The organism is Thiorhodovibrio frisius, assembly GCF_033954835.1.
Lineage (GTDB): Bacteria > Pseudomonadota > Gammaproteobacteria > Chromatiales > Chromatiaceae > Thiorhodovibrio > Thiorhodovibrio frisius.
In genome coordinates this window covers 2686081-2743751 of sequence record NZ_CP121471.1, presented here as the reverse complement: position 1 = coordinate 2743751, position 57671 = coordinate 2686081, and the positions used below count along the sequence as shown (strand labels likewise).

At 61.2% G+C, this 57671-nt stretch carries 44 protein-coding genes (2 of these 44 only partly in view); 20 read left to right on the top strand and 24 right to left on the bottom strand.

Annotated features, from left to right (window positions below):
• From Thiofri_RS12695 to Thiofri_RS12675, 5 genes are all read right to left on the bottom strand, one after another.
• Positions 1-1013 carry the 5' portion of a SpoIIE family protein phosphatase gene (locus Thiofri_RS12695; RefSeq protein ID WP_009149658.1) on the bottom strand. 985 nt of this gene lie to the left of the window's left edge, so the window shows 1013 of its 1998 coding nt (coding positions 1-1013); its start codon is at positions 1011-1013; its stop codon lies beyond the left edge, outside the window.
• The gene (locus Thiofri_RS12690; RefSeq protein WP_009149657.1) at positions 1010-2203 is read right to left on the bottom strand and encodes an ABC transporter substrate-binding protein; all 1194 of its coding nucleotides are present in this window, start codon (positions 2201-2203) and stop codon (positions 1010-1012) included. Before Thiofri_RS12690 ends, Thiofri_RS12695 begins: the two co-directional genes overlap by 4 nt.
• A 56-nt stretch (positions 2204-2259) precedes the next feature.
• Positions 2260-2643, bottom strand: coding sequence for an STAS domain-containing protein (locus Thiofri_RS12685; RefSeq protein WP_223296779.1), 384 nt, complete (start codon positions 2641-2643; stop codon positions 2260-2262).
• A gap of 100 nt (positions 2644-2743) precedes the next feature.
• Complete coding sequence (locus Thiofri_RS12680; RefSeq protein WP_009149655.1) at positions 2744-5884, bottom strand: toll/interleukin-1 receptor domain-containing protein; 3141 nt, start codon at positions 5882-5884, stop codon at positions 2744-2746.
• Positions 5885-5959: 75 nt separating this feature from the next.
• A complete protein-coding gene (locus tag Thiofri_RS12675) occupies positions 5960-6508 on the bottom strand; it encodes a zinc ribbon-containing protein (protein WP_009149654.1) in 549 nt (182 codons plus the stop codon).
• 117 nt (positions 6509-6625) lie between these two features.
• On the opposite strand from Thiofri_RS12675, the gene leuS reads away from it, so the two are divergent.
• From leuS to nadD, 5 genes are all read left to right on the top strand, one after another.
• Positions 6626-9211, top strand: a complete 2586-nt coding sequence (leuS, locus tag Thiofri_RS12670) for a leucine--tRNA ligase (RefSeq protein WP_009149653.1) — start codon at positions 6626-6628, stop codon at positions 9209-9211.
• A 78-nt stretch (positions 9212-9289) separates the two neighbouring features.
• Entirely contained in the window at positions 9290-9778 is a 489-nt protein-coding gene (locus tag Thiofri_RS12665) for an LPS-assembly lipoprotein LptE (protein WP_223296749.1), read from the top strand.
• Positions 9775-10791, top strand: a complete 1017-nt coding sequence (gene holA / locus Thiofri_RS12660) for a DNA polymerase III subunit delta (protein WP_009149651.1) — start codon at positions 9775-9777, stop codon at positions 10789-10791. Before Thiofri_RS12665 ends, holA begins: the two co-directional genes overlap by 4 nt.
• Before the next feature lie 60 nt (positions 10792-10851).
• Entirely contained in the window at positions 10852-12126 is a 1275-nt protein-coding gene (locus Thiofri_RS12655) for a glutamate-5-semialdehyde dehydrogenase (RefSeq protein WP_009149650.1), read from the top strand.
• 12 nt (positions 12127-12138) lie between these two features.
• On the top strand, positions 12139-12831 hold the full coding sequence (nadD, locus tag Thiofri_RS12650) for a nicotinate-nucleotide adenylyltransferase (RefSeq protein ID WP_009149649.1): 693 nt from the start codon (positions 12139-12141) through the stop codon (positions 12829-12831).
• A 57-nt stretch (positions 12832-12888) separates the two neighbouring features.
• Here the strand turns inward: nadD and ssb are convergent, their stop codons facing one another.
• Positions 12889-13506, bottom strand: a complete 618-nt coding sequence (gene ssb / locus Thiofri_RS12645) for a single-stranded DNA-binding protein (protein WP_009149648.1) — start codon at positions 13504-13506, stop codon at positions 12889-12891.
• 87 nt (positions 13507-13593) lie between these two features.
• Complete coding sequence (gene pbpC, locus Thiofri_RS12640) at positions 13594-15675, bottom strand: penicillin-binding protein 1C (RefSeq protein WP_009149647.1); 2082 nt, start codon at positions 15673-15675, stop codon at positions 13594-13596.
• 131 nt (positions 15676-15806) lie between these two features.
• Between pbpC and Thiofri_RS12635 the strand changes: the two genes are divergently transcribed.
• Together Thiofri_RS12635 and Thiofri_RS12630 are read left to right on the top strand one after the other, a co-directional pair.
• Positions 15807-17594: an SLC13 family permease gene (locus Thiofri_RS12635; RefSeq protein ID WP_009149646.1), complete on the top strand. Its 1788-nt coding sequence runs from the start codon at positions 15807-15809 to the stop codon at positions 17592-17594.
• Between the two features lie 283 nt (positions 17595-17877).
• On the top strand, positions 17878-18522 hold the full coding sequence (locus tag Thiofri_RS12630) for a hypothetical protein (RefSeq protein ID WP_009149645.1): 645 nt from the start codon (positions 17878-17880) through the stop codon (positions 18520-18522).
• Positions 18523-18605: 83 nt separating this feature from the next.
• Here the strand turns inward: Thiofri_RS12630 and tadA are convergent, their stop codons facing one another.
• The 3 genes from tadA to guaB are packed head-to-tail and all read right to left on the bottom strand — an operon-like array spanning position 18606 to position 22207.
• On the bottom strand, positions 18606-19082 hold the full coding sequence (gene tadA / locus Thiofri_RS12625) for a tRNA adenosine(34) deaminase TadA (protein ID WP_009149644.1): 477 nt from the start codon (positions 19080-19082) through the stop codon (positions 18606-18608).
• A 36-nt stretch (positions 19083-19118) separates the two neighbouring features.
• Entirely contained in the window at positions 19119-20738 is a 1620-nt protein-coding gene (gene guaA / locus Thiofri_RS12620; RefSeq protein ID WP_009149643.1) for a glutamine-hydrolyzing GMP synthase, read from the bottom strand.
• A gap of 2 nt (positions 20739-20740) precedes the next feature.
• The gene (guaB, locus tag Thiofri_RS12615; RefSeq protein WP_009149642.1) at positions 20741-22207 is read right to left on the bottom strand and encodes an IMP dehydrogenase; all 1467 of its coding nucleotides are present in this window, start codon (positions 22205-22207) and stop codon (positions 20741-20743) included.
• A gap of 248 nt (positions 22208-22455) precedes the next feature.
• Between guaB and Thiofri_RS12610 the strand changes: the two genes are divergently transcribed.
• From Thiofri_RS12610 to Thiofri_RS12600, 3 genes are all read left to right on the top strand, one after another.
• Complete coding sequence (locus Thiofri_RS12610; RefSeq protein WP_009149640.1) at positions 22456-23382, top strand: hypothetical protein; 927 nt, start codon at positions 22456-22458, stop codon at positions 23380-23382.
• A gap of 163 nt (positions 23383-23545) precedes the next feature.
• Entirely contained in the window at positions 23546-24130 is a 585-nt protein-coding gene (locus Thiofri_RS12605) for a hypothetical protein (RefSeq protein WP_009149638.1), read from the top strand.
• 354 nt (positions 24131-24484) lie between these two features.
• Complete coding sequence (locus Thiofri_RS12600) at positions 24485-25687, top strand: DUF5610 domain-containing protein (protein ID WP_143741907.1); 1203 nt, start codon at positions 24485-24487, stop codon at positions 25685-25687.
• Positions 25688-25923: 236 nt separating this feature from the next.
• Here the strand turns inward: Thiofri_RS12600 and Thiofri_RS12595 are convergent, their stop codons facing one another.
• The 4 genes from Thiofri_RS12595 to dksA form a co-directional block, all read right to left on the bottom strand.
• Complete coding sequence (locus tag Thiofri_RS12595) at positions 25924-28419, bottom strand: glycogen/starch/alpha-glucan phosphorylase (protein ID WP_009149633.1); 2496 nt, start codon at positions 28417-28419, stop codon at positions 25924-25926.
• A 53-nt stretch (positions 28420-28472) separates the two neighbouring features.
• The gene (locus Thiofri_RS12590; RefSeq protein WP_407702943.1) at positions 28473-30812 is read right to left on the bottom strand and encodes a phosphoketolase family protein; all 2340 of its coding nucleotides are present in this window, start codon (positions 30810-30812) and stop codon (positions 28473-28475) included.
• Positions 30813-31123: 311 nt separating this feature from the next.
• On the bottom strand, positions 31124-32086 hold the full coding sequence (gene gluQRS / locus Thiofri_RS12585) for a tRNA glutamyl-Q(34) synthetase GluQRS (RefSeq protein ID WP_009149631.1): 963 nt from the start codon (positions 32084-32086) through the stop codon (positions 31124-31126).
• 39 nt (positions 32087-32125) lie between these two features.
• The gene (gene dksA, locus Thiofri_RS12580) at positions 32126-32560 is read right to left on the bottom strand and encodes an RNA polymerase-binding protein DksA (protein ID WP_009149630.1); all 435 of its coding nucleotides are present in this window, start codon (positions 32558-32560) and stop codon (positions 32126-32128) included.
• A 266-nt stretch (positions 32561-32826) separates the two neighbouring features.
• On the opposite strand from dksA, the gene Thiofri_RS12575 reads away from it, so the two are divergent.
• Positions 32827-33654 (top strand): HAD-IA family hydrolase, encoded by an 828-nt coding sequence (locus Thiofri_RS12575; RefSeq protein ID WP_009149629.1) that lies wholly within the window; start codon positions 32827-32829, stop codon positions 33652-33654.
• Between the two features lie 135 nt (positions 33655-33789).
• Here Thiofri_RS12575 and Thiofri_RS12570 read toward each other — a convergent pair whose 3' ends face one another.
• The 3 genes from Thiofri_RS12570 to Thiofri_RS12560 form a co-directional block, all read right to left on the bottom strand.
• Positions 33790-34203 (bottom strand): SCP2 sterol-binding domain-containing protein, encoded by a 414-nt coding sequence (locus tag Thiofri_RS12570; protein ID WP_009149628.1) that lies wholly within the window; start codon positions 34201-34203, stop codon positions 33790-33792.
• A gap of 156 nt (positions 34204-34359) precedes the next feature.
• Positions 34360-35901: a Ppx/GppA phosphatase family protein gene (locus Thiofri_RS12565; RefSeq protein ID WP_040857091.1), complete on the bottom strand. Its 1542-nt coding sequence runs from the start codon at positions 35899-35901 to the stop codon at positions 34360-34362.
• Positions 35902-36075: 174 nt separating this feature from the next.
• Entirely contained in the window at positions 36076-37548 is a 1473-nt protein-coding gene (locus Thiofri_RS12560) for an AAA family ATPase (RefSeq protein ID WP_009149626.1), read from the bottom strand.
• A gap of 355 nt (positions 37549-37903) precedes the next feature.
• Between Thiofri_RS12560 and Thiofri_RS12555 the strand changes: the two genes are divergently transcribed.
• On the top strand, positions 37904-39520 hold the full coding sequence (locus Thiofri_RS12555; protein ID WP_051023888.1) for a methyl-accepting chemotaxis protein: 1617 nt from the start codon (positions 37904-37906) through the stop codon (positions 39518-39520).
• 201 nt (positions 39521-39721) lie between these two features.
• On the opposite strand, the gene Thiofri_RS12550 is transcribed toward Thiofri_RS12555, so the two are convergent.
• The 4 genes from Thiofri_RS12550 to Thiofri_RS12535 form a co-directional block, all read right to left on the bottom strand.
• Positions 39722-41851 (bottom strand): TonB-dependent receptor, encoded by a 2130-nt coding sequence (locus Thiofri_RS12550; protein WP_009149624.1) that lies wholly within the window; start codon positions 41849-41851, stop codon positions 39722-39724.
• Between the two features lie 236 nt (positions 41852-42087).
• Complete coding sequence (locus Thiofri_RS12545; protein ID WP_009149623.1) at positions 42088-43017, bottom strand: exopolyphosphatase; 930 nt, start codon at positions 43015-43017, stop codon at positions 42088-42090.
• A gap of 117 nt (positions 43018-43134) precedes the next feature.
• Complete coding sequence (locus Thiofri_RS12540; RefSeq protein ID WP_009149622.1) at positions 43135-45858, bottom strand: cation-translocating P-type ATPase; 2724 nt, start codon at positions 45856-45858, stop codon at positions 43135-43137.
• A 62-nt stretch (positions 45859-45920) separates the two neighbouring features.
• Complete coding sequence (locus Thiofri_RS12535) at positions 45921-46253, bottom strand: Rpn family recombination-promoting nuclease/putative transposase (RefSeq protein WP_143741906.1); 333 nt, start codon at positions 46251-46253, stop codon at positions 45921-45923.
• A gap of 516 nt (positions 46254-46769) precedes the next feature.
• Between Thiofri_RS12535 and Thiofri_RS12530 the strand changes: the two genes are divergently transcribed.
• The gene (locus tag Thiofri_RS12530) at positions 46770-47420 is read left to right on the top strand and encodes a hypothetical protein (protein WP_143741905.1); all 651 of its coding nucleotides are present in this window, start codon (positions 46770-46772) and stop codon (positions 47418-47420) included.
• 16 nt (positions 47421-47436) lie between these two features.
• On the opposite strand, the gene Thiofri_RS12525 is transcribed toward Thiofri_RS12530, so the two are convergent.
• The 3 genes from Thiofri_RS12525 to nadB form a co-directional block, all read right to left on the bottom strand.
• Entirely contained in the window at positions 47437-48210 is a 774-nt protein-coding gene (locus tag Thiofri_RS12525) for a DUF3050 domain-containing protein (RefSeq protein ID WP_009149616.1), read from the bottom strand.
• A 42-nt stretch (positions 48211-48252) separates the two neighbouring features.
• Positions 48253-48909 (bottom strand): carbonate dehydratase, encoded by a 657-nt coding sequence (gene can, locus Thiofri_RS12520; RefSeq protein WP_009149614.1) that lies wholly within the window; start codon positions 48907-48909, stop codon positions 48253-48255.
• A 66-nt stretch (positions 48910-48975) separates the two neighbouring features.
• Complete coding sequence (nadB, locus tag Thiofri_RS12515; protein ID WP_009149613.1) at positions 48976-50607, bottom strand: L-aspartate oxidase; 1632 nt, start codon at positions 50605-50607, stop codon at positions 48976-48978.
• 333 nt (positions 50608-50940) lie between these two features.
• On the opposite strand from nadB, the gene rpoE reads away from it, so the two are divergent.
• The 7 genes from rpoE to lepA form a co-directional block, all read left to right on the top strand.
• Entirely contained in the window at positions 50941-51513 is a 573-nt protein-coding gene (rpoE, locus tag Thiofri_RS12510) for an RNA polymerase sigma factor RpoE (protein ID WP_009149611.1), read from the top strand.
• 41 nt (positions 51514-51554) lie between these two features.
• The gene (locus Thiofri_RS12505) at positions 51555-52349 is read left to right on the top strand and encodes a sigma-E factor negative regulatory protein (protein WP_009149610.1); all 795 of its coding nucleotides are present in this window, start codon (positions 51555-51557) and stop codon (positions 52347-52349) included.
• 187 nt (positions 52350-52536) lie between these two features.
• Complete coding sequence (locus Thiofri_RS12500) at positions 52537-53598, top strand: MucB/RseB C-terminal domain-containing protein (RefSeq protein WP_223296748.1); 1062 nt, start codon at positions 52537-52539, stop codon at positions 53596-53598.
• Positions 53595-54140, top strand: a complete 546-nt coding sequence (locus Thiofri_RS12495) for a SoxR reducing system RseC family protein (protein ID WP_009149606.1) — start codon at positions 53595-53597, stop codon at positions 54138-54140. The genes Thiofri_RS12500 and Thiofri_RS12495 overlap by 4 nt, the downstream gene beginning before the upstream one ends.
• Positions 54141-54150: 10 nt before the next feature.
• Positions 54151-55374, top strand: coding sequence for a hypothetical protein (locus tag Thiofri_RS12490; RefSeq protein ID WP_009149604.1), 1224 nt, complete (start codon positions 54151-54153; stop codon positions 55372-55374).
• 131 nt (positions 55375-55505) lie between these two features.
• Positions 55506-56951: a DegQ family serine endoprotease gene (locus Thiofri_RS12485; RefSeq protein WP_009149602.1), complete on the top strand. Its 1446-nt coding sequence runs from the start codon at positions 55506-55508 to the stop codon at positions 56949-56951.
• Positions 56952-57025: 74 nt separating this feature from the next.
• Positions 57026-57671, top strand: partial view of a translation elongation factor 4 gene (gene lepA / locus Thiofri_RS12480; protein ID WP_009149599.1) — the start only. The gene runs 1160 nt beyond the window's last position; only the first 646 of its 1806 coding nucleotides appear in the window; it begins with the start codon at positions 57026-57028; its stop codon lies off the right edge, out of view.

Genomic DNA, 57671 nt, shown 5'->3' with positions numbered 1-57671 from the left:
CCGGCGAGCGCCTGGAACTGGGTGAGCCGGGCAATCTCCCGGTTAAGCGCTGTCTGCGAAATCAACACCCCGGACGTCCACCCGGTGGTGGCTAGCCGATCCCAGGCCAGCCAGCTCTGTTCCTTTGTGGCCGCGGCGACCCAGGGCCGTATGCCGGGCTGGCCGGAGAGCATCGCCTGGCCTGCCTTGCGCAGTTCGGGATCTTCGCGGGCTTCGGCCACGCTGAAAATGGACTCGTTCATGGTGAAGGCGGTGATCGGATGGCTGATATGCACGCCATTGCTGCTGAGCAGAAAGCCATAACCATGCTCGCCCAGCGGTAGCTCGGCCAGCAGTCGGTCGAGCCAGGCCAGTTCGATATCGCAGGTCACGACGCCGGCGAAGACGGGGCCCTCGGGCGAGGGCATGTGCACCGGAGCGGAGTAGGTCACCATGCGCACGCCGGTGTCCTGAAAGACATAGGGTTCGGTCCAGACTGGGCGGTCGAGAAAACGCGGCAGGGCGAACCAGTCCTCGCCCAGGTAGTTGGTGTCCTGTTGGCCGAGATTCTGATAGGCCAGGGTAGCGCCATCGCGATAGCTGTAAGGTGCCAGTGCATTCCAGTTGGCGGGTTTGTATTCTGGCAACCAGGCAAAGGCGGTGCCGTACAGCGCTGGCTGCTGGCGCAGGGCTTCTTCCTGCAGGGCACGCACTTGCTCCAGGGTCAGGTCGAGCGCGGTGGCATTCAGGCTGATTGCCATGCCATCGACCAGACTTTGCAAGCTGCCCAGGGTTTTGTCGATGCTGTCTGCGGCGCCATCGGCAAGAAAACGCGCGCGGATTTGCGCGTCTTCGGCCAGACGGTTGCGAAAGCTCAGGTAGTTCCACAGCAGCAGGCCGCACAAGATCAGGCTCGCGATGCCGACGGTCCATAGGAGCAGGCGGTTGCGCAGATGTGCGCGTGGCGGAATCTGGCAGAGGTCGAGCTCGGCCTGTTTCATCTGCTCACTGGATGGCTCGCTGATGGGGCTCACTGCGGGGGACTCACTGGATGGGGCTCGTTGGATGGCGCACTGGGTAGCCCTGGGGATGGCTCTGGGGATGGATCAGGGGGTGGGCCTTCATCCTGCAAACGACAGCCAGGACAGAAGACGCCAAAGGGCGGGGCTTTGGTGAGCAGACCAGCCGCAATCAGGGCTTGCGCTGTGGCGGCATAGGCACCGGGCGCGAGCTGGCCAGTCGCAGCAAGGGTGCTGTCGTTTTCAACAAAGATAGACCCGAGAATATGATCAAGCATCCAGCCTTGATGGGGGCGGTTTGACGGGACTCCGGCGCGTTCAGCTTCGGCCATCACTAGGTCGATGGCCTGCTGCGGATGGGTGCGCGCGTATTCCCAGCCCTTAAGCGTCGCCTGCCACAAGCGCTGCGGCAAGTCGCTGTGCTCTTCAAGCCAGTCGGAGCGGGCGTAAAGCCCATCCTCGGGGAAATCGAATCCAAAATCACGCAGCAGGAAGGCCGTCAGGCGGTCCTCATCGATACCCGCCTGCCAGATGCGATGGTATTCGTTGTATTCCATGGCAGCGCAGGCGGAGACGCCACCGTGCAGGAAGAGATTCACGGTGCCGTATTGTGGGATCAGTTCGGGTGTGATCTGGCGGCCTGTCAGCAGGGCTTGAATAGCAGCCGTGAAAGGCCCAGGCCAGAGGCTGATGCGCTGGCCGTTGAGATCCTCAAGATGCTCGATGCCGTGATCCTTCCACGCCAACAGCATCAGGTTGGACCGCTGCACCAGTTGGCCGATCAGCACCGGACGGGCGAGTCCCGGCATGTTATCGCTGCTGTCATCGCCACTGTCATTTCTAGTGGCATCGCCACTTTGTTCGCCAGGGGCATCGCCAGCGTCATCATCAGGGCTGTCGGCGTTGGCGGCAGCCACCATGGCATCGGCGAGAAAGGCAGTGGCAAGCTCGGCATCGCCCTGTAGCAGCCAATCAAGCGATGAGCGGTTGGCGTTGGTATGCACAAAGCGCACATCCGCCCCGGCCGCCGCGTAAAAACCCTGCTCTCGGGCCAGATAAAAACCAGCGAACTGGCTCTGCGGGCTCCATTGCAAGGCGATGCGCACTGACGTCAGTGGATTGTCGCCGTCCTGCGGTGCTGGTATCGGTGCGGGCACCGCTGCGGGCAGGGGCGACTCGGCGAGCCCCAGTGACGAGGCGAGCATTGCCGCGCAAAGGACCAAAGGTCGCAGATTCAGCATCACGGGTTTAACGGCTCGGCTCAGGCAGGCGGCACGAGTTTCTCGAGCGCCTGTTCGCGCGAGTCAAAGATACCGATGATGGAACTGAAGCCACTCATCTTGAAGACCTCCTGAACCTCATTTTGAAGATTGCAGATGCCAAATGGCCGCTTGGCTTTCTTGCACTCTTTCGTGGCCAGCAACAGTACCCGCAGTCCGGCACTCGAGATGTAATCGAGCGCGGCACAATCAAGGATAACCACGGGCGCGGCAGCAAGCTGGCTGATCAACTGCTCTTGCAGCCTTGGGGCGGTGCTTCCATCGAGCCGCCCCTTGATGACAAAGACAAGTGCATCAGACTGTTTTTCAACTAAAATATCCATCGAATTGGTGTTCCGGTCGAGGTGTTGGCCGTTACTCGGCATCACAGGGATTCATGCTCCAGGATGGCCGGGACCATGAGCATGAATTTGAACCCCATGGGTTCATTCTTCGGGGGGGCGGTATTTTGGCACTGATGGTTTCCTAGCGCACCAGGGTTTTTACTCGCCGGAAGGCTGCTTCGCTCAGACCTGTTTTTTCAATCGGCCAGGGAAACTCGCCTTGGATGATCGCCTGCAAGCGCTGGTCCGCTAACTCCGATGGGCTGCGCGCCACTGGTGTGCCGTTTTGATCAAGTCGGTATGGCAGCCCTAGGTCCAGTCTGGCATGGATATCCGCGAGCAGGGGTGGCAGCGGGCCGCGTTGGAGGTCTGCGGCAGCAAGGGTGTTCAGGTAGCTTGAGCTCCAGCTTAATGTGGCGCCATCGCGCAGGAAATGCAGCGCGTCAATCGCCATGCCGTTGGTGCGCTCGCGATGCAGCAGGTTGCCATCGGCGGCGCTCCAGAGTTGCAGCATTGGCCCTGAGGTGGCGGCAACGAGTTGCCCGTCAGCGCTCGCGGCCAGGGTGGCGACCAGTTGCTCGAAGCCGCGCAGTGGCTCAAGCGCTTGCCAGTCGTCGAGACGCCAGCGTCGCACCAGACCGTCCTGGCAGGCGGCGAGCAGAACGGCGGGGCTGCCATCAACAGCAGGGACAAAGGCGAGGGCGAAAACACCCTGACCCTGGGTGTCGATTGTCTGCGGTGTCAGGTCTGCGGTATTCAGCACGGCGGGGTCGGCCGTGGTTGTGAGCGCGAGGAAGCGCCCATCCTGGCTGAAGCTGATCGCCTGCATGTTGGCGGCCGCACCGGCGGGGTGTTCCCAGTACTCAAGCCGGTTGCCGGATGACCGCTCATGCAGACTCAGGCGGCCGGGACCGCCTACGGCCAGAAGTCTGGCATCAGGCGAAAAGGCCAGGGCCTGCACCGGACCCTGGACGGCAAAGCCTTGGACCTCTGGCCTGTCTGTTGGATCATCCTGGTTATTTGTTGGCTCGGCATCGGGCCGCTGGTGATTGGGCTGATCAACCATTGGTTTGATCACAAGGCGCTCGCCGGCAGCCCAGGCGATTTCCCGGCCATCTTGGCTGATGGCCAGTGCCGAGGTCATGGGGTCGACGCTGAAACGCGCGATCTCGTGTTGTTTTGCCTCTTGCTGGGATATCTCGAAAACCCGCACCTGTCCGCCGGGCTGAAGCAGTGCGAGGCGGCCGGCGACCGGCGTGGCGGCGCTCAGGCTGAAGGGGTCGGGGGTTTGTCGGCGCATGCCAATGACGCTGTCGGTGTCGAGCAGGCGGGCGTATCCGGCGCTGTCGCCAAGCACCAGCAGGGCGCCGCCGCTGGCAAATTGCATGGCGGTGACAGGGGTGAGCTGGGGAAGCACCGCCAGGGGCTGAAACTCAAAGCGCGGGTTATCGAAGAGTTCTGGGTTGAATGCCTCGACATCCCACAGTCGGATCTGGCTGTCGGCGTCTGAGCTGGAAGCGAGCAGGCGTCCATCCTGGGAGAATGCTAGGTGGTTGATTTGCTGCTCATGGCCTTTTAGCCGGGCAAGCGGCTGTGAGGGTGCGGAAACTGGGGCGGCTGGATCGTGATTGAGGTTCCAGACCAGAATCTCCACTGTGCCTGGCCCGCCGAGGAACTGCCCCTCACCGGCGGCCAGCAGGTTTGCATCGGCGGAAAAGGCGAGGGCGCTGACGGTGCTTTCAAGACCAGTGAAGACGGCGACAGGGGCGATTGGTTTGGTGTTGGTCCCGGGAGTCTGCTCGGCGTCGTTTCCGACCGCGTCTCCTGTCTCGCCAGCGCTATCGTCCTTCGTCTCATCCTCTGCGACGACCGTGCTCCAGACCTGCACGGCGCCTTCAGTTCCCCCCGCTGCGAGTTTTGTGCCGTCATCGCTAAAGCGCATCGCGCCGCTCGGTTTCCAGTCGAGCGGCTCTGGTGTTAGCTCGGCCAAAACTCGGCCGTCCGGGATTGATAACAAGCGGATCATGCCTTGCGTCGGGTTGAGTGCAGTCGCCAAAGTGCCGTCTGGCGATAGGCGATACATGACGCCCGGCGCACTCAGCTCTGGCAATAGTTGATTCTCGCCGGTGGCGGGATCGAGCAGCCGCACCCCGTCCAACCCTGCGGCGATGATCCGGCCACGGGCATCTGAGGCTAACGCTGAAACCCAAGGCACTGGCTCAAAGTTGGCGATGGGCTCGAGATCCTGCAGACGGAGCACTTGCAGCGGGCCGTTCATGGCAGCGCTGACGAGCAGTTGTGTTCCCTGATGCTCCACAACTCGCATTGCTTGAACTGAGGAGTCGTGCAGCGGCCAACGCGCCAACTCGGGGACCAAGCCGGGCAGGGCAAAGCCGGCAGCGACGCGCGCGCCCAGGGTGTCGAAGCTGTCGAGCGAAGCGGCCAGGCGCAGCAGCGCCGGGCCGTTTTGGTTGCGCTCCAGCGCCTGTTCGGCTTGATGCAGATAGATGCCGGCTAGATTGCGCAGGGCGCGATCACGCTGCTCGAGCGTTTTTTGATGCTCGCTTTGCAGGTCGCGTAGCCGGCGCTGCTCTTGTACAGCCCAGATGCCAAGTGCGCCAGCGGCGAGGCTGAAGACTAGAGTGGCGCCAACCAGCGTGCGGACCAGGCGGCGCTTGTGCTCGCGGTCGTTCAAAATCGCGTAGTCGACACCGAGCAGACCCGCGAGCAGTTTGAACAGGGCATTGCGCTTGCCATCGGCAAAGGGCCGGGCATCGCCGGCAACAGGCTCAGCGGGTTGTCCCGACAGGGTGCCGTCAGCATTCAGTTCATAGCGCAGCGCCTCGGGAAAACATTCCTGCTCCTCTTGGCCTGGCTTGGAGCTAGCATTTGGCTCGCCATCAACAATGAGCGCGAGCACCCGGTCGGCCTTGCCCAGAGCCTTGAAGGCGAGAATTTCCTGATTCACCCACTGCGAGGCGGCCGAGCGCGGCGAGCAGATCACTACGAGATACTGGGAATTCTCCAACGCTTGGCTGATGACCGAGCCGAGATTGGCCGAGGTGGGCAGCTCCTCGCGATCGCGAAAGATTGGGTAGAGCCGTTTTGGCACCTGGCCGGTGCGGTTCGGCCTGCCGATCAGCTTTTTCGGCACCCGATAGGTTTCGAGCCGCCGGTGCAGCCAGTCCGCCCAGACCTTGTCGCGGTGGGAGTAGCTGATAAAGGCCCAGTACTCGCGATATTTGGGCGCAGTGACCGCATTGTCGGCGTTGGAATCAGCCATGAAAGAGGGTTTTCCTGCGTTTGGGCCTAAATTGGAACCGGCGTTGGAGTGAAAGCTGGCGCGTCAGGCGAGTGCTTAAGACGGCTCGCGGCGAAATTCTGAACCGCCACATTCCGCGCAGTCCAAAATCCGGGTCGCACGCGGAAAATGCGCTCGGGCGCCGCAGTTGGCGCACACCAGGGTTCCTGGGCCGGTAATCTCGCCGCTCTTGTAACGCCGCTCGCCACGGGCCTGCTCGGCGCGTTCGGCCCAGGCTTGCAGTTGCAGGCTGGTTTGATCCGCCACGCTGGTGAAGGCGTCGAGCAGGCGATCTTCGATCAGTTCAAGATCAAAACGCCACCAGGTTTTCATCTCCTCACCGGTGTCGACCAGATAGTTGGCGGCATCTTCAATGTCGCGCTCGATGTATTCGGCGACGCGGTTGGCTTCCTCGCGCGTCAGTTCGCCGAGTTCGACCATGTGGTCGCGGGCTTTTCCCAGCCAATCGCGCAGCTTGGGCGTTGAATCCTCGGCGGCATCAAGGCGCTCGCGGGTGCGCTCGAGCATGCGTTCATAGGCATCGACCAGGCGATCGACGGTTTCGGGCTTGTGCTGGTCGGGGCGGTCGGAGGGGTGATCGGACATGGGGGGCTCCTTAAGAAAGCGCGCGCTCGCGCGGCTGGTGAAGGTTTTGCGTTATCCTTTGCGGTCTTTTCAATCTTAGGCGAGTTTTGCTCGCGTTGCTCCATCATCGGCCAGTTTATGCACAGCGATTATGATCCCCAGGCCATTGAGGCCGAGGCCCAGGCGTTTTGGGATGCCAACCAGTCTTTTCGCGCGATTGAGGACCCGGCGCGCGAGAAGTTCTACTGCCTGTCCATGTTTCCGTACCCAAGCGGGCGCTTGCACATGGGGCATGTGCGAAATTACACCATCGGAGACGTGATTTCGCGCTACCAACGCATGCTTGGCAAAAATGTGCTCCAGCCCATGGGTTGGGATGCCTTCGGTCTGCCGGCGGAAAACGCAGCCATTAAGCATGGCATTCCGCCCTCGCAATGGACGCGCACCAATGTCGAGTATATGAAAGCCCAGCTCAAGCAGCTCGGCTTTGGCTACGACTGGACGCGCGAACTGGCGACCTGTGATCCGGATTATTATCGCTGGGAGCAGTGGCTTTTTACGCGCTTGGTTGACAAGGGGCTGGCCTATCGCGCGACCGCCATGGTCAACTGGGACCCGGTCGATCAAACCGTGCTGGCGAATGAGCAAGTCATCGACGGGCGCGGCTGGCGCTCGGGTGCCCCGGTCGAGAAGCGCGAGATTGAGCAATGGTCAGTGCGCATTACCGACTATGCCCAGGAGTTGCTTGATGCCCTCGACGGGCTGGACGGCTGGCCCGAGCAGGTGCGCACCATGCAGCGCAACTGGATCGGGCGCTCTGAAGGCGTGGCGATGACCTTCGGTATTCAGAATTCGGATGAGGCGCCCGAGGAAACTTTGGGCATCTACACTACCCGCGCCGATACCTTGATGGGTGTGACCTACGTTGCAGTCGCGGCCGAGCATCCGCTGGCGCGGCGCATGGCCGAGCAGGATGCCGGGCTGGCGGCCTTTATCGAGGAATGCCGCCAGGGCGGTATTTCCGAGGCCGAGATCGAGACCATGGAGAAGAAGGGCCACCCGCTTGGGCTCAATGCGCTGCACCCGGTGAGTGGCGAGCCAGTGCCGATTTATGCGGCCAACTTCGTCCTCATGGGCTATGGCACCGGCGCGGTTATGGCGGTGCCCGGGCATGATCAACGCGACTGGGAGTTTGCCGAGCGCTATGGCATCCCGAAAAAGCAGGTCATCATCCCGGTCGATGGCGCGCCCTGCGGTATCGACAAGGCCGCTTATATCGAGAAAGGCATTCTGAGCGATTCCGGCCCCTTCGATGGGCTGGCCTCGGACGATGCCATTGAAGCAATCGCTGACTGGCTTGCTGAGCGCGGCCGGGGCGAGAAGCGAATTAACTTCCGTCTGCGCGATTGGGGCGTCTCGCGTCAGCGCTACTGGGGCTGTCCATTGCCGGTGCTGCGCGGGGCCGATGGCAGCGTGCGCGTTGAGACCAATTTGCCAGTGCGGTTGCCCGAGGATGTGGTAGTCGATGGCTCGGGCTCGCCACTGAAAAAGATGCCTGCGTTTTTTGAGTTGCCAAACGGCGAGACCCGCGAGACCGATACCTTCGATACCTTCGTCGAATCAAGCTGGTATTACGCGCGCTACTGCTCGGCCGATTGCGACAGCGCCATGCTTGATGAGCGGGCCAATTACTGGCTACCGGTCGATCAATACGTCGGCGGCATTGAGCATGCGGTGCTGCATCTGCTCTATGCGCGCTTCTTCCATAAACTGATGCGCGACGAGGGCCTGGTTGACTGCGACGAGCCTTTCGCGCAGTTGCTGACCCAGGGCATGGTGGTGGCTGAGACCTGGTATCGCGAGGATGCCGACGGGCGCAAGCAGTGGTTCAATTCCACCGAGGTCAAGGTTAACCGCGATGACAAAGGCCAGGTGGTGGGCGCAGTGCTGGAGGCCGACGGCGAGCCGGTGTTTTTCGGCGGCATCGAGAAGATGTCTAAGTCCAAGAATAATGGCGTTGATCCCGAGCAGCTGATTGATCGCTACGGGGCGGATACCGTGCGCCTCTACACCATGTTCACCGCACCGCCGGATCAGTCGCTGGAGTGGAACGACGAGGGTGTCGAGGGTGCCGCGCGTTTTCTCAAGCGACTATGGCATCTCGCGGCGACCCAGGCCGAGTTAGTGCGCGCGCAATCACCCGATACGGCTGCGCTGGCTGATCTCGACAAGCCGCTCGCCGACGCCCGTCGCGAGTTGCATCTGGCGCTCAAGAAGGCACTGTTCGACTACGAACGCCAGCAGTTCAACACCGTGGTTTCGGGCTGCATGACCATTGTGAATGTGCTGCACAAACTATCGGTGGACACACCCGAGGCCCAGGCGCTCTTGCGTGAGGGACTCACTCTGGTGCTGCGTCTGCTCGCACCCATCGCGCCCCACGTCAGCCATCATCTGTGGCGCGAGCTGGGCTTCGGCGAAGATATCTTGCAGGCCGGCTGGCCGGCGGTGGACGAGGCGGCGCTGGAGCAGGACAGCATCGAATATGTCGTGCAGGTCAACGGCAAGGTACGCGGCAAGATCCAGGTGCCGGCGGCAGCTACGCGCGATGAGATCGAGGCCACGGCCCTGGGGAATGAGAACGTCGCCCGGCACCTTGAGGACAAGACCCTGCGCAAGGTCATTCTGGTGCCGGCAAAGCTGGTCAATCTGGTGGTGGGTTAACGCGATCTGGAGGAGTGGCGGATGATGCGGATCAAAAGGATGCGGACCAGCGGAATACCGACGAGCGGGGGCGGTGGATTGACCCTGAGTCTGATCATCACGCTGCTGCTGATCAGCGGCTGCGGTTTTCAGTTGCGCGGTGCCCTGGATATCCCCAGTGAGTACAGTCCGGTGTTTATTCAGTCCGGCGGTCCGGTCGGAACGGCGATGGAAGAGCGGCTCCAGGGCGGTGGCCTGAGTATGACGCAGGTGGCCGCGCAGGCGGGCTTGATCGTGCGCGTGCTTGGGCAGCAGCGCAGCTCGCGCGTCGTTGCAGTGGATAGCAGCGGCAAAGCGCTGGCCTATGAGCAGGTCTATACCGTCACCTTCGATGCCCTGGGCGCACAGGGCCAGGTACTGCTGCCGCCGCAATCGATGAGCGCGGCGCGCACCTTTGACGACAACCCGGATGTGGCGGTGCTCGGCAAGCAGCTTGAGTCGGAGATCATTTATCAGGACCTGGTCTCCGATGTTGCCGAACGCGTTCTGTTGCGGGTTCGCGCCGCTTTAACCCCGAAAGCCCCATGAAGTTCCGCCCGGACCAACTTGAAGGCAACCTGCGCAAGGGCTTGGCGCCTGTCTATCTAGTCTGTGGCGAAGAGCCATTGCAGTTCAAGGAGGTAGTGGATGCCATCCGCGCCCGCGCGCGTGAAAAGGGCTTCAGCGAACGTCAGGTGCTGGAGCAAACCAAAGACTTCGACTGGTCTTCGCTAGCCGCCGAGGCTGGCAATCTGTCCCTGTTCGCCGATCAGCGCCTGATCGAGTTGCGCGTTGGCGACAAGCTTGGCCGCGAGGGCGCCGACGCCATCCGTGCCTATTGCGACAAGCCCAGCCAGGACGTGCTGCTGCTGATTCAGGCCCCGGCGTTGGGATGGAAGGATCTGAAAACCAAGTGGGCGCAAAAGCTTGAGCAGGTCGGCGTCATCATCGAAGTGCGACGGCTGCAGGGGCCGGCGCTGGTAAAATGGCTGGATCAGCGTCTGCGCGCCAAAGGCTTTCTGCCCACGCCCGAGGTGGCCGCCTTGCTTGCCGAGCGGGTCGAAGGCAATCTGCTTGCCGCCGATCAAGAAGTCAGCAAGCTCGCGTTGCTGCTCGAACCCGGCCCCATCGACCCCGAGGTGATGCGCGCTGCCGTGGCCGATAGCGCGCGCTATGATTTGTTCGATCTGACCGGCGCCGCTCTGGCCGGAGATCGCGCGCGCACCCAGCGCATCATTCATGGGTTGGCGGGCGAAGGCACAGCCGAACCCTTGGTGCTCTGGGTGCTGGCGCGTGAACTGCGCATGCTGGCCGCAGTGGCTTTTGCGCGCCGCGCGCGCGCCGACCTGAACGCGGTCTTTCAAACCCATCAGGTATGGGAGTCCCGCCGCGCTGGGGTGATGCAGGCCGTGGAACGCTATTCGATTTCTGGCCTGTGGCAGCTATTGCTCGAATGCGCAGCCGTGGATCTCGCCATCAAAGGCCGTGGCGACGGCGACCCCTGGACCATGCTCGCGCGCATCGCCGACGGGCTGGCGCGCGGGACGAAAGGTAATAAGTGAATCTACAGCCCTAAGATCGAAGAACCCCCTATCCATCAACTGCTAACTAGTCTGAAGCCAATGCAGGAAACAACGATCACTGATATCCAGGACTATATGGAGAAAACCGGTGCCGCTGCGCGTACCGCAGCAAGAGCGCTGGCCCGCGCGAGCACGGCGCAGAAGAATCAGGCACTGCTGGCCATGGCCGGGGCGCTGGATCAGGCGCGCGCCGGGCTTGCACAGGCCAATCGTGCCGATCTCGATGCCGGTGCCGCCAAAGGCCTCGACTCAGCGCTGCTTGATCGCCTGGAGCTAACCCCCGCGCGCATCGACGCCATGATCGAAGGGTTGCAGCAAATCGCCGCGCTGCCCGATCCGGTCGGTGCCATTACCGATCTCAACTACCGCCCCTCCGGTATTCAGGTCGGGCGCATGCGGGTGCCCCTTGGTGTCGTTGGCATCATTTACGAGTCGCGGCCCAATGTGACTGCCGATGCCGCGGCCCTGTGCCTGAAATCCGGCAACGCTAGCCTGTTACGCGGCGGCTCAGAAGCCTTTCATTCCAACCAGGCCATCGCCGCCTGTATTCGCTCGGGGCTGGAGCAGGCCGGGCTGCCGCTCGATGCGGTGCAGGTGATCGCCACCACTGATCGCGCCGCCGTGGGTGCCATGCTGAGTCGGCCGGAATACGTCGATGTCATCATTCCTCGCGGTGGCAAGGGGCTGATCGAGCGCATCAGTCGCGAGGCGCGTATGCCGGTCATCAAGCATCTCGATGGCATCTGTCATGTGTATATCGACGATCAAGCCGATCTCGACAAGGCGTTTGCCATCGCGCTCAATGCCAAGACCCAGCGCTACGGCACCTGCAACACCATGGAGACCCTGCTGGTGGCCGCGCCTGTGGCGGCAGATATTCTGCCGCGCCTGGCCAGCGCGCTGACCGAGAAGGGTGTTGAACTGCGCGGCTGTGCTGAGACCTGCCGGCTGATCTCCGCTGCTGTGCCCGCAACCGATGCCGATTGGGACACCGAGTATCTGGCCGCCATTCTGTCTATTCGGGTCGTTTCTGGCTTGGATGCGGCCATCGACCACATCGAGTGCCACAGTTCGCGCCACACCGACAGCATTGTGACCGAAGACTACAGTCGCGCCCGGCGCTTTTTGCGCGAGGTCGATTCCAGTTCGGTGATGGTCAATGCCTCCACCCGCTTTGCCGACGGCTTCGAGTACGGTCTAGGTGCCGAAATCGGCATTAGCACCGACAAGTTTCATGCCCGCGGCCCGGTTGGACTGGAAGGTCTGACCAGCCAGAAATTTGTCGTGCTCGGGGATGGTGAGATTCGCGCTTAAGCTGTCTGGCCCATGATCGGCATCTTCGGCGGCACCTTCGATCCGGTCCATTTTGGCCATTTGCGCCCGGCGCTTGAGGTGCATCAGACGTTGGGGCTTGAGGAGTTGCGACTTATCCCGCTCAATCAGGCTGTGCATCGTGCCCAGCCGGTGGCCTCGGGTGAAGCGCGCCTGCGCATGCTTGAGGCCGCAGTCGCCGATCAGCCGGGGTTCTTTGTTGATCGCCGCGAGCTTGATCGCGCGGGCCCCTCGCGCACGCTCGATACGCTCTTATCCCTGCGCGCGGAGTTCGGGCAGCAGCGTCCATTGTGCCTGCTGATCGGCGGCGATGCCTTCGAGACCTTTGCCGACTGGCACCAACCTGAGCGGATTCTGAAACTGGCGCATCTGGTCGTGATGCGCCGCCCGGAAGCCAGCGAGCCCAGTGATCCGCGCCTGCACGCCATGCTCGCTCGGCAGCGCACGGCTGAGGTTGAACGACTGCGCCAAACACCGGCTGGCGCTATCTGGTATCAGCACGTCACCCAGCTTGCCATCTCCGCCACCGCCATCCGCGCTGCCCTGGCATTGGGGGAGAGTCCACGTTATCTGCTGCCAGAGCCGGTTTTTGCGATGATTCGCGCGACGGGGATGTATGCATCGGAAAGATCTGGCGGGGATTTCGATGCGGCCCGGGCTGACCAGACAGACGACAGACTAAGGTGATTTCGGAAAAATGATGTCCCAAAGCAGCCAGCTGAGATATTTGTTTACGGAAACGACCTAAAAAGGAATGTCGTCGTCGAAAGGTTCATCCAAACCTGGTCCGGATTGATCGGGGGGCGGTGCCGGAGACTGGGCTGGTTGCTGGTTGGGGTATTGGCTCGGATATTGGCCGGAGTTTTGGGGCGCCGGAGCTTGCTGTTGAGGAGATTGCTGGTCAGGATATGGGGCTTGCGCATAGGTGGTCGCAGCGGCTGTCCCAATGCCGGGGGCCGGGTCGCTCGTCCAGCTGCCGCCGGAGTTGTCGGCGCCATAATCGCCGCCACTGGGACGGCTGTCGAGCATCTGCATGCTGCCGGTCATGTCGACAATAACCTCGGTCGTATAGCGGTCCTGGCCATCTTGGCCCTGCCATTTTCGTGTTCGCAGCTTGCCTTCGATGAAAACCTTGGAGCCTTTGCGCAGATACTGCTTGGCGATTTCGGCGAGTTTTCCGCGAATCACGATGCGGTGCCATTCGGTGCGTTCCTGGGGTTCGCCGGTGTTGCGGTCTTTCCATGACTCGCTGGTGGCGATGGACAAGTTGGTTACTGCATCGCCATTGGGAAAGTAGCGAATCTCGGGATCATTGCCGAGGTTGCCAATAAGAATCACTTTGTTGACGCCACGGGAAGCCATTTGCGTTCTCCATCTCCGTTAAGTAAATCTGTGCTCATCTTGCCGAATGGGCTGGCGTATTGTCCAGTGGCTGGCTGACCCTGGCACTCAATCGATGAAGATCTGCGTTGTTGCCTGGCTGCCGGCCGCGTCGATCAGCAGAACCCGGGCGAATCCGCGACCGTCCGGGTACCAGCGACTGGAGCGCGCAAAGGCGTCGCTTCTGATCGGCTGACCATTGATGATCCAGCGAAAGGGTGGCTGACCGCCTCGGGCCTTAAGAATTAGTGCCGGCGGCGAGCTGGACGAATTGGCGGCATTGAGATCGATACGGGCGCCATCTGGTGGGTAGGCGATCTGTACTTGGGGCGAGGCGAATCCGTGCGCACTGCGGCTGCCGACTTTCTGCAGCGGTGACGGGAGCTGGTCGCTGCTAAGTTGCAAGATTCCAGGTGGCGCGGCGGGAAAGGCAGTGGGTCGGCCCAGACGCGCAAAGGCATCGACGAGGATTGGCACGGCGACGCTCGCGCCGGTCAGTTCGGTGACTGGCGCGCCATCGGGGCGGCCGGCCCAGACGCCGACAACATGGCGCCCGTCGAAGCCGAGCGCCCAGGCATCGCGATAGCCGAATGAAGTTCCGGTTTTGACCGCGATGGCCGCTGCTCCCCCGTTCGTAGCATTGGCGCCGGACAGAATGGAAGTCAGGTACCATGCGGCGCGCGGGTCCAGTACGGGCGTTGGTGGACTCGGGCGCCGTGTTGGCGAAGTCGTGGAGAGTGCGCGTTGTTCGCTCAGGGCAACGGGCTGTCCGCCGCGGGCAATGGCGGTATAGAGGGCCATCAGATCGCGCAGGCGCAGACCGACACCGCCAAGCGCGATGGCCAGACCGGCGGGGCGGTTGCCAGGGAGTTGCGGCGCGGCACCCGCGCGCCTGAGTCGCGCCAGCAGCCGCACCGGGCCGATGTGCTCGAGCATAATGACCGCAGGGACGTTGAGCGAGCGTTGCAGCGCCTCGCGCACCGTTACTGTGCCGGTAAAATCGCCATCGAAATTGGCCGGGGCGTAGTCACCGAAGCCCATCGGGCGATCCTCGATCAGGCTTTCGGGGTGGGCGATGCCAAGCTCGAACCCAAGGCCATAAATGAGCGGTTTCAGGGTCGAGCCGGGGGAGCGCACGGCGTCAGTCATGTCGATGAAGCCATCGCGCGCGACATCGGTGTAGCCGGCCGAGCCAACCGATGCCAGCACTTCACCGGAACTGTGCTCGACTACCATGATGGCTAGGGAAACAGACGGGGCGAGGGCAGTAGCATGTTCCCTGGCCAGGGTTTCAAGCGCCTGTTGTAGCGGGGCCGACAGGGTGAGTTGCAGCACGGGTGCATCGGGCAGGCGCCGCCACCAGTATTCGGCGCGATGGGCCGCGAGTTGCGGGAGTGGGCGGCGCTGGCGCGGGACAGCTTCCTGCATGGCCTGTTCGGCCAGTTCTGGGCTGATGATTCCGCGCGCGGCAGCGCGGGCGAGCACCCGGTTGCGCGCGTCCCTGGCCGTCTCAGGGAAGCGATCCGGGCGCCGTCGCTCCGGGGATTGGGGCAGGGCAACTAGCAATGCGGCCTCGGCTGCGCTCAGGCGGCGCGGTTCCTTGCCAAAATACGCCAGACTGGCGGAACGCACCCCTTCAAGATTGCCGCCATAGCCGGCGTGTTGCAGATAGGCTTGTAATATCTCCGTCTTGCTAGCCGAGCGTTCAAGCGCAAGTGCCCCTAGGACCTGCTGCCATTTTCCGCTCAGCGAGCGGGTGTGGCTCTGCTCGAGCAGACGCACAAGCTGCATGCTGAGCGTGGAGCCACCGGAGACGATGCGCCCTTCGCCCAGCATTTGGGTCAGGGCGCGAACCATGGCCGCCCAGTCGACACCATGGTGGGTAAAGAAGCGGCGGTCTTCCCACACCAGCAAGAGGTCGATCAGCTGGGGATCGATGTCCTTGAGGCGCAGCGGCAGGCGCCAGCGTCCATCACTGACCGGAGCGGCGCGCAAAAGCTGGCCGTCGCGATCAAGAATAAGCCTTGAGACCGGGGTGGTCAGTTCGGGGGGCGGTTGCAGGCGACTGGCGATGCTGAACGCCCCCAGCAAGCCGAGTATCAGAATAAGGGCCGTAGGCAGCCCGTAGTGCTGAAGGACGCGTGCGATCATTTAATTACAAAACAGATAATTAAAGACATTTATTGAGATTGATTCTAGATAATTGGCACGCGTTGGCAGAAAGTTGCACAATCATCCATCATTTACCGGCGACAATCCACCATCCACTAAGGGCAGCAGGCATGGCCGATTTTCTCACGCTGGGCTGGCAGGGCATCTTTACCCTCGGCTTGGTTCTGGTGTGTTTTACGCTTCTTGCAAGAACGCGCATTGCGCCCGACATCGTCACCTCAGGCGTGCTGACTCTGCTGCTCGTGTCGGGCATTCTGACCCCGATCGAAGCCCTGGCTGGTTTTTCTAACCCTGGGATGCTGACGGTTGCTGTGCTCTATGTCGTGGTCAGCGGACTGACCGAAACCGGCGCCGTTGGTTGGATCAGTCAGTCGTTGCTCGGGCGCCCGCGCGGAGCAACCGGCGCGCAACTGCGTCTGATGCTTCCGGTGGCGGGCTTGAGCGCTTTTCTAAACAATACACCTGTCGTTGCCATTTTCATTCCCGCAGTCACCGAGTGGGCCAAACGCAACCGTCTGCAATTATCCAAACTACTGATTCCATTAAGCTATGCCAGCATTGCCGGGGGTGCCTGTACCCTGATTGGCACCAGCACCAATCTGGTGGTCAATGGGCTCTATGTGGAGCGCACCGGCGCGGCGGGCCTTGGCTTGTTTGAACTAGCCTGGATCGGGCTGCCGGTGGTGGTGACAGTGGTGCTGTTTCTGGTGCTGGCCGGGCGCTGGCTGCTGCCGACGCGGCCAGCGACGGTGGCGGCGTTCGAGGATGTTCGCCGCTACACGGTCGAGATGCTAGTCGAGCCAAACAGTCCGCTTGCCGGCAAGCGTGTCGAGCAGGCAGGGCTGCGCCAACTACCGGGGCTGTTTTTGATTGAAATCGAGCGTCAGGATCGAATTATCCCGGCGGTTTCGTCCCAGGAGTTGCTGCACCAGAATGATCGGCTGGTGTTTGCAGGCGTGATCGACTCGGTGATGGATCTACAGCGCATTCGCGGTCTGGTGCCGGCGACCAATCAGGTGTTCAAGCTCGACGGACCTCGGCGTGATCGTTGTTTCGTGGAAGTGGTCTTGTCGAACAAATGCCCTCTGATCGGCCAGACAGTGCGCGAGGGCCGTTTTCGCGCCCGCTACAATGCGGTGATCATCGCCCTGTCGCGCAATGGCGAGCGGGTGTGCGGCAAGATCGGCGATATTGCCTTGAGCCCGGGCGATACGCTGTTACTCGAATCGCACCCGGAGTTTGTGCTGCAACAGCGCGATTCGCGCGATTTTCTGGTCGTCAGTCAGCTCGGCGATCAGCACCCGCTCAATCACCAGCGTGCCCCCCTGGCCATCACCATTGTCGTGGCCATGGTGGCAGCGGCCGGTTCTGGATTCTTGAGCATGCTCGAGGCCGCGCTGCTGGCAGCCGGAGCCATGATCATGAGCGGCTGCACGCCAGGACGGGTGGCTCGGCGCGCGCCGGATCGGCAGGTGCTGACGGTGATTGCGACATCCTTCGGTATTGGTGCCGCACTCGAAAAAACCGGGGTTGCGACCCTGCTGGCAGGCTCCTTGATTGGGCTTGCCCAGGGTGGTCCCTGGCTGTCGCTGGTCCTGGTGTTTGTCGTCACCGCTCTACTGACCGCCGTGGCTACCAACAATGTTGCGGCGGTACTGGCGTTTCCGATCGCGCTGGATACGGCCATGCAGATGGGGGTCGATCCAACCGGCTTCATGGTGGTCGTCATGATCGCCGCCTCGGCCAGTTTCGCCACGCCCATCGGATATCAGACTAATCTGATGGTGTATAGCGTCGGCGGTTATCGGTTCTCGGACTTTGTCCGCGTCGGCACGCCTCTGACGATGCTGGTGGGGCTGGTGACCATTTTGCTGGTGCCGCTGATCTGGCCGTTCTGAGTTCTTCCGGAGCCGACAGGCATGCAAAAAATCTGCCTTTAAAGCATACTCTGTGCCGGAAGGCAGCTGCCTGAGGAGCGTGCCCCTGGCTCCTCGATTCAGATTATTTCCGCATTTAACCTGCGCCAGGTCAGTTTTTTTCTTAACACCCAATTAGCAAAAGGTTAATATGAGGGGGTGAGCCATAGCGCTCCAAGTCCGTCGCTCGATCGATCCCTCGTTCAGGCATCCGCCGTACAGGCTCGGTCTACTTACCATCGATCTCTTCATGGGAGGAAATTCCATGTCCCAGTCGCCAAGCACCGACGCATCAACCGGATCTTCGTCCGCCAAGTCCAAGGGCGGTGGCTCCATGCTACTCGGCCTGATGCCGTTATTGGTTCTCTTCGGTGCCACTGTCCTGCTTTATAACCTTACCAGCGGAGGCTTCTCCGAGGCCTTCATGTACTGGGAATATTTCATGGGCTTCATCGCGCTCTACTTTCTGTTTTCCGGGTGGAGCCAAGCGTATCTTAATGGGAATTCCAGCCTGTGGTACCTGATCAGGCAGTGTGTCCATTGGGGTGCCTTGTTCGCTTTAGTCTATGTGCTCAATATCCAGGGTATCCGCGAACTGATCCCGGATCCGCAATACACCATTTTGTTGCTGTATCTGATTGCTTTCACCACCCTGCTCGCGGCTATCCAGATGAATATCAAGATGATTTTCTTCGCCGCGTTTATGGTTTTCGTCGCTTATCTGATCGCTGTTCCAGAAAACAATCCGGCCTTGATCAAGCTGGGCGAAGCCTTTCAGGTGGCTGAAGCGCCTACCAAGCCCCTCATGATGACTATCTGGGTGGCTGTGGCCGGCTTTGTTGGTACTTTGTTTTTCAAAGCATCAATGGGCGGCGCCATTTCCGCCAAGCGTGCTGCTAGCAAGCATTAGCGGATTAGCTAAATAACCGCGTCACGGCTGCTCGCGTGGCGCGGTTATTTGTTGGCTTGTGAGATGTCTTCCACTTGGCCCGCTTAGGTATCGGCTGGCCTCTTCTGGGATGCGCGTCTGGTTCTGAAAAATCCCCGCAAGAGTTCGCCGCAGGCATCGGCAAGGACGGGCCCGCGACACTGAGTGCGGTGATTGAAACGCCCGTCTGCGGGCAGCAGATCAAAGCGGCTACCACAGGCGCCTGCCTTGGGGTCCGTGGCACCAAAAATCACAGTCTCCACCCGAGCATGGATGATGGCACCGGCGCACATGACGCAGGGCTCAAGGGTGACATAAAGGCTGGAACCTGGCAGTCGGTAATTGCCACGTCGGCGTCCGGCATCGCGCAATGCCAGAATTTCGGCATGAGCGCTTGGGTCGTGCAGTGTGATGGGGCGATTCCAGCCCTCACCAACAATTTCCCCATCAATTACCAGCAGAGCGCCGACAGGCACTTCCCCCTCATCGGCGGCCCGCCCGGCCAAGGCAAGCGCCCGCTGTATCCAGCGATCATCCTCCACTGCGCAGGCCGTTATCGGTCAACTGCGGCTCCCTTCCTATTCCCATTCAATGGTGCCGGGAGGCTTGCCGGTCACATCATAGACGACCCGGGAAATGCCGGCGACCTCATTGACAATTCTGTGACTGACCTGGGCAAGAAAGTCGTATGGCAGTTCTGCCCAGCGGGCGGTCATGAAGTCGATGGTTTCGACCGCGCGCAGCGCGATCACATGCGCATACTGACGGTTGTCTCCAACCACTCCGACTGAGCGCACTGGCAGAAAGACCGCAAAGGCCTGGGAGACCTGATCGTAGAGCCCGGCGCGGCGCAGTTCTTCAATAAAAATAGCGTCTGCCAGCCGCAGCCGATCAGCATAATCCTTGTGGACTTCGCCCAGGATGCGCACGCCGAGACCGGGGCCTGGAAAGGGATGGCGATAGACCATGTCTGCCGGCAGGCCAAGCTCTAGCCCAAGCTTGCGCACCTCGTCTTTGAACAACTCCCGCAGGGGTTCGAGCAGTTTCAGCTGCATGCGCTCAGGCAGACCGCCGACGTTGTGATGGGATTTGATGACTTTAGCCTTGCCTGTGCGGGCGCCGGCGGATTCAATCACATCGGGGTAGATGGTTCCCTGGGCCAGCCAGCGCACCTCCGGGTGGCGCGCGGCTTCCTGCTCGAACACCTCAATGAAGGTATTGCCAATGCGCTTGCGCTTCTGTTCAGGATCGTCAACGCCGGCCAAGCGCGCAAGAAAGCGCTCCTCGGCATCCACTTTGACCACGCGCACGCCCATGTGCCGCGCGAAGGTGGCCATGACCTGGTCGGCCTCGCCCGCGCGCAGCAGGCCGTTATCGACAAAGACGCAGATGAGCTGCTCGCCGATGGCCTGATGCAGCAGGGCGGCGACCACGGCAGAATCCACCCCGCCGGACAGGCCGAGCAGGACATGATCCTCGCCGACCTGAGCGCGCACCCGTTCGATGGTTTCCTCAGCAATTTTTGCCGGCGTCCAGCGTTTGCCGCAGCCGCAGATCTCATGCACAAAGCGCGCGAGCATGCGCTGACCCTGGCGGGTGTGGGTGACTTCGGGATGGAATTGCAGGCCGTAGAATCCGCGTGTCTCATCGGCGATGCCGGCCAGCGGGGCGTTGTCGGTCTCGGCAATGACCTGAAAGCCATCGGGCAGGGTTTCGACTCGGTCGCCATGGCTCATCCAGACATCAAGCAGGCCGAAGCCCTCGGGTGAGTCATGATCCTCGATGGCATGTAGCAGCCGCGAATGGCCGCGCGCGCGCACTTGGGCATAGCCGTATTCGCGCCGTTCGGCCGCCGCCACCCGACCGCCAAGGGCAGCGGCCATGGTCTGCATGCCATAGCAGATGCCAAGCACTGGCACGCCAAGCGCAAACACCAGAGGATCGGCTTGGGGAGATTGGCCTTGATGCACGGATTCCGGCCCCCCAGAGAGAATGATGCCGTGGGGAGCGAAATCGCGCAGCAGGGCGGCATCGACATCGAAAGGGTGGAGTTCGCAGTAGACGCCTGCTTCGCGCACGCGGCGCGCGATGAGCTGGCTGTACTGAGAGCCGAAATCCAGGATCAGAATGCGCTCGGCATGGATGGGCGCGAGCTTGCCGGCTTCGGTGGCGGCGATGGTGCTGGTGTTGGCGGCCATACTCAGTTATCAATCCGGTAATTGGGCGCTTCCTTGGTGATCTGCACATCATGCACGTGGGATTCGCGCATGCCAGCGGCACTGACCCGCACGAACTCAGGCCGGGTGCGCATGTCATGGATTGTGCGACAACCGGTATAGCCCATGCTTGAGGCGAGACCGCCGATGAGTTGGGCGACCACGTTGATGAGGCTGCCTTTGTAGGGTACGCGGCCCTCGATGCCTTCGGGGACCAGCTTTTCTTTCTGGACGTTTTCCTGAAAATAGCGGTCACTTGAGCCCTCTTTGCTGCCCATGGCGCCAAGCGAACCCATGCCGCGGTAGGATTTGTAGGAACGGCCCTGATAGATCTCGACCTCGCCTGGTGCCTCGTCGGTGCCGGCGAACAGGCTGCCGATCATCACGCTATGGGCGCCGGCGGCGATCACCTTGGCCACGTCTCCGGAATATCTCAGGCCGCCATCGGCAATCACGGGAATCCCGCTATCCTCAAGCGCCTGAGCAACATTGCTCACGGCCGTTATCTGCGGCACCCCCACACCGGCAACGATCCGGGTGGTGCAGATGGACCCCGGGCCTATGCCCACCTTGACCGCGTCAGCGCCGGCCTTGGCCAGCGCCAGGGCGGCGTCGGCGGTGGCAATGTTGCCGCCGATGACTTGCACATGCGGAAAATGTGACTTGGTCCATGCGACGCGATCGAGCACTCCTTGCGAGTGGCCATGGGCGGTATCCACCACCAGCACATCCACGCCGGCTTCAACCAGCGCCGTGACGCGCTCCTCGGTGCCCTGGCCGACACCCACGGCGGCGCCGACGCGCAACCGCTCCTGTTGGTCGCGCGAGGCCTTGGGGAAATCTTTGGCTTTCTGAATATCCTTCACCGTGATCAGGCCGCGCAGTTCGAAATCGTCGTTGACCACCAGAACTTTCTCGATGCGATGCTTGTGCAGCAGGCTCAGGACTTCTTCTCGCGCAGCCCCCTCGCGCACTGTGACCAGACGCTCGCGCCCGGTCATAATCGCGGACACCGGTGCCGCCATGCGCGTCTCGAAGCGCAGGTCACGACTGGTGACGATGCCGACCAGTTTGCCGCCCTCAGTCACTGGGACGCCGCTAATGTTGTGTGCACGCGTAATCTGCAATACCTCGCCGACGCTGGTATCAGGGGCCACCGTAATGGGGTCGCGGATAATGCCACTTTCGTACTTTTTTACCCCCAGCACCTCGCGCGCTTGGCGCTCGATACTCATATTCTTGTGCACAATGCCAATGCCGCCCTCGAGCGCCATGGCGATGGCCAGGCGGCCCTCGGTGACTGTGTCCATGGCGGCAGACAGTAGCGGAATTTTTAGCGCAATCTCGCGTGTGAGCTGGGTGCTGAGATCGACTTCACTGGGTACCACGGTGGAATGCGCAGGCACCAGCAGCACATCGTCGAAGGTTAGGGCCTCTTCGATCAGTCGCATCAGATATAAACTCCGGGTCGGAAACTAGCGATTAGGACGCATCATAGGAATTCGCCGCCAAGGGGTAAACTCCCGCAGCAAGAAAAAAGAGTATCCTAGCCCCCAGAGCAGAAAAGCGCATTGACATGTGCGGCAGCCAGTGCCTCTTTCCCGGGCTTTGCCCGCGGTTTCTGCCAGTTATTGGTTGCAATTTTGTATCTAAGGTCAGCACCACCGGATTACCTGTTTGACAAGGGCACCAGTTAACCATGAACAGCCATCGGTCATGTTTCCAGCGGCTGCGGCCGGGCTTTTTATTGCTGACATCGGCAATTTTCGTGGTACTGACGCTGAGCGCCTGCGGCCATGTGCCGCGATCACCCGAAGCGCCAGACCGGAGTGCCGCGCAGCCCTCTACCGAAGCGGATTTGTTGGCGGCGTCGGCCCCTGCGGATCGGCAAGCCAAAGGCGGTGCCTCGGCCTGGCGCTATGGCCAGAAGGGTGACACCCTGGCCGTCTTCCCGCCACTCTCTGCCGCCCAGGGCCTGAGCCTTGGCGGTGCACATCGACCTGCTTCGGTCTACACTTATGTTCTTTACGGCATCGGCGATGGGAAGTCTTCCCAGGCAACCCGGCCCTGGCGCCACACAGAATTTGAACTCCTGCGCCTGATTGACACCTATGTGCTAAGTGCAGGGGCGCTGGGTACAGAGGAACCAGAAAAAAAAGGCTCAGTGCCAACGCGGCATGAATTCTTTGTACCTGTCTACGACGGGCTCGGCACCCTGCCGCTTTCTGAGCGCAGCGCGCCCGACTTGGCCGATGCGGCGCGCCAGGCGCTGGCACAGCGCCTTGATGCGCGTCGCTATGCAGTACTAGCTAGCCAGTTGCGCACGGCACCGGGTCCCTTTTTGATCTCGCGCACCACCTCCGATCTGGTGCCAGACCAGGAAAATGGTGCGTTGTTGCTCGCCGATCTGAGCAAGATCGGCCCCGAACACCTCTATCGGGTGGTGGATACTTATGATCGCCCGGTGTCGGCGTCGGCAGCCGGTACCGATGCTGCCCTGTCTGAGCTGCGCCAACGCCTGGCGCGCTTGGAGTCACCGCTTGGTGGTGTGGGCGAGAATCAATGGGTTCAGCTGATCGAGGCATCCGCTGTGCGACCGGCTGATGGGGCCATGAATGGCGGTTAGTGGGCCTTTGGCGGCAACCCGAACCTGAAATCATACCTGGCGTACGTGGACTTTCGGCTTGTTTCAGACCGGGCTGCGGTCACGGACGACGCCGAGCCTCTCGGAGCGCTAGGCGGCCCGAAACAGAAAACGCATTTGCTACAGCGACAAAAGGGAGCATTCAATGTTTGGCCACCGTCTGGGCAGTTTGTTTCGGTTTTTGATTGGTACCCTGGTGCTTCAGGGCGCGACGGTTCTGGTCACCTATACTGCGCTGCAAACCGACATTGCAATGACCTGGCCGTTGTTCGTCGCGCTGGGGGCGAGTTCCGGCGTTTTGGTGACCCTGTGGTTCGAGTCTATTGCTGGCCGCGTGAGTGACAAGGCGCTGTCGCGCGCGCAGCAGCGCCATTCGCGCGAGCGCGAGAAAATTCGTGTCGAGGCCGAGCGCCAGCGCGCCAAACAGACAGTTAAGCAGACCAAAATGAAGGGCAACGCCGGCATAAAACTGCGCACCGGGATTGCGGTTGGCGGTATGGCGGGCGTTGGCGTTGCCATGATGGTGGCCCAGTTCATGACCGTCGGGCTCTTGACCGTTGCGACCGCTGGCGGTGCGGCTCTTGGCTACGGGGTGCGGGTGCGACAGGAACGCCGCCTGCGCAGCCGACTCGAAGACAATCAGAACCTGCTGCTGTCGGAGCCCCAGGACAGGCTGCTGGCGCTGGAAGAGCAGCCCAGTAAGCGCTCGCGCCGCAAGAAACTGAGCTGATCAATCGGCCTAATCGATTGTTTTGGTCGATTGCTCTGGTCGACTGGCTTGATCGGCCAGTTCGTTAGTGCGGCCTGATTGCCTGGCCAGCTTGCGTGGCCTGGTTGCCAGTTTGGCTGGCTGCCGTGTCTTGCAGCAGGCGCGAAAAGGCGCCGTTCGAGACCAAAGTATCTCAAGTCAGCGGATTCCCAGTCGTTACCTATGTCATGAACAAATGGCCGGTCTGGGCATATCAGCCGCCGGCGGCTCTTTAGTGATGGCCGATCCCAACGCAGACAAAGGTTGCGGACTGGTCACTAATGATCGGCTAAAGCCGCGGAGTCGATAGTGTTTTCCTTCGATCCATCTACCAGCATGACGAACCCTCTGATGCAAGGCCAGTTTAACCCTGGTCGGGCTCAGGATTCCGCCGTTGACGGCGCCCAGAGACGTGACGAGGCCTATCGTGCGCAGTCCGGCGGTCCCGCCGGGGCGGCCATGGCGAAGCTTCAGGAAAACCTGATGAACCGCTTGGTCGAGCAAATTCCCGGCGTTGAGGTCGCGGACCTCCAAAAACGTAATCCGGCGGACTTCTCCCCGGAGGCCATTGCCGACCGGATCAGCTCCTTTGTCGGCAGAGGGTTGGAGAATGCGCGCACCCAGGGCCGCAGCGACAAGGAAGTGCAATCGCTGTTCGATAGCGCTGTGCGCGGCATGGAGCAGGGCCTGGCGGAAGCCAAGGATATCCTCTCGGGGCTGAAAATGCTCCAGGGCGGGGTGGCTGAGCAGGTTGACGAGACCGCCCAGCGCACGCGCGATGCCTTGGCGGAGCTTGACCCTAGCCGTCGGCGTGAGCAACTCGAGGTGAGTAGCGGAGGCAGCGCCGCGCTGTCCATGGCTGAGCGGTATTCGAGTGCGTCCTCGTTTGAAATGCAGGTGCGCACTCAGGATGGCGATCAGATCACCTTGAAATTTGGTCAGAGCAGCGAATTTTCTTCCAGCGCCGCCGCCTATGCGGATAGTAACGGCAATCGTGCTGCGGCCTTCTCGATGAGTCGCAGCGAGCAGGTCGGGTACTCCTTCAGCTTTGAGGGAGGGAACCTTAGCCAGGATGAAATGACCGCGATGAGCGATTTGGTGCGCGATGTTGGTCAGATGGCCGATGATTTCTTTGGCGGCGACATACAAAAGGCTTTTGATCAAGCCGGTGGCTTGAGCTTTGACGGTTCTCAGATTGCCGCCTTCGAGCTCAATATGAGCCAGTCGCAGCAATATACCGCGGCTAAAGCCTATCGCCAGACCCAGCAGATTGAGGCTCCGGCGGAAGAGCAGCGGCCCGGAATGCGCCTCGGCCAGTTGATGAACGAGATGCGTGATCGCTTCAGTCAGTCAATGCTGGATTTCCTCGACAACCCAGAAGAAGCCGGCGCTGGCATCATGCGCGGATTGGTGGAGCAGGACACACGCATGCGGGATGCGCCCCCTGAAAGCCGCCAGCGGATGCAGGCAAATCTTAGTGATCTGCTAAGCAACTTCAGCCAGCCGCAGGTCGAGCAGCCGGCTAATCCTGCCGCTTAGGGGGTGAATACCGAAACTCTTTGACATTCCGGCTCGTTCCGGGCCGGGTGACGCCCACGGGGGACGCCGTGAATACCTCTCCCTGTAGGCTTCCCGGCGGCGTCCCTGATCCGATCAAGGCCCGCCGAGACCCCCGTGGCCGTCACCCGACCCAAAACCGAAAATCCGTTTGCGATTGGTATAGCTAGCGGCGAAGTGATTCGCCTCGATCAAACAGGCGGCGAATTGACTCGCCCCTACAAACTTACCGGCTCCGCCTCCACCTGCCAGATTCGCTCGGCATATTGCTGAATCGCGCGGTCGGAGGAGAACTTGCCAATGCGCGCCACATTCAGCATCGACTTCCGCGTCCAGCCTTGCCTGTCCTGATAGGCTTCGGACACCTGCTGCTGGCAGTCGAAATAGGCGCGAAAGTCCGCCAGCACCATGAAAGGATCGTGGTACATCAGGTTCTCCACCAGCGGCTGAAACAGTCCGGCATCTCCGTGCGAGAACAAGCCTGAGGCGATGAGATCAAGCAGGGACTTGATCTGTGCATCCGTGCTATAAATCTGATAGGGATCATAGCCCTCGGCCTGGCGCTGCGCTACCTGATCCGCCGCCATGCCGAACAAAAAGAAATTCTCCGCGCCCACTTCCTCACGGATCTCGACATTGGCACCATCCAGGGTGCCGATGGTTAGCGCGCCATTCATGGAGAATTTCATGTTGCCGGTGCCGGATGCTTCCTTGCCAGCTAAGGAAATCTGCTCGGATAGATCCGCCGCCGGATACAGCCGCTGACCGCGTTTGACGTTAAAGTCCGGCATGAAGATGACCCTCAGGGTGCCATTCACCGCCGGATCATGGTTGATCACCTCACCCACGGCATTGATCAGCTTGATGATCAGCTTGGCCATGTAGTAGCCGGGTGCCGCCTTGCCCCCAAAGATAAAGGTGCGCGGGACCATGCCGTCCGTGCCCTGGTTCTTGATCTGCTCATAGAGCGCCAGGATGTGCAGCAGATTCAGATGCTGACGCTTGTACTCATGGATGCGCTTGGCCTGGATGTCAAACAGGCTGGTGGGATCGGGCGCGACGCCGGTTTGCTGCCCGAGCCAGTTGGACAAATCCGTCTTGGCGGCGGTCTTGACGGCCTGCCAGCGTTCATGCAGAGCACTGTCATCGGCATGGGGCTCGAGCGCGTTCAGGCATTCAAGATTGCGAATCCAGCGGTTATCGCCACAGACTTCGGTGATCAGTCCCGCAAGACGCGGATTGCAGAGCACCATAAAGCGGCGCGGGGTCACGCCGTTGGTGATGTTATGGAAGCGCGCCGGGTACATCTCGTAGAAATCCCGCATCACGGTGCTTTTTAGCAACTCGCTGTGCAGTTCGGCCACACCGTTGATGGCGCAACTGCCAACGGCCGCAAGGTGGGCCATACGTACGCGCCGACCGTTGCTCTCGTCGATTAACGACAGGCGTCGCACCCGGTCATCGTCCTCGAAGAACTTCACCCGGACCTCGTCGAGAAAGACCTGATTGATCCGGTAGATGATTTCGAGATGGCGCGGCAGCAGGCGGCCGAACAACTCAATAGGCCAGGTCTCCAGTGCCTCCGGCAGCAGGGTGTGGTTGGTGAAATGACAGGCTTGACGAGTGATCTCCCAGGCCTGTGCCCAGGGCATCAGATGCACATCGACCAGCAGGCGCATCAACTCGGCCACGGCCAGCGATGGGTGGGTGTCGTTGAGCTGAATGGCAAACTTCCTGTGGAGATTATCCAGTGTTCCTGTGTTGCTCAGCTCCAATCGAATCATGTCGCGCAGGGAGCAGGAGACGAAAAAGAATTGCTGCTTGAGACGTAACTCCTTGCCAACTTCTGGGTCATCGTTGGGATAAAGCACCTTGGAGATGGTCTCGGCCTCGATCTTGGCGTGGACCGCACCATAGTAGTTGCCGGTATTGAAGGCCTGAAAGTCGAACGACTCGGGCGCCTCGGATTTCCACAGTCGCAGTAGATTGACGTTGTTTACCCCATAGCCAGGAATGGGAGTGTCATAGGCCACACCGTTGACCACCAGTTCTGGAATCCAGCGTGTGTGGGTGATGCCGGCAGGGTCTGTGTGTTGCTCCGTATGTCCGCCAAAGCCGATGGGGAAGCAGATTTTCGGGCGGTGAATTTCCCAGGGGTTGCCGTTGCGCAGCCAGGTGTCGCCCTTCTCCACCTGCCAGCCGTCGATGATCTGCTGATCGAAAATGCCAAACTCATAGCGGATTCCGTAACCAATGGCTGGAATTTGCAGCGTGGCCATGGAGTCCATGTAACAGGCCGCGAGTCGCCCGAGACCGCCATTGCCGAGGCCGGGTTCCTCCTCGGTTTCGAGAATCGCCTCAAGATCCAGGTCCAATTCCTTGCCCGCCGCGCGTGCCGCCTCAGTGATGCCGAGCTTGACCATATTAAGCCCAAGTTGGGGGCCGATCAGGAACTCGGCCGACAGATAGGCGACGGTGCGCGAGTTCCGTTCCTTGTAGGTGCGGGCTGACTTAATCCAAAGCTCGAGCATGCGATCACGCACGGTATAGGCGGCGGCCATGAACAAATCATAGGGACTGGCGACCTCGCGAAAGCGCCCCTGCACATAAAACAAGTTGTCACCGAATGCCTGAACCAGCGTGTCTTTCGATAGGCCGGTGCGGATCGGCTCATGGGGTTCGGTGGCGGACCGGGCAGATGTTGTGCGGCTCATGAATTGTCAACCTGTGTGGTGGATACGGAGGCGTTTGGCCGATTGGTGTCTGCTCAGAACGGCCAGGTCCAGTTGTCGATCTCGGGCAGATCGATGCCGAACTTGTAGGCGTGATTGCGGCACTCGATTTGCTGATCGCGCAGCCTCTCGCGAACATGGGCGCCCTTGACTTGCAATTCCGGCAGCCGGTTGATGGCATCAATGGCCAGGGTGTAGCGGTCGATCTCGTTGTTGATGGCCAGTTCCATTGGGGTGTTGATGTTGCCCTTCTCCTTGTAGCCGCGCACATGGAAGTTATGGTGATTGGTGCGGGCATAGGTCAGGCGATGGATCAGCCAGGGATAGCCATGGAAGTTGAAAATCACATGGCGATCTTTGGTGAAAAGCCCGTCGAAGTCGCGATCCGACAGCCCATGCGGATGCTCGCGCTCGGGCAGCAGGCGCAGCAGATCGACCACATTGATGAAGCGAATTTTCAGCTCAGGGAAGCTCTCGCGCAGCAGTGCGGTGGCCGCCAGCGCCTCTTTGGTGGGAATGTCGCCGCAGCCAACCATGACCAGATCGGGTTCCTCGTCCTCGTCATTGCTGGCCCAATCCCAGATCCCCAGGCCCTTGGTGCAGTGGCGCACGGCGGCGTCCATATCGAGATACTGGAGATGCTGCTGCTTGTCGGAGACGATGACGTTTACATAGTCGCGGCTTTTCAGGCAGTGATTGGCGGTGGACAGAAGGGTGTTGACATCTGGTGGCAGATAGATGCGAATCACATCCGGGTCTTTGTTGACCACCACATCGAGAAAGCCCGGATCCTGATGGGTAAAGCCATTGTGATCCTGACGCCACACCGTAGAAGTAATCAGCAGATTGAGCGAGGAAATGGGCGCGCGCCAGGGGATGTCCTGGGTGATGGACAGCCACTTGGCATGCTGATTGAACATGGAGTCGATCACATGCACAAAGGCCTCGTAGGTCGAGAAGAACCCATGGCGACCTGTCAGCAGATAGCCCTCCAGCCAGCCTTCGAGCGTGTGCTCGGAGAGCATTTCCATCACCCGACCATCGGGGGACAGCTCACCGCCGTCTTCGTCCTCGGGCAGATAGTCCTCCAGCCACAGCTTTTTGCTGACCGCATAGATGGCTTGCAGCTTGTTGGAGCTGTTTTCATCCGGGCCGAAGACGCGGAAATTGGTCATGTTCTCGGCCATGATGTCGCGCAGAAAGACCCCAAGCGGATAGGTGTTGCCGGCGCGTTGCACGCCAGGTTTGGGCACATCCAGGGCGTAACTGTTGAAATCCGGCATCCGCAGGCTGCGGCGCAACAGCCCGCCATTGGCGTGCGGATTGGCGCTCATACGCAGAGTGCTGGTCGGGGCCAGCGCCTTGAGTTCTGGCATCAGTCGACCTTCGGCATCGAACAACTCCTCGGGCTTGTAGCTGCGCAGCCAGGCTTCGAGCTGAGCGAGATGCTCAGGGTTCTCGCGCACACCTGCCAGTGGCACCTGATGGGCGCGCCAGAAGCCTTCTACCTTATGCCCATCGACTTCTTTCGGCCCGGTCCAACCCTTGGGTGAGCGCAGCACGATCATCGGCCAGATGGCGCGTTTGGCCTGATTTAGCAAGGGACCGCCATCACGCGCTTGCTGCTGAATAGAGCGGATCTTGGCGTAACAGGCATCCAGGGTGGTGGCCATGGTCTGGTGCATGGTCATGGGATCATCGCCTTCGACAAAATGCGGCTCCCAACCATAGCCGCGCATCAGGCTGGCGAGTTCCTCGTGCGGGATGCGCGAGAGCAGGGTGGGGTTGTTGATCTTGTAGCCGTTCAGATGCAGCACCGGCAGGACGGCGCCATCGCGGATGGGGTTCAGGAACTTGCTCGAATGCCAGGAGGTGGCCAGTGGACCGGTTTCGGCCTCACCGTCGCCAACCACCACGGTCACCAGCAGATCGGGGTTATCGAGAGCTGCGCCGAAGGCGTGGGAGATGGAATAGCCCAGCTCGCCGCCCTCGTGGATTGATCCCGGTGTCTCGGGCGTGCAGTGGGAGCCAATGCCGCCAGGGAAGGAGAATTGCTTGAAAAACGACCGCAGGCCTTCAGCGTCCTCGCTTTTGTTGGGATAGATTTCCGAATAAGTGCCTTCCAGATACACAGGCGCCAGCACCCCGGGCGCGCCATGGCCGGGGCCGGCGAGGAAAATGGCCGACTGCTGGTGCGCCTTGATGATGCGGTTCATGTGCACATAGACAAAGGCCAGACCGGGGCTGGCGCCCCAGTGGCCAAGCAGGCGTTGCTTGATGTGCTCCAGATTCAGGGGCTCGCGCAGCAGGGGGTTCTCCCGCAGGTAAATCATGCCGGCGGCCAGGTAGCAGCAGGCGCGCCAGTAGGCGTCCATGGCTTTGAGCTGTTCGCTGTCGGGCGGTGCGGCGTTGGCCTGAAGGCCGGGGGCCGGTGTGATGCGGTCGCTGGTGAGCTGTGGGGAAGCCGTCATGAGGTTCTCCTGTAACAAGTGGTCAAGCAAAAGCGAGGTCGCGGCGGAGCAGGGCTACATCCTGAGCGCGCTGGCGGCGGAAACCGACCAAAGCCCCTTCGAGATGTGACGCCAGTCGCCCAAGCCAGGTATTCCTGCGGCGAGCCTATAGAAGCGAATTCAGTCGCATCATCGGGGCGCACATGCTGGTCCCCTTTGATTGGCTGGACAAGGACTTAATGTACGCGCTCTTTGTGAAAAATGGGTGAAGTCTGCGTTGGTCCTTTAGGCACCCGAGCGGCTGACCAGTGCGCGATGGCGAATGTCCAGAACTCTTCCAATCGGTCGAGTTCAGAAGGCAGCGCCACTTGGCCAAGAAAGCCCCAGGCGCAGGCAAGACTTGGCAGCGGGTCGCTCGCATCCAGCGGCCGGGCTGCATCAGATTTCGACAGCTTGTGCCCCTGGCTGTCAAGTGCGACCGGCAAATGGGCATAGGTGGGGCAGGGCAGGTTGAGCGCCTGCTGCAACAGTCGTTGGCGCAGGGACGACAGCAGCAGGTCGGCCCCCCGGACGATTTGATTGACTTCCTGGGCGGCGTCATCCACCACCACCGCCAGTTGATAGGCCGGAATGCCATCGGCGCGATGCAGCACGAAATCGCCTAGCTCGACATGGACAGCCAGCGCCACTCGGCCCTGGATGCGATCCTCGATGCCAACCTCCTCGGCGCGCGTGCGCAGCCGCAGGGTGCGCGCGTTGCGACCTGGGGGCAGCCCCGCGCGGCAAGTGCCAGGATACACCGGCCCTTCTGGTCCGGATCGGGCGCTGGCGGCAATTTCCTTGCGCGAGCAGCCGCACGGGTAGGTCAGGCCGCGACGGCCAAGGTCTGCCAGCGCGTCCTGGTAAAGACTCAGGCGCTGGCGTTGATAGACGACCCTGCCATCCCACTGCATCCCGTAACGCTCCAGGGTGCGCAAGATGCCGGCTGCCGCGCCAGGCACTTCGCGATTCTGGTCGAGGTCTTCGATACGCACCAGCCAGGCACCGCCTGCAGCACGCGCGTCCAGATAACTGCCGAGCGCGGCAACCAGGGAGCCAAAGTGCAGCAGCCCGGTGGGCGAGGGGGCGAAGCGCCCGCAGTAGGGGACGCTGCTGGCAGGCTCGCCTACGATGGCATTGGGAGCCGGGTGGGCGGTCAATGCCAGCGCGATCTTTCAGCCTGCCGTGGGCGCGCGATCTTAGCCGCGCTGCTTTTCGCGGATCTCGTCGAGCGTCTTGCAGTCAATGCACAGGGTGGCCGTGGGTCTTGCTTCGAGCCGACGGATGCCGATGTCCACACCACAGGCCTCGCAATAGCCATAGTCATGCTCATCAAGTCGCTCGAGTGCTTCGTCGATTTTTTTGATCAGCTTGCGCTCGCGGTCGCGGGTGCGCAGCTCAAGGCTGAACTCGGACTCCTGAGTCGCGCGGTCGTTGGGGTCGGGGAAATTCGTCGCCTCATCCTGCATGTGATGAACGGTGCGATCAACCTCCTCCATCAGGGTGCGTTTCCATGCCAGCAGGATCTCGCGAAAATGCGTTTCCTGCTCCGAGTTCATGTACTCTTCGTCGGTACCGGCCTGATAGGGTTCGAAACCGAATGCCCTGGCCCCTTCTTTTTGTGTATCAGCCATTGCGTTTCTCCTTAAGGAAACAATGGTTATTAACTAGCCTAGCCCGCTTCAATCCGTGATTGCAGTTCACACGAGCCGCGCTTTCAGCCGTGGTCGGCCGAATCGGACCGCGACGGCGAACGCGCTTTTCTACCAGATGATGATGGTCTCGGCAAACATTGCCGCTTGCCACGCCTTAGATACCTCCATGCTATGGTGCGATGCAGGCGCGCATGACTGGGTGAAAAACCCGGCTATGCGCTTGAAAACTTTGTTGGAGGTCTGTCGTGGGTCAACTGCAAGCACTGATTTTTGACGTGGACGGCACCCTGGCCGATACCGAGCGTGATGGTCATCGGGTTGCGTTCAATGCTGCTTTTGCTGAGGCCGGGCTCGACTGGCAGTGGTCAGAAGCCCTCTATGGCGAGTTGCTGCGGGTCACCGGCGGCAAGGAGCGCATCGCGCGGTATATCGAGCACCACTGTCCTGGTTTCGTCCCACCGGCAGGGCAGGCGCTTACAGACTTTATCGCCGGGCTGCACCGGGCCAAGACGCGCCATTATGTCGCGTTGCTGGGGCAGGGCGATGTGCCACTGCGCAATGGCGTCCTGCGGCTGCTGCGCGAGGCGCGCGCCGCTGGCATGCGCCTGGCGATTGCTACCACCACAACACCTGAGAATGTCACCGCGCTCTTGGATAATACGGGTGAACTCGGCCTGCGCGACTGGTTCGAGGTCATCGCTGCCGGCGATGTGGTGCCGCGTAAAAAGCCGGCACCGGATATTTTTACCCTGGCACTGGAGCAGCTTGGGCTTGGGCCGAGTGACTGCGCGGTGATCGAGGATTCAGACAACGGGGCTGCTGCTGCATTGGCCGCCGGGCTCGACACCTTGATCGTCACCCTTAGCCATTACACCCAGGATCAGGACTTTCGCCAAGCTGCCCTGGTGGTCGATCAACTCGGGGAATCCGAGGCGCCGGGGCAAATCAAGGGCGGGGCGGCTCTGCATTTGCTGGATGCCGAGAATTTGGCTTCAGTCTGCGTCGATCTGGGGTTGATCAAGGATTTGCATCAAGCGGTTTGGGACTCTTTTGCTTCCCATCGACCGATGTGATTCAGATGCGACTCAGCTGGGATTCAACCGAGAGTCAGGCAGGATCAGCACTCGCGTTCGCGCACAACAGCCGATCCCGCGCCTTGCGGTTTGGGCAGAACGCGGGATCGGCCGGGCACAAAAGTTAAGCAACGTTTAGCCGAGTTCGTCAGCACCGACCTGCTGCATGAGGCCGAAGCTTTTGACAAAAGGCCCGGCCATGCGTGGGTCTTTAATCATCGCGCTGTAATCACCGACCTTGAACTTGAGTTTGCCAGTGGCGTAAGCCGTGCCAAGCCCCATCATGCCGATGCCTTTCTCGACCCACTTCAGCCAGTCTTTCATCTCGGCGCGCATGTCCCAGTCGGGCGCCTCGCCGTTCCAGTCACCAGCGCTGGTGCAGATGCCGTTTTCGACGACAAAAACACCGCGTGGGTTTTCTTCATCCTTGAAGCCGCAGCTAATGGTTGAGCTGAAGTTGATGTCGGCCAGCTTCTGGCTGACTTCAGGGTCGGCGTTCCAGGCATCCTTGAGTTGATTCATCCATTCAGCGGAAAAGAGTTGAGCCATGTTGATCAAACCTCCTTCAGTTTGAGCCTGTGGGTGGTGGTGAAATTGTTCTGTTGCCTTCGTTCAAGGCCGTCGATTCTAACAGGAAGTTGCTGCTGACAAAGAATCAGCCGACGAAAGTTTCGTCGCACACAAACCTGTGCCTTGTTATGAGTGTTAGTGAAACCGAAGCGTAATGCCGACCTGCTTCAGACGTTCGGATTCTTCCTCAAGCTCAAGGCGGCTTAGCGGGTGGTTGTTCAGCCAGCCGTCCGGGAAGCACAGCGACAAGGCGTTCTCATCGGCGCTTAACATCGGATTGGGCTTGGCGGTGGCCGAGCGCCCGCGATGGATCAGAACCGCTAGGCGCAGCAGGACGCAAAGCCGGCGCGCGCAATCCTGTTTGCTTTCCGGCAGGCCGGCAAACGCATCTTCAGGGACTTTGCGCCGATGTGCCAGGACCAGAATGGCTAGCACATCCTGCTCCTGACGGGTGAAACCGGACAGATCCGCATTGCGCAGCAGATAGGCGCCATGTTTCTGGTACTGACTGTGGGAGACTGCAAGCCCGATCTCGTGCAACTGCGCAGCCCAGCCGAGCATGCATTGGTATTCCGGGCGCTCGAGTCGCCAATTTGCGCCGACCTGCTCATAGAGCCGCAACGCGGACTGCTCGACCCGACGGGCCTGCTCCAGATCGACATCGAAGCGCCGGCACAGGGTCGCCACCGTGCGTTCGCGCACATCTTCATGCTGGGTGCGGCCGATCAGCTCATAGATGACCCCTTCACGCAACGCCTGATCAGATACCCGCATCTGGTCGATGGACAGGTTCTGGAAGAGTGCGCGCAGCACGGCCACTCCGCCGGCAAATACCGGACGGCGTCTGTCGCTTAAGTTCTTGAAACGCAGATCCTCGGTCTTGCCGCAGTCGATCAGCGCCTCGCGCAGGCGCGTCAAGCCTTCGGCGCTGATACCCTCGGGCGACCAGCCCTCGCCGGCCAGAACCGAGGCGATGGCCTTGATCGTGCCCGAACTGCCGGTCGCAGTTTCCCAGCCGGCATGGCGAAATAGCTGGCGGACTGGGCGGATTTCTATGGCCGCTGCCAGTTCCGCGCGGTCCATCGATTCGAGGTTGATTTTTCCGTCGGCAAAAAAACGCTGCGACATGCTCACACAGCCCATGTGCAGACTTTCGCGCTGCAGTGGTGTGAAGGCGTGTCCGACAATCAATTCGGTGCTGCCGCCGCCAATGTCGATCACCAGGCGTTTTTCATCGCCAATTGCGAGCCCGTGAGCGACGCCGAGATAAACTAGTCGGGCTTCCTCACGCCCGGCGATGACCTCGATTGGCTGCCCGAGCGCCGCTTCGGCCCGTGGCAGAAAATCTGAACTCGGCCGCAACTGGCGCAGGGTATTGGTGCCCACCACCCGCACATTGGCGGGCTTGAGCGCGCGCAGTCGCTGGCCGATGCGCTCCAGGCAAGCTACCGCGCGGTCGGCCACCTCTGGTCGCAGGTCTTTGAGCGGGGTGAGTCCTTCGCCTAGGCGCACCATCTCCTTGTAGCGGTCCATCACTTTCAGAGTGCCGCCGTCGCTGCGTGCGATCAGCAGATGAAAAGAGTTCGACCCCAGGTCCAGTGCGGCAAAGGGTTCTGCCGAGGCTTCCGTGTTAGCGGGCGATTCTAACGAGTCCGCGCGGGGCGTGTCCGAATTCATAAAGGATTGACCGGCAGGCAGAAAGAAGCGGGAGCGCGCCACTGTCATTGCCGGCTGCGCGCCATGGTTCATCGCTCAGGCAATGGCGATAGAATAACAGCCTAGGCGCTTAGCCATATAGCCTTACCGTGAAACAACGGGCTTCATCCGCCGGGGTGGCCGTGACCATGAGCGTTAAGCCGGCACCGTGCGGCTGCGCGCCCAGTGGCGCAGGCGGGCGATTTGCTCATCCATCACCACGGAGAGCGGCTGGGTGCGTTGCAGTTCTGCTGCGATGGCGCGAGTGTTCACCCCGCTGCTGTCATCTGCGCGGGCGGCGTAGAGGGCGGAGACCACGGCCTGCTCGATGCCGGCACCGGAGAAACCGTCGGACAGGGCGGCGAGTTGGTCGAGATCGAAATCGTCCGGGTTGAGATTGCGCTTGGCCAGATGGATGCGGAAGATCTCGCGGCGCACCTCGGCATCGGGCAGGTCGACGAAGAAGATCTCATCGAAACGACCCTTGCGCACCAGTTCTGGCGGCAGTTGCTTGATGTCGTTGGAGGTGGCAACCAGAAAGACCGCCGCCTTGCGCTCCGCCATCCAGGTGAGCAGGGTGCCGATGATGCGCTGCCCGGTGCCTTCGTCGCTGCTGCCGCCGGCCAGGCCTTTTTCAATTTCATCCAGCCAGAGCACGCAGGGCGCCATGACCTCAGCGGTTTTGAGGGATTCGCGCAGGTTGCGCTCGGTCTCGCCAATGTATTTGTTGTAGAGCGCGCCAAAATCCAGCCGCAGCAGTGGCACGCCAAAGCGCCCGGCCACCGCCTTGGCCGCCAGGCTTTTGCCACCGCCCTGCACGCCAAGCAGCATAATGCCGCGCGGGCGTTCGGCGTTTGGCTCGTCGGACAGGAAGGGCGTGCGACGCAGGTCGATCCAGGCTTTCAGGTTATCAAGCCCGGCCACTTCGCCAAAGCTGGCGGTGTCGTACTCAAAAGAGATGCTGCCCTCGGGGCTCAGCAACTGATACTTGGCGCGGGTGATTTCCTCCACGTCAGTTTCGGTGATGGCGCCGTCGCGATGGATGGCATTGCGAAGCAAACGCCGCGCGTCGGATTCGGTGACCCCCAACAGAGTTCGCGAGAGCCGATCGACCGCGCCGCGGTTGGCGCGGAAGGCGCGGCGCGGCCCGGCATGCTGCCAGCGCTGGGCTTCTTCGCGAATCAGTGCCAGCAGCCGGCTACGATTGGGCAGACGCAGGCCGAAGCGGGCGCTGAGATGCCGGAACTCAGGCGGGCTCTCCAGTGCGTGGCTGACTAGCACCAGCCGTCGGGCGACATCGCCAAAGCCCAGCGCGATCTCTTTGATGAGCCGCACGTGCAGCGGATTGTCGAGGAAAGGATGAAAGTCGAGCAGCAGATAGATACCAGGCTGGGTGCTGACTTTGATATGGCGCAGCATTTCCGCCGGCTCAGCCAGATCAGCCTGGGGGCGGGCGGCATATTCGGCGCGCCTCAGGCCATCGGTCATAGTCCAGCAAAAAAGCGGCACGCCGAACTGAATCGCCAGCCGGCTAAACAGCTCGATAATGCGTTGCTCCTCCAGGGACTCAACCAAGAGGACTGGAGTCTCTGAGCGCAGAATCAGGTCAAGGTCGTGCAGATCAGTCATGGTGGCGCCTGCGCCCGTAAATTTGGGCGGTTATACCTAAGCTTGCTCGTTTTGGGATTTGGTTCGCACTCGACGATACTCCGAGCCGGCAAAGTTTGGCAAAGTCTTATGCCTGAATGAAAAAATTTCGTTAGACTCTAGAGTGGCCCGACGGAAAATTGCGACAATTGCAGGGGGCACCTGTTGCTGGTCTTCGGGGAGTGGTCGCAACTGAACCCGCGAGTCCATTGCAGTGGAACCCGCACTGCCGCCGCGCAGCAAGGCGCTTGCTGTTTTGTCGGTACGGAAATTACCTTCTTTCTTGGCTCGCTCTGGCAATGCGGGTTTAGCACAGTTAAAGCCGCACTAACACATTATGAGAAAAATTCGAGACTTTCCGATCTGGGCACGGCTGATGGTTTCCCTGTGGCTGGTTCTCTTTCCCGCCTGGACTGGGATGATTCTGTGGGCAGCTCAGGAGCAGCGCAATACCGCCATAGAGGAGGCTGAGGCATTTTCCGAAACCCTGCACGAAATCACCATGGCCGGTCTCACTACGCTGATGATCACCGGCATGATCAGTCAGCGGGCGGAGTTTCTCGACCAGATCGTCGAGTTGCGCAATCTGAACGATCTGCGTGTTCTCCGGGGCAAAAATGTCGCCGGCCAATATGGTCAGGGAACCGAGAATGAGCAGCCGCGCAACCGCACCGAACGCCAAGTGCTGGAGACCGGCGAGCCCTTCAGTGAGCTGTCGGAGGACGGCAACAGCCTGCGCAAGATCATGCCGGTGATCAGCAGCGAGGACTATCTGGGCAAGAACTGTACCCTGTGTCACACGATAGCGCCTGCGGGTTCGGTGTTGGGTGCGGTGTCGCTTGAAATCAGCCTTGAAGACGTCAATCGTGATGTTAGTCGCTTCGGGATTGAGATCTATACCGTAGCCGTTCTGCTCAGTTTGCCGGTGATGCTGGTGATGTATTTTTTTGTTAAGTACTTCGTCACCAGGCCCTTGCATGACATGACCACCGGTTTGCAGGGAATTGCCGAGGGCGATGGCGATCTGAGGCATCGGCTGGACGTGCGTGGTCAGGACGAAATTGGCCGTGCCTCCGGCGCCTTCAACGCCATGATGGATAATTTCCATGATCTGATCGCCCGGGTGCTGGACGCCACCCGTCAGCTCACCGGCGCCGCCGGGGATCTGGCCAGCGTTACAGATCGGACCAATGCGGGCGTGAGCAATCAGCGCAACGAGGTTGATCAGCTCGCCACCGCCATGAACGAAATGAGCGCCACGGCGCAGGAGGTCGCCCGCGGTGCGCAAGAGGGCGCCCATGCCACCGGCGAGGCCAAAGCAGCTGCCGAGACCGGCGCCGAAGTGGTCTCGGGCGCCATGGGCAAGATCGAGCAACTTGCCGCCGAGGTGCAGCGCGCGGCCGAGGTAATCGCCGAACTCGGCAAGGACAGTCAGCAAATCGGCAGCGTGCTGGACGTGATTCGCGGTATTGCCGAGCAAACAAATCTGCTTGCGCTCAATGCTGCGATCGAGGCGGCGCGTGCCGGCGAAGCCGGACGCGGATTTGCGGTGGTCGCCGATGAGGTGCGCTCGCTCGCGACACGCACTCAGAGTTCCACCGAGGAAATTCAGGCGATGATCGAGCGCCTTCAGCAGGCCAGCGGGCGCGCGGTGAAGGTGATGGAGCAAAGCCAACAGCATGCGCAATCAAGTCTGGACAGTTCGGCTGAGGCCAATCAGTCGCTCGAGGCTATTTCCAGCTCCGTGATCACCATCAACGACGTCAACACCCAACTGGCCAGCTCCGCCGAGGAGCAGAGTGCCGTGGCCGAAGAGATGAATCGCAATGTGACCCGCATCTCCGACGCCGCCGAGGGTAATGCCCAGGCGGCGGCCGAAACCAAGGCGGCCTCCGAGCAGCTCAGCACGCTGGCTGGGGAGCTTGAAGCGTTGGTGGAGCGTTTTAAGACCTGATAGACCAATCGCAAAATAGGATTTTTGCTTTTGCGTCTGGTGACGGCCGCGGGGTCTCGGTGGCCCTTGATTCGATCAGGGATGCCGCCGGGAAGCATCCCTGGATGTAAAGGGGGGGCGCATTTACAGCCTCCTCCGTGGCCGTCACCCGGCCCAGAACGAGCCATCATCTTGCGGGGTTTTGGAATATCCCCGCGCTGGTCAGCTTCCGAATGGCACACTCAGACTCAGACGAATATCCCGCCCGGGACTGAGTGCATAGCCTTTGTAGGTGTCGAGAAAGTCGCGGTATTCAGTATCAAACAGATTGCGCACCGCCAGATCGATCCGGGCGTCATTGCGGCCAAAGCCACGGAAGGCAAAGCCCAGATCAAGGTCAAGCAGGGTGTAGGCGTCGGTCGATGCCGTGCCGAAGGCCATATCATCAAACTGCGCGAAGGGCTCGCCTGGCGCCGCGTCTTTGGCGGCGCTGTGGCGGATGCCAAGGCGCAGATAGGGCTCGCGCAAGGGGCCGCGATCGGCAAAGCGGTAGGTCGCCTCCAGACGCAAAGAATCTGCCGGCAGCAGTGGCAGGTCGTTGTTGGTGCGCTCGTTGGTGCCGCGCACCAAATCAAGCCCTCCGGCCAGTTCCAGTTGATCGGTCACCTGCCAGCTTGCCTCCAGATCCAGGCCAGTGAGCAGCGCATTGTCTTGCTGATAGGCAAAGATCGGTAGGTCGTCTTCAGAACGCCCTGTGTCCTGAAGATAGATGTAGTCGCTGATGGCGTTGCGATAGACCGTCAGGCTGCCGCTCAGACGCGGGAGTTGCCAGCGCAGGGCAAGGTCGGCATTGAGCGACTTCTCTGGCTCCAGATCCGGGTTGCCTACTTGAATGGCCGCGACGCCGCCGTGCACCCCGTCGGCGTAGAGTTCGAACAGAGTCGGCGCGCGAAAACCGCGACCGAGGTTGCCGGCCAGGGCCAGCTGATCCGTCAGCCGATACACGGCGCCCAGGGAGCCGGTAAAGACCGAGTAATGGTGCGAATCCTGCCCGGAGAAGTTCACCGGCGCTGAGGTCTTGCCGGCATCGCCCGTGACCGAATGCCAGTCGTGACGCAGCCCGGCTTGCAGGGTCAGGGCGCCGATATCTTTGCTCTCGAATGCAAAGAGCGCCAGATTGCTGACCTCGCCTCCCGGCGCCAGCACTGTGGTGCCGCGCGAGTACTGGGTTTTGCTGGCGTATTCCACCCCCAGGGTGCCGCCATCGAAGGGGCCGAGCTGCTCGTGGATGGCCTCGAGCCGCGCGGTGTAGAGATCAAACTCCAGATTCACAGTGCCGTCATAGCCGCTGGCGAGTGTGTCACCCGCACTGTTGGCGCGACGCAGGTTGTTCTGCCAGGACAGGGTCGGTTTCAGTTGCCAGCGACCGCCGGCCAATGGCAGATCGCCGGTAATCTGGAGCTGGTCGTTGCGCAGCCACAGCCCAATGCCTTCGCCGGTGGGCAGCAGGAAGTTGTTCTCGTCATTCCACTGGTTGTAACGGATGCCGAACTCGCCGATGTCGGTCAGCAGGCCAAAGCCAAACTGGGCGTTGAGCTGGTCGAAGTTCGTGTAGGGCAACTCGCCGGTGAACTTGGGGTCGCTCGGGTCGCCGGATTCTGCGGCCGTTTTGGCGTTTGGTGTGTTCATGTTGCCGGATGAACGGCGCATCAGCCCGGCATCCAGACTCAAGGTGTCGGTGCCGGCGCGTGCCTTGACCCCGGTATCCCATTGAGCATTGTTGCTGTGGTAAACAAAGAGCGTATCGGCGCCGGCCAGGGTCGCGCCCGGTGCGGCAAACTCGAACGCCGGCGCCTGCACATCCACCGCGCCACCCAGCGCCCCCGAGCCATAGAGCAGACTGGAGGCACCGCGCACCACCTCAATGCGTCCCGCGAGGAAGGGATCGATATTGGGCGGATGGCGCTCGCCATACTGCTGATAATCGACTCCAATGCCGTTGGACAGGATTTGGATCTGATTCCCGCTAAGTCCACGAATCACCGGCTTGCCGACCTGATTGCCGGCGGTGATGCTGGCCACGCCGGGCAGGGCATCCAGGGTTTCACCCAGGGTGAAGCGCTCGCGTTCGCGCAAGTCCTCGCCGCTCAGCACCGAAATATCAGCAGCCTGCAACATGGGGTCGCCTGGCGCCGGGACGCCGGCGGTCACCTCGATTGCGTCGAGTTCGATCATCAGGGCGCTTGCGTCAATCTCCGACTGCGCGTGCGCCATGGGAGTCATGGCGCCAAGCAGTAAGGGGCCGGCGATGAGTGCGATCCTAGACTCAGGCCTGAGCGCTTTCTGGTTCATACAGCATTCTCGCGTGCGTTGTAGGCGATTTGGAAACGGATATGGACCAAACCAAATGTTATATCATAACATTTTGCGCTCAAAATCAAGCCCGGCGACCAAAGCCGCCACAAACGCGAGAGTGGGGGGGGGGCTGCGAGGCGTGTAGGGGCGAATCCATTCGCCCAAACTGCTGGGAGTGTGGACTACCAAGCCAACGGGAGGCGAGCCTTGCGGTCGCCTCTTCCAGAGATCGTCTAGCCGTCGGCGTTAATGCGCGTGATCAACTCTTGTAAGACAGCATCGGCGCGTTCATTTTCTATTTGACATGTTCCCGCCGCCTGATGCCCGCCACCGCCGTAAGCAAGCATCAACTCGCCGACATTGGTCTTGGAGCCACGGTCGAAGATCGACTTGCCGGTGGCCATGACGGTGTTCTGCTGCTTAAGACCCCACATCACGTGAATCGAGATGTTGCACTGCGGGAAGAGCGCATAAATCATGAAGCGATTACCCGCCCAGATGGTCTCCTCACCGCGCAGGTTGAGCACCACCAGATTGCCGTGCACGGTCGCGCAGCGCTGAATCTGCTCTTTGAATTTTGGCTCCTGCTCAAAGTACAGATCGACGCGCTCGCGAACATCCGGCAGGGCAAGAATATCGTCGATCCCATGATTCTTGCAGTAGTCGATCAGGTCCATCATGAGCGCGTAATTGGAGATGCGGAACTCGCGGAAGCGCCCGAGCCCGGTGCGCGCATCCATCAGGAAGTTCAGCAGCACCCAGCCCTGGGGATGGAGTATCTCATCGCGATCAAACTGGGCCGCGTCGCCCTTGTCCACTGCCTCCATCATTTCGTCCCAGCCGACGGGAAAGGCATCGTGACCGCCATAATGGCGCCAGACCACCCGTGCGGCCGAGGGCGCGTCCGGATCAATAATGTGATTGTCGCGCTTGGCGTTGCGCAGGGTCTCGGAGAGATGATGGTCGAAGGCAAGATGCACACCCTCGACATAGGGCAGGTTGGTGGTGATGTCGCGACTGGTGATGTCGATCTTGCCGTCCTGCATATCCTTGGGATGAACGAACTGAATGTCGTCAATCAAATCCAGATGCTTGAGCAGGACCGCGCAAACTAGGCCATCGAAATCGCTACGGGTGACGAGACGAAAGGGCGGTTGGGACATGGAAACTTCTCCGGCTTTCATATTAGAGGGGGGCTGCAATTATGGTGGCCATGATACCCAGTTCCCGCAACAGTGGCGAAGCCGATTCAGTCAGTCACCACGCCGATGGCTGAATGGTTAAAAGCCGCGTCTTGGCCTGAGTCGCTTCCACGCCTGGCGCAGATACTTGTCGGCCTCAATCGCCAGCAGGCTTGGCAGGAAGCACAGCAGGATCACCGGCCACCAGATGACGGGAAAGTCGGCCGTCTTAAACCAGCTTGATGTCGCCGGCGCGAAGGTCGGAATCAGGCGGATGGCGATGCTTAAACCCACGCCAGCGAGCAGCCATTTGTTGCTGAAGGGGCTGAAGCTGAACACCGACTGGTCGATGGAACGTGCCGAGAAGACATAGCCAAAGTGGGCGAACAAAATAGCCCAAAAGGCGGCGGTCTGGGCCTGGGTCAGCAACAGCGGGTTGATGAGTTCGCCATTGACCACGGCGGGAGAGCCAAAGAGGTAATAGATGCCAAAGCCGGGCAGGGAAATGGCGATGCCAAGCAAAATCACGCGCTGAATGAAAAGCCCGTCGATAATGTTCGCCTTTGAGTCGCGGGGCGGATGCGTCAGCAAGCCGCGTTCCTTGGGTTCCATCATCAGCGGCAAGGTCAGTAACAGCGAGTCGAGCAGGTTGATCCACAGGATCTGGATGGGCTCGAGCACAAAGCGCTCGCCAAACAGGGGCACAAAGGCGGCCAGCAGGATGGCGCCCATGATCAGCAGTGCCTGGGCGGCATTGGTTGGCAGGGTGTAGAGAATGGCCTTTTGCAGATTCTTCCAGGCATGGCGGCCTTCCTCGACCGCCGTGATGATGGTGGCGAAGTTGTCATCGGCCAGCACCATGTCGGCGGCCTGACGCGCTACCTCGGTGCCTTCTTGGCCCATGGCCACGCCGATGTCGGCCTGCTTGAGCGCCGGGGCGTCATTCACGCCATCGCCGGTCATGGCCACCACATGGCCGTTGGCCTGGAAGGCGGCGGCGATCTGCTGCTTGTGCTCGGGCGCGACCCGGGCGAAGACCGAGACTTCTTCGACTTCCCGGCGCAGGCGCTCTGAGTCCATGTCATTGAGTTCGGTGCCGGCGAGCACACGCTCGGCGGGAATGCCAAGCTGGCCGGCCACCGCCTGGGCGGTCAGAGGATGATCACCGGTGACCATCACGGTGCGAATCCCGGCCGACTTGCAGTTGGCAACCGCCTGCTTCGCACTTTCCTTGGGCGGGTCGATCATGCCCTGCAGGCCGGCAAAGCAAAGATCATGCAGATCCTCGTGCAGCAGGTCGGCATGATCGTTCGCCACCCGCTTGAAGGCAAAGCCCAGCGTTCGCAGCGCCTGCCGAGCGAAGGTCCTGGCGGCTTCGAGATAGGCCTCGCGGTTCAGCTCGGTCTCTTTCGCCTCGGCATCCGTGGCGCTGGTGCACATTTCCAGCAGGATCTCTGGCGCGCCTTTGACAAAGATATAGCGCTCGCCCTCATAGTCAGTCAGCACCGCCATGTACTTGGTGCTCGAGTCGAAGGGGATCTCCTCGACGCGCTGCTGCCGGTCTTTGTTCAGAGCCGCCTTGGCGCCGGAAATCAACAGGGCGATCTCAGTCGGGTCGCCGATGCTGTGGCCTTCATCGTTTAAGTGGGCGTTGTTGCAGAAGAAGCCGATTTCCAGCATTCGGCGCAGTGCTGGATTGGCGGCTGCATCAATGGGCGCGCCGTCCTGTGAGAACTGGCCGTGCAGGTCATAGCCAACACCCGAGACACCGTAGGCCTGCCCGGCGGCGAAGACATCAGTAACCGTCATGCGGTTTTCGGTCAGGGTGCCGGTCTTGTCCGAGCAAATAACCGAGGTGGCGCCCAGGGTCTCAGCCGCCGGCAAGTTGGCCACAATAGCGTTCTGGCGCGCCATAGCATTGCCGGACTTAGCAAGCACCGCAGTGACCAGCGCCGGGAGCATTTCCGGAATCGCGGCCACCACCAGGGAGATGGCGCCGAGCAGACTGTAGGAAATCTCGTAGCCGAGGTAGATGCCAACGATAAAGTTCACCGCGCCGATGCTCATGATCGCCACGATCAGCGTTTTGATGAAGCGCGCGAGCTTGCGTTGCAGCGGGGTGGAGTGCGCGGCGGCGGCCTTGACCATGCCAGCGATCTCGCCAAAGACCGTTTTGTCGCCAATCTCCACCACCACCGCCTTGGCGGTGCCCTGAGTCAGGTAGGTGCCGGAAAAGCCCATGTTCTTCTGATCACCGGGCACCACCTGATCGCCTTCGATTGCGTTGGTGGTTTTGGTCACGGGCACCGATTCGCCGGTCAGGGAGGATTCATCGACCTGGGCGTTGTGCAACCGAATAAAGCGCACATCGGCGGGGATCTTGTCGCCGCCTTCGAGTTCAACGATGTCGCCGGGCACCAGACCCTTGGAGGGAATACGCACCAGACCCTGGTCGCGCAGCACCATGCACTCGGGCACCATCATGGATTTCAGTGCCTCAATGGCGTTTTCGGCCTTGCCTTCCAGATAGAAGCCGACACAGGCATTGAGCACCACCACCGAGAGAATCACCATGGTGTCCGGCAGCAGATGGGCGCCAAACAGGGTGAGCAGGCCGGTGACCATGGCCGTTGCCAGCAGGATCATCGACATGGGGTCCTTGAATTGTTTCAGGAACCGCTCCCAGGCGGGCGTCTTGCGCACGCTGATGGCATTCTCGCCCCAGGTGGCCTGGCGTTTAGTCGCCTCGGCCGATGACAGGCCCTGGTCGTCGGTCTCGAGGGTGGACAATACGTCTTTTGGCGGTAGTTGGTACCAAAGCACCGTGCAATCTCCTGAAAAAAGTTGAAGGCTGGATCAGCCTGTAGAGCACCTCGCCCTTGATCTCAGTGGTGCCTTTGTCCGAAATATCGTGCAGCGCCTAGCCGAATTGCGGCACATAGGTTGCGATAGGGAATCTGGTAGACCAAGTCCGAGTAGACCTTGCGCAAAGCCTCGGTGACGAAAGTGTCGGGGGAGATGACCAGCCGATCCAAATCGAGATCGTCGAGCAGCGCAGGCGGCAGCGTATGACGGAGAAAACGGCGCGCCACCGCTGGTCGCACGCAGTTCTCGCGAAAAAAGCAGTCATGTGGCGTGGGTGTGGTGGCTATGTCCGCTCCTCGGCGCCCGTCAGCCCGGTTGGCGAGCATTGAACCGGGAATGGTGACGGGAGTCAAACCGCCGCAATGTGCTGGACCTTGACAGGCGGACGAGACCCAAGTGATCGCGCAGGTGGTGGAATACTACCAGGGGCCCGGGAAATCCGGCTGCAAGTCCGACGCGCTGGCGGACCGCTGTGCTTTGAGGTGATCGATACCGGCATCGGCATGACCGCCGAGCAGATCGAGCGCATCCTTGAACCATTTGACTAGACCGAACTCGGCACAGCTGGCATCCCTGGCAGCAGCGGATTGAGACTGCCCTGGCCGACGCGCTGGATCAGCGGCTTGAGCAACTCGCACTCCCGCAGCAAGTGGCCGCTCAGCAGGAGTGCCTGCCGGGCTAAGGCAAGCCCGCAACGAGCCAGACGGCAGCATGCCCTAGCATGCTCTCCGGGAGGAAGCCAAAATGGCGCGCGCGCATGAACCATGGTAAAGAAAGGGGCGATCACCGCAGTGATCGGATTCCGGCTCGAGGCCGCCAATGGCGGCGATGCAAAATTGTGCGATTGGGCTGCAAGGGAGGAGGGTAGGGTGCGCTTTCTCGATACTAAGGCTCCACTAACGCTCATGGTCACGGCCACCCCGGAGGATGAAGCCTGTTGTTTCACGGTAAGGTTGGCAGCTTGGCTCGCGGCGCGTGCTGATTGCCTGGCGGGCGGGGTCTGGGTGGCTGTCTTGTTGTTGGGCGCGGGCGGCTGCGCTGTCACCATCCCCTCGGGTGATACCGGGCTGCGGGTAAGCGTGACCGCGCCGATCAGGATTCCGGCCGGGCGGGCGCATGCGATCTTTCAGCGCGGCCGGTTGGCGAGCGCAAGTAGCAAGCTGAACCCTTATTGCGAGCTGGAGGTGCGGACGGTCTCGCCGGCAGAGGGTGCGCGTATTGACTCGGGGGAATTTGTGGTCAGTCGGATCAACTCGCGGATTTTGGTGGACCCGACGACGCGTATCTCGGCGGTGATGATGATGAGCAGTTGCTCGGACCCGCTGTTTCAGGAGTCCATCTGGTGGCTGAGGTCGACCGCGCCGAGCGATGTGATCTATCTGCGCTGCATCGCGCCTTACTACAACTGTGCTTTCGGTCCGCCGCTGCAGCCGCCGCAGGTGCAGCAGCAGGTCGGCCGCTATTTGGCAGTGAGGTTGGCGACGGAACCCAACGTCAGTCCGAATGCTCATCCTCAGTGAGAACGCCGATCAGGACTCAGGCCCGCGCGGTTTCGATCGCCTGCAGCACGCCGTCCCAGAAGCGGATGCGGGCGCAGATGGCTTCCTCGGCGGCGGCTTCGGCCTCGGTGTGCTTTTCGGGATCATCGCCGCACAGGTGCTCGAGCAGTTGCAGTGACAGGGGGCCGTGAAAGTCTTCGTCGAGATGGATGTGGCGCTTGAGGTAGTAGTGGAAGCTTGGCGCGTCCGCCTCGGTGATGTCCATGTCGCTCAGCAGGCGGCGGAACATTTGCGGGATGACGCGCTCGCGCCCGAGCGCCAGGGCGGCGGCGACTTCGTGCGGTTTGTCTTCGTCGATGAAGCAGAAGGTGGTTTCCATAAAATCCCGCGCGGGGCGGGGCAGGGGGGTGACGCGGATGGCCTCGCGCAGTCCGTCGCGGGCGACGCGCTCGACAAAGCTCAGTGCCGGTCGGGCGTCGGCGCCGATCTCGGCCATGGCGGCGCTGTAGAGTTCGAAGTGACTGCCGTATTCTGGTCCCGCGCCACGGTCCATGCAGTCGGATTCTTCTTCGAGCACCAGCTGGTTGATGAAATAGCGCACCGCCGGGTCGCCCACGGGCGTCCAGGGCACCCGAACGGGCGCGACCTGCTGTTGCAGGTATTTGATCAGAGACATGAAATCCCACACCGAGTAGATGTGATGCTGCATGAAGATGCGCAGGTCCGAGACGTCGCGCAAGGCGGCGTAGATGCGGTGGGATTCCAGCTCCTGTTGTAGCGGCTCGATGTGGTCAAGTTGCAGTTGGGTCATTGGCATGTGTGATCGCGATAGCTGGGAATGGTTGCTGGAATATCAGCGCGGGGCTTCGACAATCCAACCGGCATCGTCGCAGCGGGCGGCTGCCAGGCCGGCGAAAGAGTCAATCTCCGGGACTTGCTGGCGCAGGATGCCGTCGCCGATGCTGTAGGTCCAGCCGTGGACGACCAGTCGTTGGCCCTTTTTCCAGGCATTCTTGACGATGGTAGTGTTACAGACGTTGGTCACCTGCTCGGTCACATTCAACTCGCACAGGCGGTCGAGGCGCTGAGGGTCGCTGAGCGTTGCCAGTTCATCGGCATGGAAGCGGCCGACATCGCGGATATGGCGCAGCCAGTTGTCGATCAGGCCATGGTCGTGGGTGTCGAGCGCGGCCTTGACGCCGCCGCAGCCGTAGTGCCCGCAGACAATGATGTGCTCGACCTGTAGCACGTCAACCGCGTATTGAATGACCGAGAGGCAATTGAGGTCGGTATGGACCACCACATTGGCGATGTTACGGTGAACGAAGACCTCGCCCGGTGGCAGCCCGACGATCTCATTCGCCGGTACTCGGCTGTCGGCGCAACCGATCCACAGATAGCGCGGTGACTGCTGAGAGGCAAGCCGGGGGAAAAACTCCGGGTCGCGCTGCTTGATGCCTTCGGCCCAAGCGCGGTTATTCTTGAAGAGGTGGGGCAGTGTTTTCAACATTAGTCCTCTGGGGCTTGCGGGTTCGGCCCGAACTCACTGAACTCCCATAAATTGCTGCTTCCGAACTCAATCGGCCTTTCCCGGCGTGCGTGGCCGGTAGCGATCAGGGATCAGGACGGTCGGCGAGCGCTGGAGTGGGTCGAGGTGCGGGAAGTCGAGCGTGTAGTGCAGGCCGCGGCTTTCGCGCCGACGGTAGGCGGACTGAACGATGAGATCGGCCACCTCGACTAGATTGCGCAGTTCGAGCAGGTTGGGGTTGACCCGGAAATTGCTGTAGTGCTCAATGATCTCGGAGCGCAGCAGGTCGATGCGCCGCCGGGCGCGTATCAGACGTTTGTTGGTGCGCACAATGCCGACATAATCCCACATGAACCGACGCAGTTCCTCCCAGTTGTGGGAAATCACCACTTCCTCATCGGGCTCAGTCACGCGACTGGCATCCCAGTCCGCCACCTCGGGCGGGTGCTCCCAGGCGATCATCAGGCGTTCGATGTCCGCAGCGGCCAGCTCACCGAACACCAGGCATTCCAGCAGCGAATTGCTCGCCATGCGGTTGGCGCCATGCAGGCCGGTATAGGCCGTCTCGCCGATGGCGTAGAGGCCAGGCACATCGGTGCGCGCTTGGGCATCGGTTAGCACGCCGCCGCAGGTGTAGTGGGCCGCTGGCACGACCGGGATTGGGTCCTTGGTGATGTCGAGCCCCAACTCCAGGCAGCGGGCGTGGATGGTGGGGAAATGCTCAATGATAAAATCAGCAGGCTTGTGCGAGATATCGAGCAGCACGAATTTGCTGCCGATGCGTTTGATCTCGCGGTCGATGGCGCGGGCGACAATGTCGCGCGGGGCAAGTTCGGCGCGCTCATCAAAGCGCTGCATGAAGCGCTCGCCATTGGGCAACAGCAGATGGGCGCCCTCGCCGCGCAGGGCCTCGCTGATCAGAAAGGACTTGGCTTTGGAGTGATACAGGCAGGTGGGGTGGAACTGCATGAACTCCATGTTCGCCACCCGGCAGCCGGCGCGCCAAGCCATGGCAATGCCGTCGCCAGTGGCTACGTCCGGATTGCTGGTGTAGACATAGACCTTGCTCGCCCCGCCGCTGGCTAGGACCACAAAGCGCGCCAGCATGGTGCGCACTTCACCGCTTTGGTTGTCAAGCACATAGGCGCCCAGGCAGCGGTTATCATCCCGCCCAAGGCGATTGGCGGTGATTAAATCAATGGCGGTGTGGTGCTCGTACAGCTGGATGTTGGCGCGCTCACGGGCGGCCTTTTCGAGTGTGGCTGCCACGGCACGCCCGGTGGCGTCGGCGGCATGCACCACCCGTCGATGGGTATGGCCACCCTCGCGTGTGAGGTGATAGCCGTCTTCGGTCTCGCTGCCCGGCTCACGGGTGAATTCCACCCCTTCCTGGATGAGCCAGCGGATGTTGTCGGGACCGTGCTTGACCACCAGCTCGACGATGTCGCGATCACACAACCCGGCGCCAGCGCGCAGGGTGTCCTGCACGTGGGATTCAAGCGAGTCATCGGCGGCTAGTACGGCGGAAATGCCGCCTTGGGCATAAAGGGTGTTGCCTTCCGGCAGGCCGCGTTTGGCCAGCACGGCCACGTCGATATCCTGGCGCAGGCGCAGCGCCAGGCTGAGACCAGCGGCTCCGCTGCCGATGATAAGTACATCATGTCGAATGGTGGTGGACATGGCGATCTGGCCCCAAGCGTGGCGAATGATTTGCGCGAATTGTCTGGTTAAGCGCTCTGGCAGAGCGGTTTGGGCGACAGGGCTGATCGGCCAGTCTGGCGAAATCGCTCTGGCGAAATCCGTCAGCCTCAGTCGCGGTCACTCTGTCTGATCAGTATAATGCGCGATTTACCCTTTGCCCGCCAAGGCAAGGGTGGCCGGAGCGCTGCGCGCGGGCAGTATCGATTGCCTTAGCAACCTCCTGATGCGGCGAATCGGTTGGGCGAACTTTTGTAAGCGGGTGGGTGTCAATGGCATCAGCACTGGCAAGGACGGGCCAGCGGGGAAAATCCGGTGTCTGAACGCGAAGTCGATCAGGCTTTGGTGGTGCGTGCGCAACAGGGCGACAAGCGCGCCTTTGATCTTCTGGTGCTCAAGTACCAGCAGCGGGTGGCGGGCCTGATCGCGCGCTATCTGCGCGACAGCGCCGAGGTGCTGGATGTCACCCAGGAGGCTTTCATCAAAGCCTATCGCGCCTTGCCGAGTTTTCGCGGCGACAGCGCCTTTTATACCTGGATTTACCGCATTGCGATCAACACGGTCAAAAATTATCTGGTCGCACAAGGCCGGCGTCCGCCGGGAGAAGATATCGACGCCGAAACGGCGGAGCAGATGGACGCCGGCATCCGCCTGCGCGACCACGCAACGCCTGAACGCGAACTGCTGACTGATGAAATTGCCCGCACCGTGCAGCGCGCGCTTGATTCCCTGCCGGACGATTTGCGCACGGCCATCGTATTGCGCGAGCTTGAAGGCATGAGCTACGAGGAGATTGCCGAGGCCATGGATTGTCCGATTGGTACCGTCCGCTCGCGGATTTTCCGCGCCCGCGAGGCGATCGATAAACACTTGCGTCCATTGCTGTAATCCCATTGCTCCAATCACAGACAGCCCGGTCATTTGTCGCTATGCATGAACAGCTCCCTGCAGAAGAAGAGTTATCGATCCTGCTCGATCAGGACAGCGATTTGTCCCGGGTCAATGCCGCGCTGACGCACTTGGATCAGGATGCCGGACTGCGCGCGCGCTGGGGGCGTTATCATTTGATTCGCGGCGCGCTGCGCGGAGAGTCCGTGCGCGCGGATTACCACGGGATTGCCGCTCGGGTGAGCGAGCGCCTTGAATGCGACAACCCTGAACAGACACATGCGGCCACCAAAGCCGCTAGCATGACGGAAGTGGCAAAGACAAGCGGGGTATCTAATTGGGCAATCCGTGGCATCGGAAACATTGCCTCTGTGATTAATGGTATCGGAATCGGTGGCAGGCAAAACCCCGGAATCAAGCCACCTACAACCACCCGGCTAGCCCTGACCGGCGCCGCTCTGGCCGGGTTGGCAGCACTCGGGCTGACAACTCTGCTGCCAGAGGGCTTGCCACCAGAGAGTTTGCCACCAGTCGCGGTTGATCCTGGCAATTTGCCGCTAGTGGCGGCATTTCCCGCGTCACTGTCCCCGCTCGCACAATCAGGGGCAGCTGGGCGGAGGGCAGCATCGTCTGAACCGCGCCCTGAGTCCGGCATTGTCAGCCTGCCGGTTGGCGGTTTCGGCGCTGGTGAAGTCGCGCCCCGGGGCGCCAGCCAGCCACTCCTGACCTCCAAGCTTACCCACCTGTTGGTCGGGCACCAAGAGCGTGTCTCGGCCTCCGGCATCAAAGGGTTTCTGCCCTATGCCACCCTGGTCGGCTACCAGGTTCAACCCTAGAGTGGTCGAGGCCATGCTCGCAGGCAATGTCAAGATCAGGCAGGACGCTGTGTCCCGGACAAGGCGTATTTCTCGCTTTGTTGGCCATCTTGGGCCAACCGGTTTGCCAGTCGCTCTGCTAGCTGCCCTCCTCACCGCTTTTCCGGGTCAGTCGGTCCTCGGGTCACCATCCGCGCCACCAGTTGTGGTGGACTCTGATGCCGAGCGCTCTTTTGCGCTGCTCGAGCGCATGGCAGGGGCGCTGAAGACAACCAATTTCGAGGGCACTTTCGTTTATCAGTTTGGCGATGTCCTCTCGGCGATGCACATTGTTCATTACTATAACAACGGCGTGTCACAAGAGAGCCTGCTGACACTGAATGGCCCTGTTCGCACCATGGGTCGCAGCGGCGGGGCCGTGGCCTGTTTGCTGTCCGGTGGCCAGTCGGTCCTGCTCAATCGCGCCCGCCGGGATGGCACGCCCGGCCCCCCGCACCAGATATTGCCGCCTGATTGGCGCCAGTTGGCCGCGCATTATCGTTTCAGCCTGCTTGAGAAGACCCGAGTTGCCGGACGCGCGGCAGATGTGGTGGATGTCATGCCCAGGGATGATCTGCGCTATGGTTATCGTTTCTCCATCGATCGGGAAACGGCGCTGCCCTTGCGCACGGCTCTGATTGATGAGCAAGGCCACCCAATCCAGCAACTCATGTTTACCGACGTGCATTTGCGCTCGAACAAGGAGGGCGAGTCGGCTGCGGGACTGAATGGCGTTGCCGCCGCTGACTCGGCACAAGCGACTCCATCGCCCGCTATAAACTCCAAACCGGCCGCTGCATCGCTGGCCGACGCGCCCGGCACCGCAATCCAAGCCCGATCACGCTGGCACTTCGGTCAATTGCCTGCGGGCTTTGCTTTGTATGCTCACGAGTGGATTGAATCCGACAGCGATGCCCCGGTCGAGTATTTTCTGTTCAGCGATGGCCTGGCCTCGATCTCCATCTATGTCGAGCCAGGCGACCAGGCCGGTCTGCTCGGGCAGACGCAGATGGCGGCTATTCATGCTGCTGGCAAGAGAGTCGCTGATCACCAAATCACCGCCGTCGGCGAGGTACCGCCAACCACTCTGGCAGCGCTGCTTGATGCTATCGATGCCGGGCCTGATCAGCCCCTGACCGATCAGGCCCCGCTCGATTCTTCCGGCTCAGTGGAAGACCGGCCCGTCCCGTCCGCAAGCGACGCCGGAGAAGGGCGTCAGGAGTTGCCATGATCGAGGAACAGGCCATCGTCATCGCCGTTGATGACCGCTTTGCCGAGGTGGAACCCCAGCGTCGTGCGACCTGCGACCATTGTGGAGTCAAGGGTGCTTGCGGTACCTCGCTGATTGATCGCTTTCTCGGGCGCCGTCCAGTCCGTCTGCGGGTTACAAACGCCATAGGCGCGCGGGTGGGTGAGCGCGTGATACTCGGCGTTGCCGATGCTGTGTTGTTGCGCGCCGCCGTGGTGGCCTATCTGGTTCCGCTGCTCGGGTTACTGTTGGGGGCTGCGCTGGCGCTGGAGCTGGCCGACTGGCGCCAATGGCCGGGCGCGCAGTCATGGTCTCTGGGGGGCGGTGTGTTGGGTTTTGCGCTAAGTTTGCGCTGGGTGGCTGACTACAGCCGCCGTCTGCGTGGCGACCCGCGCTACCGCGCAGTGCTGCTTGGGCGAGCCGAGCCGCCAGCCGAGTCCGCAAATCAACCCCCAAATGAAACGGGTTCAGGGCCGGGCAGTGCGCCTTTGGTCAGCCTCCAGACCCATCACCTGCGGACCTGATTTTGCGCGCATGATCGCACGACTCAAGCGCCGCTTCGCTCCTTCTGATCGCTGTGGCACCGGCATGGCCGACGCGCCTTTCCCGGCACGGCGGCGCAAGCGTTTTTCGCTCTCCGGCACCATCGGCTTCGAGCGGCGTATCGCCACCGACCAGCAGCGCATTGCCAATCAGGTGCTGGCGCTGATGCCGCCAGACGAATTTCGCGCCCTGTTGCTGTGCGGTGCCTATGGGCGCGGCGAAGGCGTGCGGCTGCGCGGGCACGATGGGAAAGAAATCGCCGACTGCTACGAATACGCGGTCATCCTCGGGCGCAGCGACCAACCGCTGCGCACGGCGGTTGCCAACACACTGAACCAACTCGCGTCAGCTCTGACGGCCACAACCGGCGTAGCGATCCGATTCAGGCTGTTTCGCGAGGAACAGTTGCACCTTAAGCCCTTGTCCTTCCCCCAGGCCGATCTGCGCTGGAGCGGTCGTTTACTGCGCGGCGATGCGCGAGTGATTGAACGCATGACTGATCAGCCCTTCGAGCATCTGGCTCCGGGCGCCTGGCTTTGGCAGCTGGTCGAGGAGGGGCAGGGTCTGCTGCGCAACCAGGAATGGCTGCGCCTGGGAACCCATCTGGACGGCGACAACCAACAGCAGTTTTTTCGCCATCTGATCGCCTCAGTGCTGATCTGTGGCGATCTGCGCCTGGCCCTGGTCGGGCGCTATCATCCGGCGCATGCGGAAAAACTCGCCCGCCTGGAAGCACTGGATCAGCGTCATCATCGCAAGTTTATGACGCTCTATGAACTCGCCCACCGTGCCTATGGCGATACCGACATTCGCGCTTTCAGCGCAGGGCATCCGCTCGACTGGCAGGCGCGGGTGGCCTGGCTGTGGCTGGATGCGCTGCGCCGCTTCGAGCACTGGAGATCCGGGCGTGTGCTGCCGAGTTGGGAATCCTACTGCCAGCCGCACTTGGGCAAGGGGCAGGGCTGGGGGACCAGCCTGGCGGAGCGTCTCAGCGCGAATCTGGCGGCCTTCGGGCCGCAGGGGCTAAAGGCGCATCCGCTGTGGTCGCTGCGCCACCCGCGCGAGCGGTTGATCGGAGCCATGCCGTTGTTGCTCGGTGGTCCGCAGACTGCGCCCGAACCTGCCGTGGCAGCGGCGTTATCCTTGCCTGCCGGTACCAGTTGGCCGCGCACAGTTGAGACTTTTCTGCACTCTTACGAGCACTGTCGCGACTGACCAAACCGCTGCCAACAATCATTTGGCCACAGAAATCTTCGGGTCGCGCCCCAGGCAACGTATAATTGGCGTTTTTGCCGGCTGGCGCCGGCCTTTGCGCAGAGCGTTTTTCGCAATCCCGAGGCGGCACCATGCACTTTGTTCCTTCCTTTTTCGCACCGGCCTGGCTGGGAGTGGTGCTTTTGTTCGCTGGCACCGGCGTGCGCGCCGAGTCCTTGCCAGATTTCACCGTGCTGGTCGAGACGTTCGGACCGGCAGTGGTGAATATCAGCAGCTCCCAAAGCGATCATGGCGAGATTCCGGGCATGGGCGCCGAAGACGATACGCTGCCAGAGGACAGTCCGCTGTACGATTTTTTCCGCCGCTTTTTTGGCGATGAGGGCGAGATGCCGGACTTCGGCGGGGAAGGGCGCTCACTCGGCTCGGGCTTTCTGATCTCCTCCGACGGCTATGTGGTGACCAACTCCCACGTGGTCGAGATGGCGGAGGAAATCATCGTGCGCACCAGCGACAGACGCGAATTTGTCGCCAGCGTGATCGGCGCCGATGAGCGCAGCGATATCGCACTGCTTAAGGTTGACGCTCAGGATCTGCCCCAGGTTGAGATCGGCCAGGCGGCGAATCTAAAAGTGGGCGAATGGGTGCTGGCCATCGGCTCGCCCTTTGGCTTCGAGCACTCAGCCACCGCCGGTATTGTCAGTGCCAAGGGCCGCAGCCTGCCAAGCGAAAACTATGTGCCCTTCATCCAGACCGATGTGGCCATCAATCCGGGCAACTCGGGCGGACCACTGTTTAATCTTGACGGGCAGGTCATCGGCGTCAATTCCCAAATCTACAGCCGCACCGGCGGCTTCATGGGGCTGTCTTTTGCTATCCCCATTGAGGTAGTCATGGATGTAGTCGAGCAGTTGCGCACCCAGGGCCGGGTCACGCGCGGCTGGCTGGGGGTGTTGATTCAAGATGTCACCCGTGAATTGGCCGAGACCTTCGCACTGACGCGTCCACGCGGGGCGCTGGTCGCTCAGGTAGTGCCCGGCAGTCCGGCAGCGGCGGCCGGTGTGCTGGCAGGGGATGTGATTTTGCGCTTCGATGGTCAGGATGTGGTGACCTCGGGCGATCTGCCCCCCTTGGTGGGCATGGCCAAAGTCGGCGACAAGGCGAAAATTGAGCTGCTGCGCCAAGGCCAGCCGCTGAGCCTGGAGGTGCTGCTGGCAGAATTGCCAGAGAACGGCCAAGAGGAGCTCAGCGCGCCCTTGCCGGAGGAGACCGCTGCCAATGCCATCGGCTTGGTGCTGTCGGATCTGACAGCGGAGCAGCGCGACCGCTTCGAACTGGCCGAGGGCGGGGTGCTAATTGAAGAGGTCGCATCTGGCCCGGCCGCGCAGGCCGGCCTGCGCCCGGGTGATGTAATTCTCGCCTTCGATGGCGTGGATGTGCGCGATCTGGCCCATTTCCGCGAGCTGCTGGCGGCGGCCGAACCAGCCCGGCCGGTGGCGGTGCTTATCCAACGCGGCGCCGGGCGCATGTTCTACCCGCTGGGCATTCCAGACCATGACGAAACCGCCAACGGGGACTAGAAAACCAAGCACCCAGCCGCGCCGGAGGGTACGGCTTTCCCTTGGTTGCAGGATATTCCCTTAAGGACATTTTGATGGCAGAACTCAAGGCAATCCGCAATTTTTCGATTATTGCCCATATTGACCACGGCAAATCGACCATTGCCGACCGTTTCATTCAGCATTGCGGCTCATTGACGGACAGGGAAATGTCCGCCCAGGTACTGGATTCTATGGATCTCGAGCGTGAACGTGGTATCACCATCAAGGCGCAGAGCGTCACCCTGGACTACCCCGCGCGCGATGGCCAGATCTATGAGCTGAACTTCATCGACACTCCGGGTCATGTCGATTTCTCCTACGAGGTCTCGCGCTCGCTCGCTGCCTGCGAGGGCGCGCTCTTAGTGGTCGATGCCGCCCAGGGAGTGGAAGCCCAAAGCGTCGCCAACTGCTACACGGCGATCGATCTTGGCCTCGAAGTCCTGCCGGTTCTGAACAAAATCGACCTGCCTTCGGCCGAGCCAGAGCGGGTGATCAAGGAGATCGAAGAAATCATCGGGCTCGATGCCGAGGATGCGCTGCACGTCAGCGCCAAGACCGGCCTTGGTATCCCCGATCTGCTCGAGATGCTGGTGGCCAAGGTGCCGCCGCCCCAGGGCGACCGTTCGGCCCCGCTGCAAGCGCTGATTATCGACTCATGGTTCGATTCCTATGTCGGGGTGGTGTCGCTGATCCGAGTAG

Excerpts from the sequence above, each read along its gene's own strand:
- guaA (WP_009149643.1), bottom strand. The coding sequence starts at position 20,738 with ATGGCCGCCAACACCAGCACCATCGCCGCCACCGAAGCCGGCAAGCTC.
- Thiofri_RS12595 (WP_009149633.1), bottom strand. The coding sequence starts at position 28,419 with ATGAGCCGCACAACATCTGCCCGGTCCGCCACCGAACCCCATGAGCCG.
- nadD (WP_009149649.1), top strand. The coding sequence starts at position 12,139 with ATGATCGGCATCTTCGGCGGCACCTTCGATCCGGTCCATTTTGGCCAT.
- Thiofri_RS12685 (WP_223296779.1), bottom strand. The coding sequence starts at position 2,643 with ATGCCGAGTAACGGCCAACACCTCGACCGGAACACCAATTCGATGGAT.
- Thiofri_RS12495 (WP_009149606.1), top strand. The coding sequence starts at position 53,595 with ATGATCGAGGAACAGGCCATCGTCATCGCCGTTGATGACCGCTTTGCC.
- leuS (WP_009149653.1), top strand. The coding sequence starts at position 6,626 with ATGCACAGCGATTATGATCCCCAGGCCATTGAGGCCGAGGCCCAGGCG.
- Thiofri_RS12605 (WP_009149638.1), top strand. The coding sequence starts at position 23,546 with ATGTTTGGCCACCGTCTGGGCAGTTTGTTTCGGTTTTTGATTGGTACC.
- Thiofri_RS12485 (WP_009149602.1), top strand. The coding sequence starts at position 55,506 with ATGCACTTTGTTCCTTCCTTTTTCGCACCGGCCTGGCTGGGAGTGGTG.
- Thiofri_RS12600 (WP_143741907.1), top strand. The coding sequence starts at position 24,485 with ATGACGAACCCTCTGATGCAAGGCCAGTTTAACCCTGGTCGGGCTCAG.
- Thiofri_RS12675 (WP_009149654.1), bottom strand. The coding sequence starts at position 6,508 with ATGTCCGATCACCCCTCCGACCGCCCCGACCAGCACAAGCCCGAAACC.
- Thiofri_RS12490 (WP_009149604.1), top strand. The coding sequence starts at position 54,151 with ATGATCGCACGACTCAAGCGCCGCTTCGCTCCTTCTGATCGCTGTGGC.
- Thiofri_RS12590 (WP_407702943.1), bottom strand. The coding sequence starts at position 30,812 with ATGGACGCCTACTGGCGCGCCTGCTGCTACCTGGCCGCCGGCATGATT.
- Thiofri_RS12635 (WP_009149646.1), top strand. The coding sequence starts at position 15,807 with ATGGCCGATTTTCTCACGCTGGGCTGGCAGGGCATCTTTACCCTCGGC.
- guaB (WP_009149642.1), bottom strand. The coding sequence starts at position 22,207 with ATGCGACTGATCGAAGAGGCCCTAACCTTCGACGATGTGCTGCTGGTG.
- Thiofri_RS12505 (WP_009149610.1), top strand. The coding sequence starts at position 51,555 with ATGCATGAACAGCTCCCTGCAGAAGAAGAGTTATCGATCCTGCTCGAT.
- can (WP_009149614.1), bottom strand. The coding sequence starts at position 48,909 with ATGTTGAAAACACTGCCCCACCTCTTCAAGAATAACCGCGCTTGGGCC.
- dksA (WP_009149630.1), bottom strand. The coding sequence starts at position 32,560 with ATGGCTGATACACAAAAAGAAGGGGCCAGGGCATTCGGTTTCGAACCC.
- holA (WP_009149651.1), top strand. The coding sequence starts at position 9,775 with ATGAAGTTCCGCCCGGACCAACTTGAAGGCAACCTGCGCAAGGGCTTG.
- ssb (WP_009149648.1), bottom strand. The coding sequence starts at position 13,506 with ATGGCTTCCCGTGGCGTCAACAAAGTGATTCTTATTGGCAACCTCGGC.
- Thiofri_RS12560 (WP_009149626.1), bottom strand. The coding sequence starts at position 37,548 with ATGACTGATCTGCACGACCTTGACCTGATTCTGCGCTCAGAGACTCCA.
- Thiofri_RS12555 (WP_051023888.1), top strand. The coding sequence starts at position 37,904 with ATGAGAAAAATTCGAGACTTTCCGATCTGGGCACGGCTGATGGTTTCC.
- Thiofri_RS12610 (WP_009149640.1), top strand. The coding sequence starts at position 22,456 with ATGAACAGCCATCGGTCATGTTTCCAGCGGCTGCGGCCGGGCTTTTTA.
- Thiofri_RS12570 (WP_009149628.1), bottom strand. The coding sequence starts at position 34,203 with ATGGCTCAACTCTTTTCCGCTGAATGGATGAATCAACTCAAGGATGCC.
- Thiofri_RS12655 (WP_009149650.1), top strand. The coding sequence starts at position 10,852 with ATGCAGGAAACAACGATCACTGATATCCAGGACTATATGGAGAAAACC.
- Thiofri_RS12690 (WP_009149657.1), bottom strand. The coding sequence starts at position 2,203 with ATGCTCGCCTCGTCACTGGGGCTCGCCGAGTCGCCCCTGCCCGCAGCG.
- Thiofri_RS12545 (WP_009149623.1), bottom strand. The coding sequence starts at position 43,017 with ATGTCCCAACCGCCCTTTCGTCTCGTCACCCGTAGCGATTTCGATGGC.
- Thiofri_RS12630 (WP_009149645.1), top strand. The coding sequence starts at position 17,878 with ATGTCCCAGTCGCCAAGCACCGACGCATCAACCGGATCTTCGTCCGCC.
- Thiofri_RS12550 (WP_009149624.1), bottom strand. The coding sequence starts at position 41,851 with ATGAACCAGAAAGCGCTCAGGCCTGAGTCTAGGATCGCACTCATCGCC.
- Thiofri_RS12565 (WP_040857091.1), bottom strand. The coding sequence starts at position 35,901 with ATGAATTCGGACACGCCCCGCGCGGACTCGTTAGAATCGCCCGCTAAC.
- pbpC (WP_009149647.1), bottom strand. The coding sequence starts at position 15,675 with ATGATCGCACGCGTCCTTCAGCACTACGGGCTGCCTACGGCCCTTATT.
- Thiofri_RS12680 (WP_009149655.1), bottom strand. The coding sequence starts at position 5,884 with ATGGCTGATTCCAACGCCGACAATGCGGTCACTGCGCCCAAATATCGC.
- nadB (WP_009149613.1), bottom strand. The coding sequence starts at position 50,607 with ATGTCCACCACCATTCGACATGATGTACTTATCATCGGCAGCGGAGCC.
- Thiofri_RS12525 (WP_009149616.1), bottom strand. The coding sequence starts at position 48,210 with ATGACCCAACTGCAACTTGACCACATCGAGCCGCTACAACAGGAGCTG.